52 protein-coding genes and 1 pseudogene (1 of these 53 cut by a window edge) are annotated in these 55,699 nt (G+C 66.0%); 30 read left to right on the top strand and 23 right to left on the bottom strand.

Translation table 11 applies throughout. The annotated features are described in order from the left end of the window. From B2J86_RS00895 to B2J86_RS00880, 4 genes are all read left to right on the top strand, one after another. Positions 1-266, top strand: partial view of a sigma-70 family RNA polymerase sigma factor gene (locus B2J86_RS00895; protein ID WP_169169003.1) — the end only. The gene continues 289 nt to the left of window position 1, outside the view; 266 of the gene's 555 nt are visible here — the last part of the coding sequence; its start codon lies off the left edge, out of view; its stop codon occupies positions 264-266. 14 nt (positions 267-280) lie between these two features. Beyond that, the gene (locus B2J86_RS00890; RefSeq protein ID WP_169633118.1) at positions 281-721 is read left to right on the top strand and encodes an anti-sigma factor; all 441 of its coding nucleotides are present in this window, start codon (positions 281-283) and stop codon (positions 719-721) included. After that, complete coding sequence (locus B2J86_RS00885) at positions 718-1,191, top strand: Spy/CpxP family protein refolding chaperone (protein ID WP_169168955.1); 474 nt, start codon at positions 718-720, stop codon at positions 1,189-1,191. The genes B2J86_RS00890 and B2J86_RS00885 overlap by 4 nt, the downstream gene beginning before the upstream one ends. Before the next feature lie 134 nt (positions 1,192-1,325). Next, a complete protein-coding gene (locus tag B2J86_RS00880) occupies positions 1,326-1,808 on the top strand; it encodes a hypothetical protein (protein WP_169168956.1) in 483 nt (160 codons plus the stop codon). Positions 1,809-1,874: 66 nt separating this feature from the next. Here B2J86_RS00880 and B2J86_RS00875 read toward each other — a convergent pair whose 3' ends face one another. Both B2J86_RS00875 and B2J86_RS00870 read right to left on the bottom strand, forming a co-directional pair. Further along, positions 1,875-2,426: an NUDIX hydrolase gene (locus B2J86_RS00875; protein WP_169633117.1), complete on the bottom strand. Its 552-nt coding sequence runs from the start codon at positions 2,424-2,426 to the stop codon at positions 1,875-1,877. A gap of 82 nt (positions 2,427-2,508) precedes the next feature. Next, the gene (locus B2J86_RS00870) at positions 2,509-3,204 is read right to left on the bottom strand and encodes a fumarylacetoacetate hydrolase family protein (protein ID WP_169633116.1); all 696 of its coding nucleotides are present in this window, start codon (positions 3,202-3,204) and stop codon (positions 2,509-2,511) included. A gap of 270 nt (positions 3,205-3,474) precedes the next feature. Here B2J86_RS00870 and maiA point away from each other — a divergent pair, with 270 nt between their 5' ends. Beyond that, positions 3,475-4,143 carry a maleylacetoacetate isomerase gene (gene maiA, locus B2J86_RS00865; protein WP_173024492.1) on the top strand — a complete coding sequence of 223 codons (669 nt, stop codon included), beginning with the start codon at positions 3,475-3,477 and terminating at the stop codon, positions 4,141-4,143. A 14-nt stretch (positions 4,144-4,157) separates the two neighbouring features. Continuing rightward, on the top strand, positions 4,158-5,018 hold the full coding sequence (locus tag B2J86_RS00860; protein ID WP_173024491.1) for a polyphenol oxidase family protein: 861 nt from the start codon (positions 4,158-4,160) through the stop codon (positions 5,016-5,018). Here B2J86_RS00860 and B2J86_RS00855 read toward each other — a convergent pair. Then, complete coding sequence (locus tag B2J86_RS00855; RefSeq protein WP_169168961.1) at positions 4,938-5,249, bottom strand: hypothetical protein; 312 nt, start codon at positions 5,247-5,249, stop codon at positions 4,938-4,940. The genes B2J86_RS00860 and B2J86_RS00855 overlap by 81 nt on opposite strands. 117 nt (positions 5,250-5,366) lie before the next feature. Here B2J86_RS00855 and B2J86_RS00850 point away from each other — a divergent pair, with 117 nt between their 5' ends. The 3 genes from B2J86_RS00850 to phbB all read left to right on the top strand — a co-directional run bounded on the left by B2J86_RS00850 (position 5,367) and on the right by phbB (position 9,122). Then, positions 5,367-7,061 (top strand): alpha/beta hydrolase, encoded by a 1,695-nt coding sequence (locus B2J86_RS00850; RefSeq protein ID WP_169168962.1) that lies wholly within the window; start codon positions 5,367-5,369, stop codon positions 7,059-7,061. A 36-nt stretch (positions 7,062-7,097) separates the two neighbouring features. Then, on the top strand, positions 7,098-8,276 hold the full coding sequence (locus B2J86_RS00845) for an acetyl-CoA C-acetyltransferase (RefSeq protein ID WP_169168963.1): 1,179 nt from the start codon (positions 7,098-7,100) through the stop codon (positions 8,274-8,276). A 108-nt stretch (positions 8,277-8,384) separates the two neighbouring features. Further along, positions 8,385-9,122, top strand: coding sequence for an acetoacetyl-CoA reductase (phbB, locus tag B2J86_RS00840; RefSeq protein WP_169168964.1), 738 nt, complete (start codon positions 8,385-8,387; stop codon positions 9,120-9,122). Between the two features lie 465 nt (positions 9,123-9,587). Here the strand turns inward: phbB and B2J86_RS00835 are convergent, their stop codons facing one another. From B2J86_RS00835 to dapC, 6 genes are read right to left on the bottom strand one after another with little or no spacing between them, the layout of a single operon-like run. Continuing rightward, positions 9,588-11,666: an ABC-F family ATP-binding cassette domain-containing protein gene (locus tag B2J86_RS00835; protein ID WP_169633115.1), complete on the bottom strand. Its 2,079-nt coding sequence runs from the start codon at positions 11,664-11,666 to the stop codon at positions 9,588-9,590. Further along, on the bottom strand, positions 11,666-12,604 hold the full coding sequence (gene prmB, locus B2J86_RS00830; RefSeq protein ID WP_173024490.1) for a 50S ribosomal protein L3 N(5)-glutamine methyltransferase: 939 nt from the start codon (positions 12,602-12,604) through the stop codon (positions 11,666-11,668). The genes B2J86_RS00835 and prmB overlap by 1 nt, the downstream gene beginning before the upstream one ends. Beyond that, positions 12,601-13,785, bottom strand: coding sequence for a succinyl-diaminopimelate desuccinylase (dapE, locus tag B2J86_RS00825; RefSeq protein WP_169168966.1), 1,185 nt, complete (start codon positions 13,783-13,785; stop codon positions 12,601-12,603). Before dapE ends, prmB begins: the two co-directional genes overlap by 4 nt. Before the next feature lie 13 nt (positions 13,786-13,798). After that, positions 13,799-14,968, bottom strand: a complete 1,170-nt coding sequence (locus tag B2J86_RS00820) for a PilT/PilU family type 4a pilus ATPase (RefSeq protein WP_169168967.1) — start codon at positions 14,966-14,968, stop codon at positions 13,799-13,801. Between the two features lie 54 nt (positions 14,969-15,022). Then, positions 15,023-15,847 carry a 2,3,4,5-tetrahydropyridine-2,6-dicarboxylate N-succinyltransferase gene (gene dapD / locus B2J86_RS00815; protein WP_169633113.1) on the bottom strand — a complete coding sequence of 275 codons (825 nt, stop codon included), beginning with the start codon at positions 15,845-15,847 and terminating at the stop codon, positions 15,023-15,025. A gap of 4 nt (positions 15,848-15,851) precedes the next feature. Continuing rightward, the gene (gene dapC / locus B2J86_RS00810; protein ID WP_169633112.1) at positions 15,852-17,057 is read right to left on the bottom strand and encodes a succinyldiaminopimelate transaminase; all 1,206 of its coding nucleotides are present in this window, start codon (positions 17,055-17,057) and stop codon (positions 15,852-15,854) included. 211 nt (positions 17,058-17,268) lie between these two features. Here dapC and B2J86_RS00805 point away from each other — a divergent pair, with 211 nt between their 5' ends. Continuing rightward, the gene (locus tag B2J86_RS00805) at positions 17,269-18,783 is read left to right on the top strand and encodes a methyl-accepting chemotaxis protein (RefSeq protein WP_169633111.1); all 1,515 of its coding nucleotides are present in this window, start codon (positions 17,269-17,271) and stop codon (positions 18,781-18,783) included. A gap of 72 nt (positions 18,784-18,855) precedes the next feature. On the opposite strand, the gene B2J86_RS00800 is transcribed toward B2J86_RS00805, so the two are convergent. The 3 genes from B2J86_RS00800 to B2J86_RS00790 all read right to left on the bottom strand — a co-directional run bounded on the left by B2J86_RS00800 (position 18,856) and on the right by B2J86_RS00790 (position 22,178). Then, on the bottom strand, positions 18,856-19,467 hold the full coding sequence (locus B2J86_RS00800) for an RnfABCDGE type electron transport complex subunit B (RefSeq protein ID WP_173024489.1): 612 nt from the start codon (positions 19,465-19,467) through the stop codon (positions 18,856-18,858). Positions 19,468-19,474: 7 nt separating this feature from the next. After that, positions 19,475-20,893 (bottom strand): polyhydroxyalkanoate depolymerase, encoded by a 1,419-nt coding sequence (locus tag B2J86_RS00795; protein ID WP_173024488.1) that lies wholly within the window; start codon positions 20,891-20,893, stop codon positions 19,475-19,477. Between the two features lie 214 nt (positions 20,894-21,107). Next, a complete protein-coding gene (locus B2J86_RS00790) occupies positions 21,108-22,178 on the bottom strand; it encodes a GTP pyrophosphokinase family protein (RefSeq protein WP_173024487.1) in 1,071 nt (356 codons plus the stop codon). A 174-nt stretch (positions 22,179-22,352) separates the two neighbouring features. On the opposite strand from B2J86_RS00790, the gene B2J86_RS00785 reads away from it, so the two are divergent. Beyond that, positions 22,353-25,124, top strand: coding sequence for an EAL domain-containing protein (locus B2J86_RS00785; protein WP_254067939.1), 2,772 nt, complete (start codon positions 22,353-22,355; stop codon positions 25,122-25,124). A gap of 13 nt (positions 25,125-25,137) precedes the next feature. Here the strand turns inward: B2J86_RS00785 and dusA are convergent, their stop codons facing one another. The 4 genes and pseudogenes from dusA to B2J86_RS00765 all read right to left on the bottom strand — a co-directional run bounded on the left by dusA (position 25,138) and on the right by B2J86_RS00765 (position 27,585). Further along, on the bottom strand, positions 25,138-26,163 hold the full coding sequence (gene dusA / locus B2J86_RS00780; RefSeq protein ID WP_169168974.1) for a tRNA dihydrouridine(20/20a) synthase DusA: 1,026 nt from the start codon (positions 26,161-26,163) through the stop codon (positions 25,138-25,140). Positions 26,164-26,280: 117 nt separating this feature from the next. Beyond that, a complete protein-coding gene (locus B2J86_RS00775) occupies positions 26,281-26,652 on the bottom strand; it encodes a type II toxin-antitoxin system HigA family antitoxin (RefSeq protein ID WP_169168975.1) in 372 nt (123 codons plus the stop codon). A 23-nt stretch (positions 26,653-26,675) separates the two neighbouring features. Continuing rightward, positions 26,676-26,979: pseudogene (locus tag B2J86_RS00770) on the bottom strand (type II toxin-antitoxin system HigB family toxin). 153 nt (positions 26,980-27,132) lie between these two features. Further along, complete coding sequence (locus B2J86_RS00765; protein ID WP_169633108.1) at positions 27,133-27,585, bottom strand: Lrp/AsnC family transcriptional regulator; 453 nt, start codon at positions 27,583-27,585, stop codon at positions 27,133-27,135. Between the two features lie 148 nt (positions 27,586-27,733). Here B2J86_RS00765 and B2J86_RS00760 point away from each other — a divergent pair, with 148 nt between their 5' ends. Continuing rightward, entirely contained in the window at positions 27,734-28,849 is a 1,116-nt protein-coding gene (locus B2J86_RS00760) for a saccharopine dehydrogenase family protein (RefSeq protein ID WP_173024486.1), read from the top strand. A gap of 8 nt (positions 28,850-28,857) precedes the next feature. On the opposite strand, the gene B2J86_RS00755 is transcribed toward B2J86_RS00760, so the two are convergent. Then, a complete protein-coding gene (locus tag B2J86_RS00755; RefSeq protein ID WP_173024485.1) occupies positions 28,858-30,705 on the bottom strand; it encodes a long-chain fatty acid--CoA ligase in 1,848 nt (615 codons plus the stop codon). Positions 30,706-30,957: 252 nt separating this feature from the next. Between B2J86_RS00755 and B2J86_RS00750 the strand changes: the two genes are divergently transcribed. Beyond that, on the top strand, positions 30,958-31,623 hold the full coding sequence (locus tag B2J86_RS00750) for a c-type cytochrome (protein WP_169168980.1): 666 nt from the start codon (positions 30,958-30,960) through the stop codon (positions 31,621-31,623). Positions 31,624-31,650: 27 nt separating this feature from the next. Here the strand turns inward: B2J86_RS00750 and B2J86_RS00745 are convergent, their stop codons facing one another. Further along, entirely contained in the window at positions 31,651-32,286 is a 636-nt protein-coding gene (locus tag B2J86_RS00745) for a GntR family transcriptional regulator (protein ID WP_173024484.1), read from the bottom strand. Positions 32,287-32,414: 128 nt separating this feature from the next. Between B2J86_RS00745 and scpA the strand changes: the two genes are divergently transcribed. The 11 genes from scpA to bioB all read left to right on the top strand — a co-directional run bounded on the left by scpA (position 32,415) and on the right by bioB (position 45,636). Further along, a complete protein-coding gene (gene scpA / locus B2J86_RS00740) occupies positions 32,415-34,577 on the top strand; it encodes a methylmalonyl-CoA mutase (protein WP_173024483.1) in 2,163 nt (720 codons plus the stop codon). 89 nt (positions 34,578-34,666) lie between these two features. Next, positions 34,667-35,611: a methylmalonyl Co-A mutase-associated GTPase MeaB gene (meaB, locus tag B2J86_RS00735; RefSeq protein WP_240964856.1), complete on the top strand. Its 945-nt coding sequence runs from the start codon at positions 34,667-34,669 to the stop codon at positions 35,609-35,611. Between the two features lie 46 nt (positions 35,612-35,657). Next, positions 35,658-37,190 carry an acyl-CoA carboxylase subunit beta gene (locus B2J86_RS00730; RefSeq protein ID WP_169168983.1) on the top strand — a complete coding sequence of 511 codons (1,533 nt, stop codon included), beginning with the start codon at positions 35,658-35,660 and terminating at the stop codon, positions 37,188-37,190. 8 nt (positions 37,191-37,198) lie between these two features. Continuing rightward, positions 37,199-37,411, top strand: coding sequence for a GDCCVxC domain-containing (seleno)protein (locus tag B2J86_RS18040; RefSeq protein ID WP_169168984.1), 213 nt, complete (start codon positions 37,199-37,201; stop codon positions 37,409-37,411). A gap of 18 nt (positions 37,412-37,429) precedes the next feature. Continuing rightward, positions 37,430-39,478: an acetyl-CoA carboxylase biotin carboxylase subunit gene (gene accC, locus B2J86_RS00725; RefSeq protein ID WP_173024482.1), complete on the top strand. Its 2,049-nt coding sequence runs from the start codon at positions 37,430-37,432 to the stop codon at positions 39,476-39,478. Between the two features lie 110 nt (positions 39,479-39,588). Continuing rightward, positions 39,589-40,479 (top strand): LysR family transcriptional regulator, encoded by an 891-nt coding sequence (locus B2J86_RS00720; protein ID WP_173024481.1) that lies wholly within the window; start codon positions 39,589-39,591, stop codon positions 40,477-40,479. Between the two features lie 115 nt (positions 40,480-40,594). Continuing rightward, complete coding sequence (locus B2J86_RS00715; RefSeq protein WP_169169006.1) at positions 40,595-41,566, top strand: tripartite tricarboxylate transporter substrate binding protein; 972 nt, start codon at positions 40,595-40,597, stop codon at positions 41,564-41,566. 1 nt (position 41,567) lies between these two features. Continuing rightward, the gene (locus tag B2J86_RS00710; protein WP_173024480.1) at positions 41,568-42,737 is read left to right on the top strand and encodes a CaiB/BaiF CoA-transferase family protein; all 1,170 of its coding nucleotides are present in this window, start codon (positions 41,568-41,570) and stop codon (positions 42,735-42,737) included. Beyond that, entirely contained in the window at positions 42,734-43,483 is a 750-nt protein-coding gene (locus tag B2J86_RS00705; protein ID WP_173024479.1) for an enoyl-CoA hydratase, read from the top strand. Before B2J86_RS00710 ends, B2J86_RS00705 begins: the two co-directional genes overlap by 4 nt. 114 nt (positions 43,484-43,597) lie before the next feature. After that, complete coding sequence (locus tag B2J86_RS00700; protein ID WP_173024478.1) at positions 43,598-44,065, top strand: VOC family protein; 468 nt, start codon at positions 43,598-43,600, stop codon at positions 44,063-44,065. 512 nt (positions 44,066-44,577) lie between these two features. Beyond that, positions 44,578-45,636: a biotin synthase BioB gene (gene bioB, locus B2J86_RS00695; RefSeq protein ID WP_173024477.1), complete on the top strand. Its 1,059-nt coding sequence runs from the start codon at positions 44,578-44,580 to the stop codon at positions 45,634-45,636. Positions 45,637-45,863: 227 nt separating this feature from the next. On the opposite strand, the gene B2J86_RS00690 is transcribed toward bioB, so the two are convergent. Continuing rightward, positions 45,864-46,934, bottom strand: coding sequence for a tyrosine-type recombinase/integrase (locus tag B2J86_RS00690; RefSeq protein ID WP_173024476.1), 1,071 nt, complete (start codon positions 46,932-46,934; stop codon positions 45,864-45,866). A gap of 116 nt (positions 46,935-47,050) precedes the next feature. Between B2J86_RS00690 and B2J86_RS00685 the strand changes: the two genes are divergently transcribed. Both B2J86_RS00685 and B2J86_RS00680 read left to right on the top strand, forming a co-directional pair. After that, positions 47,051-48,001 (top strand): DNA-binding protein, encoded by a 951-nt coding sequence (locus tag B2J86_RS00685; RefSeq protein ID WP_173024475.1) that lies wholly within the window; start codon positions 47,051-47,053, stop codon positions 47,999-48,001. A 277-nt stretch (positions 48,002-48,278) separates the two neighbouring features. Then, positions 48,279-49,076 carry an SDR family NAD(P)-dependent oxidoreductase gene (locus B2J86_RS00680; RefSeq protein ID WP_173024474.1) on the top strand — a complete coding sequence of 266 codons (798 nt, stop codon included), beginning with the start codon at positions 48,279-48,281 and terminating at the stop codon, positions 49,074-49,076. Between the two features lie 78 nt (positions 49,077-49,154). Here B2J86_RS00680 and B2J86_RS00675 read toward each other — a convergent pair whose 3' ends face one another. From B2J86_RS00675 to B2J86_RS00660, 4 genes are read right to left on the bottom strand one after another with little or no spacing between them, the layout of a single operon-like run. After that, complete coding sequence (locus B2J86_RS00675) at positions 49,155-50,561, bottom strand: MATE family efflux transporter (RefSeq protein ID WP_173024473.1); 1,407 nt, start codon at positions 50,559-50,561, stop codon at positions 49,155-49,157. Further along, on the bottom strand, positions 50,558-51,064 hold the full coding sequence (locus B2J86_RS00670; protein WP_169168998.1) for a MaoC family dehydratase: 507 nt from the start codon (positions 51,062-51,064) through the stop codon (positions 50,558-50,560). The genes B2J86_RS00675 and B2J86_RS00670 overlap by 4 nt, the downstream gene beginning before the upstream one ends. A gap of 52 nt (positions 51,065-51,116) precedes the next feature. After that, positions 51,117-52,367, bottom strand: coding sequence for an MFS transporter (locus B2J86_RS00665; RefSeq protein WP_173024472.1), 1,251 nt, complete (start codon positions 52,365-52,367; stop codon positions 51,117-51,119). Beyond that, entirely contained in the window at positions 52,354-52,848 is a 495-nt protein-coding gene (locus B2J86_RS00660; protein WP_173024471.1) for a MarR family winged helix-turn-helix transcriptional regulator, read from the bottom strand. Before B2J86_RS00660 ends, B2J86_RS00665 begins: the two co-directional genes overlap by 14 nt. A gap of 72 nt (positions 52,849-52,920) precedes the next feature. On the opposite strand from B2J86_RS00660, the gene B2J86_RS00655 reads away from it, so the two are divergent. The 4 genes from B2J86_RS00655 to B2J86_RS00640 all read left to right on the top strand — a co-directional run bounded on the left by B2J86_RS00655 (position 52,921) and on the right by B2J86_RS00640 (position 55,481). Further along, positions 52,921-53,472: a PaaI family thioesterase gene (locus B2J86_RS00655; protein WP_173024470.1), complete on the top strand. Its 552-nt coding sequence runs from the start codon at positions 52,921-52,923 to the stop codon at positions 53,470-53,472. Continuing rightward, positions 53,469-53,924, top strand: a complete 456-nt coding sequence (gene gloA, locus B2J86_RS00650; protein ID WP_173024469.1) for a lactoylglutathione lyase — start codon at positions 53,469-53,471, stop codon at positions 53,922-53,924. The genes B2J86_RS00655 and gloA overlap by 4 nt, the downstream gene beginning before the upstream one ends. Positions 53,925-54,294: 370 nt before the next feature. Beyond that, on the top strand, positions 54,295-54,681 hold the full coding sequence (locus tag B2J86_RS00645; RefSeq protein WP_173024468.1) for a hypothetical protein: 387 nt from the start codon (positions 54,295-54,297) through the stop codon (positions 54,679-54,681). An 11-nt stretch (positions 54,682-54,692) separates the two neighbouring features. Beyond that, a complete protein-coding gene (locus tag B2J86_RS00640) occupies positions 54,693-55,481 on the top strand; it encodes an SDR family NAD(P)-dependent oxidoreductase (RefSeq protein ID WP_173024592.1) in 789 nt (262 codons plus the stop codon). Positions 55,482-55,699: the final 218 nt, after the last annotated feature.

Here is a 55,699-nt window from a genome sequence, read left to right as displayed (position 1 = left end):
TCGTCCCTCTGAGCGACGAAGAAGAAGCTCTTTGCCCGGACCCGGCGCCCGGGCCCGATGCCGTGCTGGAAACCGTGCAGCGCTACCAGGGCCTCGAAGCCTCCCTGGCGCGCCTGCCCACCGAACACCGCGAAATCCTGCTGCTGCGGGAAATAGAAGACATGTCTTACGAAGAGATTGCCGCCGTGCTCGACATCGGCCTGGGCACCGTCAAATCGCGCATTGCACGCGCACGTGCCGGTCTGCTGGAGAGAATGCCGCGCTGAATGGAGACCCTGCCATGACCTGCCCCCAACACCACAAGCTGTCTGTCTATGCCGATCACCAGATGCCGCCCGCCGAACGTGCCAGATTCGACCGCCATTTGCAGGGCTGTCCCCTGTGCCAGCAGCGGCTCAATGACATCGCCGCCCTGCGGAACGGCCTGCGAAAGCTGCCGTCGCCCCGCTTGGGTTTCGATCTCGCCGCGCAACTGAACGACCGCCTGTGCGCCCAACCACCGGGCATGCGGCCAGCTGCCGGCCGCTGGCTGGGCTGGGTGCCCGCAGGGTTGGCGACGGGGCTGGCCTTGGCATCGGGCGTCTGGATGGGAGGGGTGCTCTTGGGAGCGGGCGCTGCGCGCGCGCCAAGCGCCAGCCTTGTGCGGGTGTTCGACCCCGTTCCGCCGGGCGGCCTGTGCGCCGCCGCCGAAATTTGCCGCCTCTCTAAAGGAATGCCATGAAACGCCCCACCGCCTCCCAATGGCTTCTGGCCGTGTCGTTGGCCCTGAATCTCGGCATTGTCGCGGCGGTCGCTGTGCACCAGCTGCAACTGTCGCCCGCCGCCAAGGCCATGCACGTGCTGCCTTTGAACCTGGCGGACTATTTGCAACTGAACGCCGACCAGCGCCAGCGCTGGCAGGCGCTTGAACCCCATTTTTTACGCGATCTGGCGGCCAACTGGGGCGAAATCCGCCAACACCGCGAGTCGCTGGTGCGGCACATTTTTGCTTCGCAGATCGACCGGGCAGCCATCAATGCCGAGCAGGCCCGGATCGCCGCGCTGCAAAACGCGCAGCAGCAACGCGTGATCGAGCAGCTGCTGGCCGAGCGCGTATTGCTCAACGATGGCCAGCGCGCCACGCTGATGGCCTTGCTGCTGAGCCGCTATGCCCAGGAATCCACCGAAGAGGAGTTGCTGCACCGCCATTGAGGCCAGCATAGGACGCAGCGCAAGAGACAGGAAAGATGCAAAACAAATGGAACATTTGTCGGTGCCGCACGTTTGAAGCAGCAAGGCCTGCCATTTGCAGGTCCCATGTGCATTCAACCCACTGGAGCCATCCCATGAAATCACCGCTGTACCTGTTTCTCGCCGCTGCCCTGACACTGCCCGCCGCAGCAGGGGCCGCCACCCCCGCAGGCCACGACCACGCGAGCGCCACGCCCCTCACAGTGGAACTCAACGCCGGAAAAAAATGGGCCATCGATGCGCCGCTGCGCAAGGGCATGGCGGCGATACAGGCAGCGGTTAGCCGCACTTTGCCGGCAGCACACGCTGGCAAGGCCACAGCGGCAAACTATGACGCTCTGGGCGCGACGGTCTCGGCGCAAGTCGCCTACATCGTCGAAAACTGCAAGCTCGAACCCAAGGCCGACGCGCAGTTGCATGCAGTGATTGCCAACCTCATGGGCGGCGTTGAAGCCGTGCAGGGCAAGGAAGGCGACAGCGAGAGGGCTTCTGGCGTCGTCAAGCTTGCGCAAGCGCTCAACACCTACGGCAGCCATTTCGACCACGCGGGCTGGAAAGCCCTCAAGCTGCCCCATTGAGACTGCAGGCGCCAGTGCAGCGGGCGCTGGCCTGGCGGCATGCGAGCTCCTGGCGGGCCCGATCGGCTATTCGATATCGATGCAGTGCAGCCCGAACGCGCCGGCGCGCCGGTCGGCAAAGTAGCGCTCCAGCGTGGCCTTGACAGTGCGGAACGCCAGTTCGTCCCAGGGCACCTCGCTCTCGGTGAACAGGCGCGCCTCCAGCGTCTCGAAGCCCGGGTTGAATTGGTCGCTGAGCAGGGTGGCACGGTAAAACAGGTGCACCTGGCCGACGCGGCGCACGTTCAGCAGCGAAAACAGCGGGCCCATCTCGATCTGCGCGCCGGCTTCCTCGTCGGTCTCGCGCGCGGCGCCTTCGGCGGTGGTTTCATCGAGTTCCATGAAGCCGGCCGGCAGGGTCCACTTGCCATAGCGCGGCTCGATGGCGCGCTTGCACAGCAGCACGCGGCCGTCGGCCAGCTCGGGCACGGTGCCGACCACGTTGAGCGGGTTTTCGTAGTGGATGGTCTGGCAGGCCGGGCACACGGCACGCTGGCGGGTGTCGCCGTCATCGGGGACGCGGTACACCACCGCGGTGCCGCAGTTGCGGCAGTGCTTGATCGGGCTGCGAAAGGTCATGCGCTGAATTTTGAATCAAATAGGCCTCCAGCGCTTATGATATAAGCGCTGGATGCTATTAAATAAGTAGTGAATTGACTGGCTATACCACGCTCAGTCGCAGTGGCTCCAAGCCCTCGACGCCGCCGTCGAGCAGGTCGCCGCGCACCACGGCGGCCACGCCTTCGGGCGTGCCGGTGTAGATCAGGTCGCCGGGCTGCAGCTCCCAGGCGGCCGAGACGTGCTCGATGGTCTCGGCAATGTTCCAGATGAGCTGCGCCACCGTGCTGCGCTGGCGGTCTGCGCCGTTGACCTGCAGCCAGATGGCGGCGTTCTGCACATCGCCGGCCTGCGCCGCGGGCGTGATCGGGCCGATCGGGGCGCTGTGCTCGAAGCCCTTGCCGATGCACCAGGGGCGTCCCTGCTTTTTCATCTCGTTCTGCAGGTCGCGCCGCGTCATGTCCAGACCCACGGCGTAGCCAAAGATGTGCTGGGCCGCATCGGCCGCCGCGATGTTCTTGCCCCCCTTGCCGATCGCCACGACGAGTTCGATCTCATGGTGCAGGTTGGCTGTCAGGCTGGGGTAGGGCAGTTGGCCGGTCTCGCCCGCGTTCACGGGCAGGGCGGCGTCGGCCGGTTTCATGAAGAAGAACGGCGGCTCGCGGCCGGTGAAGCCCATTTCCTTGGCGTGCTCTTCGTAGTTGCGGCCCACGCAATAGATGCGGTGCACCGGAAAACGCTCGCTGGTGCCAACCACGGGAACACTGGCCACCGGGGCCGGAGGAAATACATAGCTCATGCGGGACTTTCTGCGTCAATGGGTGGAAGGGGTGCGTCGCCGGCGAGGCCGCGCGTGCGCAAGCACGCAGCAGTGTGCCATGGGCCCGATACACTCGCGGCCATGGCAGCCCGCTTGGACGGGCGGCGCGCAGCACTGGCGGGTGAAGGGCCGCTGCCGGCGCGGTGCCGGGCCGGCAGGGTGGCTGGCCGGCTGGCTGTGGGGCTGTGCGGACCACGCACCCATCGGCGCAGCGCCCAATTCTGTTCCACCGCCTTTACAGGACGCCCCATGAAGCTCTACAACTACTTTCGCTCCTCGGCCTCGTTCCGCGTGCGCATCGCGCTGCAGCTCAAGGGCCTGCCCTACGACTATGTGCCCGTGCACCTGGTGCGCGCCGAGCACCGGCAGGCCGCCTATGCGGCGCGGCTGGGCGACGCGCTGGTGCCGGCGCTCGAAACGGACGACGGCCACACCCTGGGCCAGTCGATGGCCATCATCGAATACCTCGATGAAACCCACCCCGCACCCCCATTGCTGCCCGGCGGCGCGCTGGAGCGCGCACGCGTGCGCGCGCTGGCCCAGATGGTGGCGTGTGAGATCCATCCGCTCAACAACCTGCGCGTGCTCAAATACCTGGTGCACGAGATCAAGGTCGGTGACGACGCCAAGAACGCCTGGTACCACCATTGGGTGCGCAGCGGCCTCGAAGCCTTCGAGCGCCAGCTGGCCCTGCTGGCGCAGGAGCGCGAATCCGCATGCCAGGCGCCGTCGCAGTACTGTTGGGGCGACACGCCCACGCTGGCCGACTGCTGCCTTGTGCCGCAGATCTTCAATGCCCAGCGCTTCCATGTGAACCTGGACGGCCTGCCGCGCACGCTCGCGGCTTTCGATGGCTGCATGGCCCTGCCGGCTTTCCAGCAGGCGCAGCCCTCGGCCTGCCCCGACGCCGAAGCGTGAGCCCAAGGCCTGCCATGCACCTCGACTGGCTGGTCCCCGACTGGCCCGCGCCCGCCCATGTGCATGCGCTGTGCACCACGCGCGCCGGCGGCGCCAGCGCGGCGCCGTACGACAGCCTGAACCTCGGGGGCCATGTGGGCGATGACCCGGCTGCCGTGCAGGCCAACCGGCGCGTGCTGCAGGCGGCGCTGGCCGCTGCCACGCCGGGGGCGCATGCCATATTTCTGCAGCAGGTGCATGGAACGCGGGTGCTCGCCTTGGGGGCCAGCCTGCAGGATGGCAACTGCGCCGATGCCTGCGTGGCCACCGCGCCTGGGCAGGTCTGCACCATCATGGTGGCCGACTGCCTGCCGGTTCTGCTGACCGACCGCCAGGGCCGTGCCGTGGCCGCAGCCCATGCCGGCTGGCGTGGTCTGGCAGGAGGGAAGGAGGGCGGCGTGCTGGAAGCGGTTTTCCAGGAGTTTTCGGCCCTGGCGCTTGCAGGGTCTGTGCAAGCAGCTATCAAAAATGGAGTGAATGCACCGCCCGTGCAGCCGCAGCAAGTGCCCGTTGCAACCGACACGCTGGCCTGGCTCGGCCCGTGCATCGGCCCGCAGGCTTTTGAGGTAGGCGCCGAGGTGCACGCCGCCTTTTGCGCGCACGACGGCGCGGCGGCGCAGCACTTTCGGCCGCATGGTTCCGGCAAATACCTGGCCGACCTGGCGGCGCTGGCGCGCCAGCGCCTGCATGCGCTCGGCGTCAGCGCGGTCTATGGCAACGACAGCAGCGCCGCCTGGTGCACGGTGGCGAACCCTTCAAGGTTCTTTTCGCACCGGCGCGACAGTGCCGCCCTCGGCGGCAGCGGGCGCTTCGCCGCGTGCGTCTGGATCGGCTGAAGCCGCAGCCGAGGCCTCCTGCGCGGCGGCTGCGCGCTCGGCCATCTCGCGCGCGTGGATGGCGCGCCGGCGCCCCGGCGTGCCGAGGATGTACACGACGATGGACAAGGGCAGCAGGCCATACAGCACAAAGGTGATGGCGGCGCCCAGCAGCGAGCCCGTGGTGCTCGTGGCTTCGGCCACGGCCATCATGATGGTGACGTAAAGCCACGCGATAACGACCAGATACATCAGCGGTCCACGTAAGGAAAAGAAAGGGATTGGAGCGTTACCATAGCCGAGTGCTCGGCAACAATCGGGTGGCAACCACGCACAGTGAGCGGGTTCTTCGCACCCAAAGGAGGCAGCATGGATTCTGATTCACTCTGGGACCAAAGTGCCCAGCAATTCCAGCAGATTTTCGGCGAAAGCTGGTCACGTGCGCTGCAATCCTTCCAGGGTGTCGATGTGGGCGCCCCCCAGTTGCCTGCGCCCGTGCACTTCGCCCCCGAAAAGATCCAGACGCTGCAGCAGCAGTACCTCGACCAGATCCGCGAGCTGTGGAGCCAGGGCGCAGCGCCGGTGGCAGCGCAAGACAAGCGCTTCAGCGGCGACGGCTGGTCGCGCAACCCGGTGGCGTCGTTTTCTGCCGCCACCTACCTGCTCAACGCGCGCACGCTCATGGGCCTGGCCGAGGCCGTGGACGCCGACGCCAAGACCCGCGCACGCATCCGCTTCGGCGTGGAGCAGTGGTTGGCCGCCATGGCGCCGAGCAACTTCCTGGCCTTCAACGCCGAGGCGCAGCGAAAGGCGATCGAAACCCAGGGCGAGAGCATCGCCAAGGGCCTGCAGAACCTGTTGCGCGACATGCGCCAGGGCCACGTCTCGATGACCGACGAGAGCCTGTTTGAAGTGGGCCGCAACGTGGCCACGACCGAGGGCGCCGTGGTGTTCGAGAACGAGCTGTTCCAGCTCATCGAATACAAGCCGCTCACGGCCAAGGTGTACGAGCGGCCCTTCCTGCTCATCCCGCCGTGCATCAACAAGTTCTACATCCTCGACCTGCAGCCCGACAACTCGCTGATCCGCTATGCGGTCAGCCAGGGCCAGCGCACCTTTGTCGTGAGTTGGCGCAACCCCGATGCGTCAATGGCGGACAAGACCTGGGACCACTATGTGGAGGACGGCGCCATCGAGGCCATCCACGTGGTGCAGCAGATCTCGGGCGCCGAGCAGATCAACGCGCTGGGCTTTTGCGTGGGAGGCACGATCCTGAGCAACGCCCTGGCCGTGCTGGCGGCGCGCGGGCGCGAGCCCGTGGCCAGCGCCGCCTTCCTGACCACGCTGATCGACTTCACCGACACCGGCATCCTCGACGTCTTCATCGACGAGGCGTCCGTGCGCTTCCGTGAAATGCAGATGGGCCAGGGCGGCATGATGCAGGGCAAGGACCTGGCCTCCACGTTCAGCTTCCTGCGCCCCAACGACCTGGTCTGGAACTACGTGGTGGGCAATTACCTCCAGGGCGAGACCCCGCCGCCGTTCGACCTGCTGTACTGGAACAGCGACAGCACCAACCTGCCCGGACCTTTCTATGCCTGGTACCTGCGCAACATGTACCTGGAAAACAAGCTCATCGAATCCGGCAAGCTGACCGTGTGCGGCGAAAAGCTGGACCTGAGCCAGCTGACGCTGCCGACCTACATCTATGGCTCGCGCGAGGACCACATCGTGCCCATCGGTGCCGCCTATGCCTCCACCCAGGTGCTGCCGGGCCCCAAGCGTTTTGTGATGGGGGCCTCGGGCCACATCGCGGGAGTCATCAACCCGCCATCCAAGAACAAGCGCAGCCACTGGATCCGCGCCGACGGCAAGCTGCCCAAGACCTTCGACGCCTGGCTGGAGGGCGCCGAAGAACACCCCGGCAGCTGGTGGACCGACTGGAGCACCTGGCTGCAAGCCCATGCGGGCGCGCAGATCCCGGCACCCAAAACCTACGGCAAAGGGGCAAAATTCAAGGCGATCGAGCCTGCGCCTGGCCGCTACGTCCAGCAGAAGGCCTGATCTCCGGCGCCGACTCATTTTCACAAGGACCACACCATGGAAGACATCGTTATCGTTTCGGCCACCCGCACGGCGGTGGGCAAGTTTGGCGGCGCGCTGGCCAAGACCCCGGCCACCGAGCTGGGCAGCATCGTGATCCAGGAAGCGCTGGCGCGCGCGCGCGTGGGCCTGGACCAGGTGGGTGAAGTCATCATGGGCCAGGTCCTCACCGCGGGCGTCGGCCAGAACGCCGCGCGCCAGGCCATGATGAAGGCCGGCGTGGCCAAGGAAACCCCGGCGATGACCATCAACGCCGTCTGCGGTTCGGGCCTGAAGGCAGTGATGCTGGCAGCCCAGGCGGTGGCCACGGGCGACAGCGAAATCGTCGTGGCCGGTGGCCAGGAAAACATGAGCGCCAGCCCCCATGTACTCAATGGCTCGCGCGATGGTCAGCGCATGGGCGACTGGAAGATGGTCGACACCATGATCGTCGACGGCCTCTGGGACGTGTACAACCAGTACCACATGGGCATCACCGCCGAGAACGTGGCCAAGCAGTACGGCATCACGCGCGACATGCAGGATGCGCTGGCCCTGGGCAGCCAGCAGAAAGCGGCGGCCGCGCAGGACGCGGGCCGCTTCGCTGACGAGATCGTCGGCGTGCGCCTGGCGCAGAAAAAGGGCGACCCCATCGTCTTCAACGCCGATGAATTCATCAACCGCAAGTCCAATGCCGAGGGGCTGGCCAGCCTGCGCCCGGCCTTCGACAAGGCCGGCAGCGTGACGGCGGGCAACGCCTCGGGCCTGAACGACGGCGCTGCCGCTGTCGTGGTGATGAGCGCCAGGAAGGCGGCCGCCCTGGGGCTCACCCCCCTGGCGCGCATTGCGTCCTTTGGCACCAACGGCCTGGACCCGGCCACCATGGGCATGGGCCCCGTGTCTGCCACGCGCAAGGCCCTGCAGCGCGCGGGCTGGAGCGCGTCCGACATCGACCTGTTCGAACTCAACGAAGCCTTCGCCGCCCAGGCCTGCGCCGTGAACCAGGAACTCGCCATCGATCCGGCCAAGGTCAACGTCAATGGCGGTGCCATCGCCATCGGCCACCCCATCGGCGCGTCGGGCTGCCGCATCCTGGTCACGCTGCTGCATGAAATGCAGCGCCGCGATGCGAAGAAAGGCCTGGCCGCTTTGTGCATTGGCGGCGGCATGGGCGTGGCCCTGGCGCTCGAGCGCTGAGCAAACGGCGCCTGTGGGGCCGCGCGCCTCCGTGTTTACGTGGACAGCCGGCGCGCCGAAGACCGCTAGAGTGGGAGCGGTCCCAGCATCCAACAAGAGGAGATCAAGATGAGCAAAAAAGTAGCGTATGTCACCGGCGGCATGGGGGGCATCGGCACCGCCATTTGCCAGCGCCTCCACAAGGATGGGTTCACGGTTGTCGCAGGCTGCGGTCCCACGCGCGACCATGCCAAATGGCTGGCCGAGCAAAAGGCGCTGGGCTACACCTTCCACGCGTCGGTGGGCAACGTGGGCGACTGGGACTCCACGGTCGAGGCTTTCAGCAAGACCAAGGCCGAGCACGGCAGCATCGATGTGCTGGTCAACAACGCCGGCATCACGCGCGACCGCATGTTTCTGAAAATGTCCCGCGAAGACTGGGACGCCGTGATCGAGACCAATCTCAACAGCATGTTCAACGTCACCAAGCAGGTGGTGGCCGACATGGTTGAAAAGGGCTGGGGCCGCATCGTCAACATCAGCTCGGTCAATGGCGAAAAAGGCCAGGCCGGTCAGACCAACTATTCGGCCGCCAAGGCCGGCATGCACGGTTTTTCCATGGCGCTGGCGCAGGAACTGGCGACCAAGGGCGTGACGGTGAATACCGTGAGCCCGGGTTACATCGGCACCGACATGGTCAAGGCCATCCGCGCCGACGTGCTTGAAAAGATCGTCGCCACCGTGCCGGTCAAGCGCCTGGGCGAGCCCAGCGAGATCGCCTCCATCATCGCGTGGCTGGCATCGGACGAAGGCGGCTACGCCACCGGCGCCGACTTCTCGGTCAACGGCGGACTGCACATGGGCTGACTGCGCGCAGGGCGGGTGCCAACGGGGGCGCCCCCTCCCGTACCTTGAAGCCGCTCCGCATGCTGGGAGCGGCTTTTTTGATGGCGCTGCGCCAGCAGGCGGCCAGCGCATGGTGGGGCAACCCCACGCAAAAACGCCCGCAAATTGCGGGCGTTTCTGTCAAAAAGGATCGGAAGGGCTGCGCAGAGGCGCAGGCGAAGGGCCTCAGAAGCGGGCAGGAGCGCGTTTGCGGTCGCGTTCGTCTTCGGGCCAAGTGGACAGGATGGTGGTCATGGTCATGGGAGTAGTTCCGTTGATGAACCTACAACGCAGCCGCCCGGGACGGCGTTGACACCCATGACCGCTAAAAATGCAACAGGGCTTGGGCCTATGTAAGCACTTTTATTTTCGCTATGAAAAATGTAGCTAAAACCCATGCCGGGACAATGGTTTGCGCTGCTTTTCAGGGTCAGTGCGCCCGCGCGCTTACGCGGACGGGCTTGCAGCCGCCTCCAGCTGGCCCGACAGCTCCAGCCAGCGTTCTTCGAGCGCGGCCGTTTCGTCGCCACTGGCCTTGAGGCGGCGCCCGCAGTCGGCGATCTCGGCCGGCGGCAGGGCTTGCGTGAGGCGCTCTTCGAGCGCCGTGCGCTCGGCGGCGAGTTCGGCCAGGCGCTGGTCGATTTTTTCCAGCTCGCGCTTGAGCGGGCGCAGCTTTTCGGCCTGCTGCTGGCGCGCCAGGGCGTCTTGCTTGCGCTGGTCGCGGGCGTCGCGGGCGTCGCGCGCCGGGGGCGCGCTGTGGTCGGTCGATGCAGGCACTTTTTGGCCGCCAGCGCTTGCCACGCTTGCGCTGACAGCTATCGAAACCGGGGCTGGCGCTGCGGCGGTCGCCAGCGCGGCGGCTTTGGCCGCGGCGCTGTCGGCGGCCGCTTCGGTCTTGGCCAGTTCGCGCTGGCGCTTGGCTTCGTCGAGCAGGTAGCGCTGGTAGTCGTCGAGGTCGCCGTCGAACGGGCCGACCGCGCCGCGGCCCACCATCCAGAACTCGTCGCAGACGGCGCGCAGCAGGGCGCGGTCGTGGCTGACCAGCATCACCGTGCCTTCGAACTCGTTGAGCGCCATCGACAGCGCCTCGCGCGTGGCCAGGTCCAGGTGGTTGGTGGGCTCGTCGAGCAGCAGCAGGTTGGGGCGCTGCCAGACGATCATGGCCAGCACCAGGCGGGCCTTCTCGCCGCCGCTCATGCTGCCCACGGTCTGCTTGACCATGTCGCCGCTGAAGTTGAACGTGCCCAGGAAGTTGCGCAGATCCTGCTCGCGGCCCGATTCGCGGCTGCTCGGGCCCAGCTCCCGCGCCAGGCGCACCATGTGCTCGAGCGGGTTCTCGTGCGGGCGCAGCACGTCGAGCTCCTGCTGCGCAAAGTAGCCGATCGACAGGCCCTTGCCCTCGGTCACGGTGCCGGCCAGCGGCGCCATGGTGCGCGCGATGGTCTTGACCAGGGTGGACTTGCCCTGGCCGTTGGCGCCCAGGATGCCGATGCGCTGGCCCGCCAGCACGCTGCGGCTGACGTTGTGCAGGATGGTGGTCTCGACCCCGTCGTCGCCGAGGTAGCCGAAGGCCGCGTCGGTGATCGCCAGCATCGGGTTGGGCAGGTTGAGCGGCTCCTTGAACTCGAAGGTGAAGTCGGCATCGGCCAGCACGGGCGCGATCTTCTCCATGCGCTCGAGCGCCTTGACGCGGCTCTGCGCCTGCTTGGCCTTGCTGGCCTTGGCTTTGAAGCGGGCGATGAATTTCTGCAGGTGGGCGATCTTGTCCTGCTGCTTCGAAAAACTCGCCTGCTGCAGTTCGAGCTGCTGCGCGCGCAGCTCCTCGAACTTGCTGTAGTTGCCGCCATAGCGCGTGAGCTGGGCGTTGTCGATGTGCATCGTGACGTTGGTCACGGCGTCGAGGAACTCGCGGTCGTGGCTGATGACGATCATCGTGCCCTCGTAGCGCTTGAGCCAGGCTTCGAGCCAGACCAGGGCGTCCAGGTCCAGGTGGTTGGTGGGCTCGTCGAGCAGCAGCAGGTCGGACGGGCACATCAGCGCGCGCGCCAGCTGCAGGCGCATGCGCCAGCCGCCCGAGAAGCTGTTCACGGGCTTGTCGAGCTCCGACACCTTGAAGCCCAGCCCGAGGATCAGTGCCTGGGCGCGCGGCACGGCGTCGTGCGCGCCGGCGTCGGCCAGGTCGGTGTAGGCGTGGGCAATCGCCATGCCGTCGTCTGCCGCCTCGGCCTGGGCCAGCTGGGCTTCGAGGTCGGCTAGGCGCGTGTCGCCGGCAACGACGAAGTCGGTCGCGGGCTCGTCGGTTTCGGGCATGTTCTGCGCGACCTGCGCCATGCGCCACTGCGTGGGAATGTAGAAGTCGCCGCCGTCCTCGTGCAGGCTGCCGTTGAGCAGCGCGAACAGGCTGGATTTGCCAGCGCCGTTGCGCCCGACCAGGCCGACGTTTTCGCCGGGGTTGATGGTGGCGTTGACGGCGTTGAGCAGCACCTTGGCGCTGCGGCGCAAGGTGACGTTTTTAAGAGTGATCATTAAGAGGGAAGAAAACGGATGAGGGCCTCGCGCGTGACCAGCAGAACCTGGTCTTCGCCTGCACTGGTGTCCAGCCAGAACACGGGCAGCTGCGCAAAGGCGGCCTCGAAAAAAGCGCGCTCGTTGCCGATTTCCAGCACGAGCACGGCGTGCGCGCTCATGCGCGCGGGGGCATCGGCGAGGAGGCGCCGGATGAAGTCCATGCCGTCGTTGCCACCGGCCAGCGCCAGCGCGGGCTCGGCGCGGTACTCGGGGGGCAGCTGGGACATGCTGTCGCTGTTGACATAGGGCGGGTTGCAGAGGATCAGGTCCCACGGGCCGGGCAGCTCGGCCAGGCCGTCGGACTGCTGCAGCGCGATGCGCTTTTGCAGGCCGTGCCGGTCGACGTTGATGCGCGCGACGGCGAGGGCGTCGGGCGAGAGGTCGGCGCCCGTGACCTGCACTTCGGGCCAGGCCATGGCGACCAGCACGGCCAGGCTGCCGTTGCCGGTGCACAGGTCGAGCACCTGGTGCGTGTGTTCGCCCAGCCATTCGTCGAAGCCGCCATCGGCGATCAATTCGGCAATGAAGCTGCGCGGCACGATGGCGCGCTCGTCCACATAGAACGGTACGCCCTGCAGCCAGGCCTCGCGCGTGAGGTAGGCCGCGGGCTTGCGTGTGCCGATGCGTTCATCAAAAAGTGTAGCTACCAACGCTTTCTGGGCGGGAGTTACAGGCTGATTTTGCTTGGAATCAGGTGCATCGCCCAGCGGCGTGTCGAGCGGCAGTCCGAGGCGCCAGAGCACCAGCCAGGCGGCTTCGTCGTGGGCGTTGGTGGTGCCGTGGCCAAAGGCCACGCCCGCGGCCTGCAGCCGCTGCGTGCCGCTGGCGATGAGGGCGCCGATGGTGTCGCCGCGCAGCGCGGGCAGGGCGCTGGGCACGGGGGTGGGTGCGTTCATACTACCGCCGCCAAGGCCTGCGCGTGCAGGTTTTCGAGCGTGCGCCGGTAGATGTTCTTGAGCGGCTCGATGTCGGCCACGGTGATGTGCTCGTCGATCTTGTGGATGCTCGCGTTGGGCGGGCCGCATTCGATCACCTGCGGGCAGATGGCGGCGATGAAGCGGCCGTCGCTGGTGCCGCCGGTGGTGGACAGCTCGGTGGCAAGGCCGGTCTCGGCCGCAATCGCCTGCTGCACGGCGGCGACCAGCTCGCCCGGTGGGGTCAGGAAGGGCTGGCCGCCCAGCGTCCAGCGCAGCGCGTATTCGAGCCCGTGGCGGTCGAGCACGGCATGCACGCGCTGTTTGAGCCCCTCGGCGCTGGACTCGGTGCAGAAGCGGAAGTTGAAGTCGACCACGACCTCGCCGGGAATGATGTTGCTCGCGCCCGTGCCGCCGTGGACGTTGCTGATCTGCCAGCTGGTGGGCGGAAAGAAGGCATTGCCCTGGTCCCACTCGGTGGCGGCCAGCTCGGCCAGCGCCGGCAGGGCTTCGTGGATGGGGTTGCGTGCCAGCTGCGGGTAGGCGATGTGGCCCTGGACGCCGCGCACCGTGAGCTTGCCGCTGAGCGTGCCGCGGCGGCCGTTCTTGATCATGTCGCCGGTGCGCTGCACGGCCGTGGGCTCGCCGACGATGCAGTAGTCCAGCCGTTCGCCGCGCGCCTTCAGCGCCTCGACCACGACCTTGGTGCCGTCGACCGACGGGCCCTCTTCGTCGCTGGTCAGCAGCAGGGCGATGTCCAGCAGCGGCGCGGGCGTGGCGGCGAGGAACTCTTCCAGGGCCACGACGAAGGCGGCGATGGAGGTCTTCATGTCGCTGGCACCGCGGCCATAGAGCTTGCCGTCGCGGTGCGTGGGCGTGAACGGGTCGCTGCTCCACTGCGCGAGCGGCCCGGTGGGCACGACGTCGGTGTGGCCCGCAAAGACCACTGTTTTGATAGCAGCCTGCGCTGACTGGCTGTGCGCTGAAGGCCGTTTTGCCCACAAGTTCTGGACCCGGAACTCGGCCGGTCCGCTGTCCATGGTTTCGCAGGCAAAGCCCAGCGGTTGCAGGCGCTCGGCCAGCAGGGGCAGGCAGCCGCCGTCCTCGGGGGTGACGGAGGGGCGGGAGATGAGCTGTTCGGCCAGGGTCAGGGTGCGGGGCATGGGACAGGGGGGATCAGGCGCTCGGCTTCACGTCGAGCACGATTTCGGTGAACGACGGCTCTTCGTCGTGGGTTTGCGCGTCCTGCGCCGCCTTGTGGGCCTGGGCGGCCTTGGCGGCCAGCGAGAAGTCGTTCTGCAGGCGCCACATCAGGTTGGTGGGCGAGTCGGCGTAGGCCAGCCCTTCCTTGCGGTCGATGCGCTGGCTCAAGACCAGGCGCGCCAGGTCTTCCTCGAACGTCTGCGAGCCTTCGGCCATGGATTTCTCCATGGCCTCCTTGACGCCCGAGAAGTCGCCCTTCTCGATCAGGTCCGCCACCAGCTTGGTGTTGAGCATGACCTCGGCGGCGGGCACGCGCTCGCCCGTGGCGGTGCGCACCAGGCGCTGCGACACGATGGCCTTGAGCGCCGAGGCCAGGTCGCCCAGCATGGTGGCGCGCACTTCCACGGGGTAGAAGCTGAGGATGCGGTTGAGCGCCTGGTAGCTGTTGTTGGCGTGCAGCGTGGCCAGGCACAGGTGGCCCGACTGGGCATAGGCGATGGCGGCCGACATGGTTTCGCGGTCGCGGATTTCGCCGATCAGGATCACGTCGGGCGCCTGGCGCAGCGCGTTCTTCAGCGCCACCTGCAGCGACTGCGTGTCGCTGCCGATTTCGCGCTGGTTGACGATCGATTTCTTGTTGCGGAACTGGTATTCGACTGGGTCTTCGATGGTGAGCACGTGGCCAGTCTGCAGGCTGTTGCGCCGGTCGATCATGGCCGCCAGCGTCGTGCTCTTGCCCGACCCGGTGGCGCCGACGACCAGGATCAGGCCGCGCTTTTCCATGATCAGGTCGGCCAGCACGGTCGGCAGGTTCAGCTTGTCGAGGTCGGGAATGTCCTGCGTGACGAAACGGACCACCACGGCATAGCTGCCGCGCTGACGCATGGCGCTGACGCGAAAACGCCCCACGCCGGTGAGAGGCACGCCCATGTTGAGCTCGCCCGTCTCCTGCAGCTCTTCGAGGCGGTCGGGGGGCACGATCTCGGAGAGCAGGTTGCGGGGCGCGTCGGGCGGCAGGATCTGGTTGTTGATTGGCACGCACTCGCCGTTGATCTTGATCAGCGCGGGCGCGTTGGCCGACAGGTACACGTCCGAGGCCTTTTTCTCGGCCATCAGGCGCAGGATGCGCTCCATCGTGCTCATGGGTTCTCCCTCTCGTGGTGGTGGGTGCGTTCCGGCGCCGGATGGACCCGCGCGTCAGTCGCGCAGCAGGTCGTTGAGGCTGGTCTTGGCGCGGGTTTGCGCATCGACGCGCTTGACGATGATGGCGGCATACAGGCTGTAGCGGCCGCCGTCCTTGGGCAGGCTGCCGCTGATGACCACCGAGCCCGAGGGCACGCGGCCGTAGCTGATCTCGCCCGTGGCACGGTCGTAGATGGGCGTGCTCTGGCCGATGTACACGCCCATGCTGATGACGGAGTTCTCTTCGACGATCACGCCCTCGACGATCTCGGAGCGCGCGCCGATGAAGCAGTTGTCCTCGATGATGGTCGGGTTGGCCTGCAAGGGTTCGAGCACGCCGCCCAGGCCCACGCCGCCCGAGAGGTGCACGTTCTTGCCCACCTGCGCGCACGAGCCCACGGTGGCCCAGGTGTCGACCATGGTGCCCTCGTCGACATAGGCGCCGATGTTGACGTAGGACGGCATCAGGATGGCGCCCTTGGCGATGTAGCTGCCGCGCCGCGCGACGGCGGGCGGCACTACGCGCACGCCGGTGGCGGCCATTTCCTCGGCCGAGAGGTGGGCGAACTTGGTCTGCACCTTGTCGTAGAAGCCCAGTTCACCGGCCTTGATGACGGCGTTGTCCTTGAGGCGGAACGACAGCAGCACGGCCTTCTTGACCCACTGGTGCACCGTCCACCGGCCCACGCCCTCGCGCGTGGCCACGCGCAGCTTGCCGCTGTTGAGTTCGGCGATGACGTGTTCAACGGCCTCCAGCACGTCCTGGGGAGCGGTGCTGGGCGTGAGGCTGGCACGCTTGTCCCATGCGGCGTCGATGGTGCTTTGCAGGTGGTGGGTCATGTGATCAGGTGGAACGGGTTTGGATGAATTGGGCAATGCGCTGCGCGGCCTGCACGCATTCTTCGGTTTCGGCCACCAGGGCCATGCGCACGCGCTGCGCACCGGGGTTGGCGCCGGCCACCTCGCGCGCCAGATAGCTGCCGGGCAGCACGGTGACATTGTATTGAGCCAGCAACCCGCGCGCGAACTCGGTGTCGCTGAGGCCGAGCTGCTGCGGCACCTGCCCCCACAGGTAGAAACCTGCGTCGGGCAGGCGCACGTCCATCACGCGTGCCAGGATGGGCGTGACTTCGGCGAACTTGCGCCGGTACTGCGCGCGGTTGTCGGCCACATGCGCCTCATCGCCCCAGGCCGCCACGCTGGCGGCCTGCACGGCCGGACCCATGGCGCTGCCGTGGTAGGTGCGGTAGAGCAAGAAGGCCTTCATCAGCGCAGCGTCGCCCGCGACAAAGCCGCTGCGCAGGCCGGGCACGTTGCTGCGCTTGGACAGGCTGGTGAACGACACCAGGTTCTTGAAATCGCTGCGGCCCAGCCGGGCGGCGGCTTCCAGGCCGCCCAGCGGCGGCTCGTCGCGGAAGTAGATTTCGCTGTAGCACTCGTCGGAGGCGATCACGAAACCGTGGCGGTCCGACAGGGCAAAAAGCTTTTCCCACTCGGCCAGGGGCATCACGGCACCGGTGGGATTGCCCGGCGAACAGACAAACAGCAGCTGCGTGCGCTGCCACACGGAGTCGGGCACGCTGTCCCAGTCCACCGCGAAGTTGCGCTCGGGATCGCTGGGCGCGAAGTACGGCGTGGCGCCCGCGAGCAGGGCCGCACCTTCGTAGATTTGGTAGAACGGGTTCGGGCAGACCACCACGGGCGTGCCCTGCGTGGGGTCGAGCACCGTCTGTGCAAAGGCAAACAGCGCCTCGCGCGAACCGTTCACGGGCAGCACCTGCGTGGCCGGATCGAGCGCCAGGCCGTAGCGGCGGCCGAGCCAGCCCGTGAAGGCTTCGCGCAGGCGCGGCTCGCCCGCCGTGGCCGGGTAGCTGGCGAGGCCGCCCAGGCCTGCGGTCAGCGCTCCCTGGATGAAAGCCGGCGTCGCGTGGCGCGGTTCGCCCATGCCCAGGCTGATGGCGCTCAGGTGGGCGGGCGGGGTGACGCCCGCGAAAAGCTGTCGCAGCCGCTCAAAAGGGTAGGGCTGCAGGTGGGAGAGCAGGGGGTTCATGGGGCGCCATTATCGGGGATGCGCCCGGGCGCCCAGTGCAGCGTGCGCGCTTCTTCCCGCCCTGAAACCCAGCCCTGGCGCCGTTGTGGCTGGACGCCGTGTGTCCGCCTGTCCGTCAGTTTAGTGCAAGAAAATGTAACGACCATGGGCCCGTCGAGGTGCCTCTGGGAGCGCCTGCATTCCCCAGAACAATGAAATGGAGACTCGCCCCATGTTTGATGTAGCCTTCCTGCGACCCGGTGTGTGGTGCATGCGCCGCCTGCGCCTGCCCGCCAAACTCTTGACGCTGGCAGCGGCGTGGAGTGCGGCCCTGGTGGCGGTGGCGGCCTTGCCCGGCCTGGGCGCCTCGAATGCGGTGGTCTGGGGCGTGCTGGCGGGCTGCGCGGTGGCCGGGCTGTACGCGGTGGCCGCCTTGTATGCGAGCCTCGCAGGCGATCTGGGCGATCTGGCCGCGGCCATGGAACAGACGACGGAAGGCGACCTCTGTGCCCGCGTGCCGGTGCGGGGCCGCGACGAGCTGTCGGCACTGGCCCGGCTGCTCGACCGCATGGTGCTCACACTGTCTGCCATGGTGGCAGACATCCGCAGCAATGCCGCGCTGGTGGCGCATGCCGGGCAGAGCCTGGCAGTGGACAACCGGGCGCTGGCGGAGCGCACCGAGCAGCAAGCGGCCAACCTGGAGCAAACGGCGGCCAGCGTCGAGCAGCTGTCGGCCACCGTGCACACCAATGCCCAGACCGCCCGCGCCGCCGACCAGCGCGCCCGCCAGGTGCGACAGGCCGCCGACGAGGGCGTGCAGGCCATGGCGCATGCCGTGCAGTCGGTCGAGGCCATCCAGCAGGGGGCGCGCCGCATGGGCGAGATCATTGGCGTGATCGACGCCATCGCCTTCCAGACCAACATCCTGGCGCTCAATGCTGCGGTGGAGGCCGCGCGCGCGGGCGAACAGGGCCGCGGCTTTGCGGTGGTGGCGGCGGAGGTGCGCACGCTGGCGGGCCGCTCGGCCGAGGCAGCGCGCGAGATCCGCACACTCATCGGCACCTCGGTGGCGCAGGTGGAGGCCAGTGCCGCGCTGATCCGCTCGGCCGGCGAGGGCATCGCCGCGATGGCGGGCGGGATCCGCAGCGTGGCGGCCAACATGTCTGAAATTTCGACGTCCGGTGCGGAGCAGAGCAACGGCCTGCAGGAGATCACCACGGCCGTGCGCCAGCTCGACCAGATCACGCAGCACAACGCGCGGATGGTCGAGCACGCGGTGGGGCAGGCCGTGGCGCTGGAGAACCGGGCCTCGACCCTGTCCCGGGCAGTGTCCAGTTTTCGGCTGCAGCAGGGCACCGCCGACGAAGCCGTGGCGCTGGTCGAGCGCGCCGCCGCGATGCACGGCAGAACGCCGCCCGGGCAGTTCCTGCGCACGCTGACAGACCCCGCCCAGCCTTGGCACGACCGCGACATGTACGTGTTCGCACTCGACCGCGACGGCACCTACCGCGCGTTCGGTGGCAACCCGGCCAAGGTCGGCACGCGCGTGCAGGACATTCCGGGCATCGCAGGAGAGCAACTGGTGCAGGACATCATCGCGCAGGCCGAACGGGCGCCGGGCTGGGTGGAATACGACATCCACAACCCCGCGAGCGACACGGTACAGACCAAGATGTCGTACGTGCTGCAGCTGGACCAGTGCTACCTGGGCTGCGGTGTGTACAAGACGCTGGCTGCGCGCGGCTGAGCGCCGCGGCGCCCCCGTTCGTGCATGGGAGGCTTCTTGGGAAGGGAAGCGAAGCCCGGCGCGGGAAGGGGTTCAGTGCGCGCGCTGGGCGCGCGCGCGCGCCAGCGCTGCTGCGATTGCGGCTTTCTTGTCGTCCACCGCGGGTGGCGTGTCAGGGGCCTGCCCCTCGCCGGCCAGCCGCTGCCGGCGCAGTGCATAGCGCTGGCGTGCATGCGTGGCCTGCGCTGGCGACCATGCGGCCCAGCCGGTCGCCTCGCCGCTGGCGTTGTCGAGCGCAATGCAGTCGACAGGGCACACCGGAATGCACAGTTCGCAGCCCGTGCAGTGCGCGGCGATCACGGTGTGCATGAGCTTGTTGGCGCCGACGATGGCATCGGTGGGGCAGGCCTTGATGCACAGCGTGCAGCCGATGCACCAGTCCTCATCGATCACGGCCAGGGTGCGCGGGCCTTCGCTGCCATGCGCAGGATTGAGCGGCCGCAGCGCCTGGCCCGTGAGGGCCGCCAGCCGGGCTATGCCCTCGGCGCCACCGGGGGGGCATTGGTCGATGCCGGCTTCTGCGCGTGCGATGGCCTGGGCATAGCCGGCGCAATCGGGGTAACCGCAGCGCGTGCACTGCGTCTGCGGCAAGGCCGCATCGAGGCGGGCGGCCAGGGCCGACAGGGCGGAAGGCTCGGCTGGCACCGCGTTTTCAGCCCTTGCGCGCCATGCGGGGCCCGCGCTGCGGCAGCGCGGGCGGCGCGGCGGTTACGCCGGCCAGCAAAGGGGTTTGCACCGTCTCTGCCTGGGCCGGCGCCGGCTCGGCCGCGCCGGTGGGAGCGGTGCTGCTTGCCGCGGGCTGCCGTGGGGTGGCGTGGTCGAGGATGAACTGGCGGACCTGGGGGTACACCACCTCGCGCCAGCGCCGGCCGCTGAAGATGCCGTAGTGGCCTGCGCCCTTGGCCTCGAGGTGGCGCATCTGGGTGCTGTCCAGCCCCGTGCACAGGCCATGGGCCGCGTGGGTCTGGCCCGAGCCTGAGATGTCGTCGAGTTCGCCCTCGACCGTGAACAGTGCGGTGGTGCGGATGTCCTGGGGGCGCACGCGCTCGAGCTCGCCGTCGGGCGAGCGCACGTCCCAGGTGCCGTTGACGAGCTTGTACTCCTGGAACACCGTGTGGATGGTTTCCAGGTAATAGTCCGCATCCATGTCGAGCACGGCGTTGTATTCATCGTAGAAGCGGCGGTGCGCTTCGGCGCTGGCATCGTCGCCCTTGACCAGGTTCTTGAAATAGTCGTAGTGGCTGGTGGCGTGGCGATCGGGGTTCATGGCCACGAAACCCGAGTACTGCAGAAAGCCGGGGTAGACGCGCCGGCCCGCGCCCGCAAACTTGCGGGGCACGGGATAGATCACATTGTTTTCAAACCACTCGTAGCTGCGGTTGACGGCCAGGTCGTTCACCTCGGTGGGCGAGCGGCGCGCGTCGATCGGGCCACCCATCATGGTCATGGACAGCGGCGTGGGCTCGCCGCGGCTGGCCATCAGCGACACCGCAGCCATCACCGGCACCGTGGGCTGGCACACGCTGACCACGTGGCAGTTGCCATAGGCGCCCTGCAAGTGGCGGATGAATTCCTGCACGTAGTTGACGTAGTCGTCGAGGTGGAAGGCACCCTCGGACAGCGGGACCAGGCGCGCGTTCTTCCAGTCGGTGATGTAGACCTTGTGGTCCTTGAGCATGGTGCGCACCGTGTCGCGCAGCAGCGTGGCGTAGTGGCCCGACAGCGGCGCCACCACCAGCACCACGGGCTGGCCCTTGAGCTTGGTCAGCGTCGCCGGGTCGTCCGAGAAACGCTTGAAGCGGCGCAGCTCGCAAAAAGGCTTGTCGATTTCCACGCGCTCGTGGATGGCCACGCCGACACCGTCGACTTCCACCGAGGGGATGCCGAAGGCAGGCTTTTCATAGTCTTTGGCCAGGCGGTAGGCCAGCTCGTAGCCCGCTGCAATGCGCTGCGCCATCGGGCTTTTGCCGAGCAGCGACGTGGGACTGCTGTAGAACTTGGCCGTGGCCAGGGCAAAGTCGGCAAAGGGCTCCATGAAGGAGCGCTGGGTTTCATAAAGGGCGTAGAGCATGGCGGAATTTGGGATTGTTGCAGTGCAATATAACAGTGTTTGGTTGAGCCGGGGTGGCGTGAAATCACCCAGACGGAGTCACCTCTGCGACACGGTCAAGCGGTCCATGGCGCCCCTGCGTGCCTAACGAGGCTCCATCAAAATCCATAGCGGTCAGCGCTTGTGTGGATTGGGCAAAAGCCCATTTTCATGAGATAAATGCGCCGACGACTCTTCAGTCGGCCGTGGCCAGCCAGGCGTCGAACGCATCGCGCGAGGCCTTGCGCAGCGCACGCGCGTAGACCTCCTTGTTGCCGAGGTACAGGCAGTGGCGGATCACGGTGTAGGGGTTGAGCTGCGATGAAGGGTGCTGCTCTTCGTGGTGCTGCTTGTAGCGTTTGACGATGCCGATGGTCTGGCGCAGCAGGCTGTTGAAGCGCGCGCGCGTGATGTCGGGCGACCAGGTGTGGATGTCGTCGACGAACATGTCGACCTTGTGCGGCTCGAATTCGAAGTCCTTGAAGAAGTGGGTGGCGATCTTCAGGAAGGTGAAGGCATTGAGTCCGCTGCCGGGGGCGGAATCCTGGCCTCCGGGCGGAGTGCTTGTCGCATGGGGGCTGTCCTGCGCCACGGTTTCGTCGGGGGCCAGGCGCAGTTCTGCCTCGGTGGCGTCGCGGATCTGCCGGAATTCGCGGTCGGCCAGCTCGAACAGCGCCGCCAGCACGTTGATGCGGCGCTTGAGCGGGCCGGGAATTGCTTTCTTGTACTTGATCTTGTGGTCCAGCACGCTCCAGGAGTCCTGGATGATGGTGCGGATCTGCAACTCGAACGCGAACGGCGCCAGCAGCGCGTGGCTGGGCAGCGCCCGGTGCGCCGCGTCCAGGCGCAGGTCCAGGTGCAGGCCCTTGTAGCCAAAGGCACTTTCGGTGCCCTCAACAGCGCTGACCTTGTCGGTGACCTCGATCACTTCGAACTGCGATTTCACGGCGTACGCCACCTTCTCGAGCTCGTCCTCATACAGGCAGACCACGCGCAGGCCGATCAGGTCGGTAATGTAGGGCCGGATCTCGTAGGGCGTGCCGCTGTCTTCGAGCGCCGCACGGTACTTGCGCGAGAACTTGCGCACGCATTCGTCGGCGTCCTTGATGCGGCCTTCGATCTTGGTCACGTCCATGGCGGCCGACGGCGCCACCAGGTCCGTCAGCAATGCGATAAACGATTCCAGCGCGTTTTTCAGCAACGGCAGGTTCTGCCCATAGAACGCGTGAAAGCGCGATTTTTCCAGGTCGAAATCAAGAGAAGGCATGGCGTGCGATTTTCGCGCAAACCGCGCGCACGAGGGCGGCGCCTTGCGCGCGCAGCGTGCCAGAGCGCTGTCTTGACTTGGGTCAAGAATGTGCACAGATAATGGGCGCGTTCTTGCGCCGGCATTTCGCTCCGAAAGCCGACCCGACCCGCCACCAGGATTTTGTCCACCTTGATGCATCTACCGCCATTGCCTTCCCGCGAGCGCGCACAGGGCAGCGTCCTGCGCTGGCATCTGCCGATGCTGTTTGCGCCGCTGCTGGTGCTGGTGATGCTGGGGCTCGTCTACCTGTACTCGCATGCGCGTGAAACGCAGGAAGCCGAGAAGCAAAGGCATGCCTTCGAGATGGCGGCCGATCGCATCGCCTACAACCTCAAGGACCGCATGGATGCCTATGAGCTGGTGCTGCGCGGGGTCAAGGGGTATTTCGACGGCTCGGAAAGCATCGAGCGCGATGAATTCCGCGCCTACATCGACGCCCTCCAGTTGGAGGAGAAAAGGCCCGGCCTGCAGGGGGTCTCGCTGTTGCTGTGGGTGAAGAGCACCGACGTGCCGTTGCACGCCGAAGCCATGCGAAAAAAGGGGTTTGCGGCCTACAGCATCTGGCCGCAGGGGCCGCGCGCCCACTATGCGGCGATCACGCACATCGAGCCCTTTGCGGGCGACAACCTGAAGGCGCTGGGGTTTGACGCGGCCACGGTGCCCGGGTCCCGCGCGGCGCTGGAACTGGCGCGCGACAGCGGCCAACTGGCCCTGACGGGCAAGCTCGACCTGGTGCAGAACGAAGGCCGCGGGCGGGCCCCAGCGCTCGTCATGTACCTGCCTCTCTATGGCAAACAGGAGCCACCGGACTCGCTGCAGGGGCGGCGCGACAGCCTGGTGGGCTGGGTGGCGGCGCAGTTTCGGATGCGCAGCGTGCTGCAGGGATTGGCCCGGGAGCTGGACACCGACATCGGCCTGGAGATCTACGACGGCGACACCGCGGCGCCGCAGGCGCTGCTCTACAGCACCGCAACGGCCGTCTCGGACGCGGATAGCGACCTGCAGGCCACGCGCCGCATAGCGCTCGGGGGCCGCCACTGGACGCTGCGCATGCACCCGTTGGCCGGTTTCGAGCACTACCACCCGCCCGCGGACGCGTGGTTCGCCACCATGGGCGTAGGTGGCAGCCTGGTGCTGGGCTGGCTCGCCTGGCTGCTGGCGACCGGGCGTGAGCGCGCGCTGGCACTGGCGCGCGGCATGACCCAGGAGCTGCGCAGCACGCGCGACGACCTGGAAAGCACCCTGAGCGCCGTCCCCGATCTATTGTTCGAGGTGGACCTGCAAGGGGTCATCCACCATGTCCGCTCGGCACGCACGGACCTGCTGGTGGCACCGCCCGAGGCCCTGCTGGGCAAGCGGTTCACGGAGATCCTCACGCCCGGCGCGGCGGCAAGCTGCATGGCGGCGCTGCAGCAGGCCCATGCCCACGGGCTCTCGCGCGGGCAGGAATACGAACTGGAGCTGGCCGGGGAGTCCCACTGGTTCGAGCTTTCAGTGGCGCGCAAGGAGGGCGGAACGGGCTCGCTGGCGCCGCGTTTCATTGCGCTGTCGCGCGATATCACCGAGCGCAAGCAGGCCCAGGCCCACACCCACCGGCTGGCCTACTACGACGCGCTGACGGGCTTGCCCAACCGTCGCCTGCTGCTCGACCGCACGCACGCTGCGCTGGCGGCGCACCAGGCCTCGGGCGAGGTTGGGGCGCTGCTGTTCGTGGACCTGGACAATTTCAAGCAGATCAACGACGCCCGTGGGCATTCGGTGGGCGATGTGCTGCTGGTGCAGGTGGCCCAGCGCCTGCAGCGTCTGCAGCGTCTGCAGGGCGCCGATGCCACGGTGGCGCGCCTGGGGGGCGATGAGTTCGTGGTGCTGGTGTCGCGGTTGGCGCCAGACCTGGCGGCCGGCACGGCCGCCGCGCAGCAGATGGCCGAGCGGGTGCGCGCCGTGCTGGAAGCACCGCACCGCGTCAACGGCCACGTCTACGACAGCAGCGCCAGCATCGGCATCACGCTGTTTCCAAGGAACTGTGCAGGGGTCGAGGACCTGCTGCGCGAGGCCGACACCGCCATGTACCGGGCCAAGGCGCATGGCCGCAACCGCATTGCCTTTTACGAGCCCGCCATGCTGCTGAATGCGCAGGAAAGCCTTGCACTCGAGCAGGACCTCAAGAGCGCGATGGCGCGCAATGAGCTGGTGGTGCATGTGCAGTCCCAGGTCGATGCCAGCGGCCGCGTCGTCGGCGGCGAGCTGTTGCTGCGCTGGAACCATCCACAGCGCGGCAGCGTGCCGCCCGACCGTTTCATCGCCGTGGCGGAGGAATCGGGCCTCATCCTGCGTTTGGGCGACTGGGTGCTGCTGCAGGCCTGCGAGGCGCTAGCACAGCTGCACGCGGTGGGCAGCACCTTGCTGCTGTCGGTCAACGTGAGCACGCGCCAGTTCCGCCAGGACGACTTTGTCGAGCGCGTCCGCGGCATGATCGCGCGCACCGGTGCACCGGCCTCGCAGCTGATCCTGGAAGTGACCGAAAGCCTGTTCATCGACAACTGGCAGGACACCAGCGCGCGCATGGCCGAACTGGTGCAACTGGGCATCCGCTTTTCCATCGACGACTTTGGCACCGGCTACTCCAGCCTGGCCTACCTGAAGAAGCTGCCGCTGTTCGAGCTCAAGATCGACAAGGGCTTTGTGCAGGACACGCCGGACGACCCGAACGGCACGGCCATCGTGCAGAGCATTTTGTCGGTGGCCCGCCACCTGAAGCTGCGCGTGGTGGCCGAAGGGGTGGAGACGCGTGCGCAGGCCGACTTCCTGACCGCCAACGGCTGCGAATTCCTCCAGGGCTATTGGTTCGAGCGCCCGGGCCCGCTGCAGCCGTGGCTGCAGCGCCGGCTCGGCGCCAGCGACTGACCCGGAGCGCTGTTCACGCCGCCAGCGAAGGGGGCGGCCCGGCGTGGGCCAGCGCCATGACCTCGTGCGGCGGCAGGGCCTTGAGGCGGTGGTCGCTCCAGACCTGGCGCCAACGGCGCGCGCCCGGCAGGCCATGGCGCAGTCCGAGCATGTGGCGCGCGATGGTCGCCCAGGGGGTGCCGTGGGCCGCGGCCTCGCGTGCCATGTAATCGACCATGGTGGCCTCGATGCCCTCGCGCGTCAGCTGGCTCGGCGCATCGCCGTAGAACACCTCGTCCCAGCGCGCCAGCCACCACGGGTTGTGGTAGGCCTCGCGGCCCACCATCACGCCATCGACCTGGGCCAGCTGCCCGAGCACGGCGGCGTCGGTGGACAGGCCGCCGTTGATGGCGATGGTCAGGTGCGGAAAGTCTTGTTTCAGCTGCGCCACCACACCGTAGCGCAGCGGCGGAATTTCGCGGTTCTCCTTGGGCGACAGGCCCTTGAGCCAGGCGTTGCGCGCGTGCACGATGAAGGTGTTGCAGCCCGCCTCGGCCACGGTGCCGATGAAATCGCGCACAAAGCCGTAGCTTTCGCTCTTGTCGATGCCGATGCGGTGCTTGACGGTGACGGGCACCGCCACCGCGTCGGCCATCGCCTTGACGCAGTCGGCCACCAGCTGTGGCTCATTCATCAGGCAGGCGCCAAACGCGCCGCGCTGCACGCGCTCGCTGGGGCAGCCGCAGTTGAGGTTGATTTCGCTGTAGCCCCACTGTTCGCCCAGCTTCGCGCTGCGCGCCAGATCGGCCGGCTCGCTGCCCCCAAGCTGCAGGGCCACCGGGTGCTCTTCGGCGTTGAAGCGCAGGTGCCGTGCGGCGTCGCCATAGACGATGGCGCCGCTGTTCACCATCTCGGTGTAGAGCAGGGTGCGGCGGCTCAGCAGCCGGTGCAGGTAGCGGCAGTGCTTGTCGGTCCAGTCCATCATCGGCGCAACGGACATGCGCCAGGGGCTGTGCGGGGGGATCGGGAGGGAGGTGGGCGCGGAAGCGGCGTCGGACATGGGGCGATTATCCCACTGCACCCCAAAGCGACAGGCGGCCTGGGTTTTTAGCCCCATCGGCCTCCAGCGCTTGATGGCATTGCGCTGGCAGCTATCAAAAATGAGTTTTCAGGGGGCTCAGGCCTGCCGTGGTTCGGCAATCAGCACCTCGGCGGGAATGCCCAGACCCTGGTGCAGCCTGCGAATCATGCCCACCGAGAGCGCGCGCTTGCGGTTGAGCACTTCGTACACGCGGTTGCGCTGGCCGATGTAGGGCTCCAGGTCCTTGGCTTCCAGGCCTTCCTGCTCCATGCGGAATTTGATGGCCTCGATGGGGTCGGGCGCTTCGATGGGCAGGTGGCGCGTCTCCCAGGCTTGCACCAGGGTGGACAGCACGTCGAGCCGATCGCCTTCGGGTGTGCCACTGGCGGGGTCGAGATCCACCAATGCCGACACTTCCTTGAGCGTGGCCTTGTAGTCTGCTTCGGTGTGGATAGGGCGGATTTCCATGGTCTGTACCTCTCTAAGGGCTGTCAGCCCATTTCGACGGTGACGGCGTCTATGGCGTCGTATTCCCTGTGGGTGCCGACAAACTTGATGTAGGCCACCTGCAGCCGGTAGGCAATGGCCACCACCAGCCGGTAGTCGTTGCCCTTGATGTTGAAGACCACGCGGTTGTTGCCCACAAAGCTGGCGTTGCGGTACTGGGCCTTGATGTGGGCGGGGCTGTTCCCACAGGGCCTTGGTCGCTTCGGCATACCAGGCCTTGAGCGGTTGCTCGGCATCGGGGTGCTGCGCCCAGCAGTCGCGCAGCGCGGAGACGGCAATCACTCGCATGGAGGAAGAGTTTAGTCCCAAATTGGGATCAGGGCAATGGGGCGTCTGCTTCCCACCAGGACAGGGCTGCTGCACCGCGTGCGTTCATAAACGGTCATATTGGCATCCAGCGCTTTCTGGTATTGCGCTGACAGCTATCAAAATAGGTGGTTTTCAGCCCGACAGGCTGCGCCGGTCGATCTTGCGGCTGAGCACGATGCTGGTCTGGGTCTGGTGCACACCGTCGACCTGGCCAATGCGGTCGAGCAGGGCATCAAGCTGTTCGTGCGTCGCGCAGCGCAAGAAGACCAGGTAGTCGAACTGCCCGCTCACGGCCGAGACTTCCTCGACCTCGGGCATCTCGGCCAGGGCGCGCAGCACGGCCGGCGCCGTTTGGGGCAGCACGCTGAGGCTGCACCAGGCGCGCACGGTGGCGCTGTCCATGCGCCGGCCCAGGCGCACGCCGTAGCCAGCGACCACGCCCTCGCGCTCCAGCCGCGCAATGCGCGCGACGACGGTGGTGCGCGCCAAGCCCAGTCGCCGGGCCAGCGTGGCGGTGCTCTCGCGCGCGTTGGCCTGCAACAGGCTCAGCAGTTGCTGGTCGGTGCGGTCGAGGGGTGGTTCCATGGCAAGGACCCTTGGTTTCGTCGAAACGGCGAATATATCCCGTGGAATCGACGTTTTGTCCGCTACACATTGACAGCACAGCCGCCTAGCATAGGAGCACGCACCGGCTTGTTGCCGGGCTCCGCCAGGACGACCGAAGGAGACCGCCATGACCACCACCCGCCCCACCGTCGCCATTCTGGGCGCCGGCCGCATCGGCCGCGCGATGGCCCTGCTGCTGCAGCGCACGGGCGACTATGACCTTCTGGTGGCCGACCGCGACGCCGCCAGCCTGGCAGCGCTGCGCCCCATCGGTCTGGCCACGGCCGTGGTGCACGACGACGCCAGCGTGCAGGCCGCCATCCAGGGCTGCTTTGCCGTGCTCAACGCGCTGCCCTTCCACCGCGCGGTGGGCGTGGCCACGCTGTGCGCGCACGCGGGAGTGCACTATTTTGACCTGACCGAGGACGTGGCCAGCACGCAGGCCATCCGCGCGCTCGGCCGCACGGCGCGCAGTGTGCTGATGCCGCAGTGCGGCCTGGCGCCGGGCTTCATCGGCATCGTCGGCCACGACCTCGCGCGCCGCTTCGACGCGCTGCACGATCTGCGAATGCGCGTGGGCGCGCTGCCGCGCTACCCGCAGGGCGCCCTGCGCTACAACCTGACGTGGAGCACCGAGGGCCTGATCAACGAATACTGCAACCCCTGCGAGGCGATCGTGGGCGGCGCGCCGACCTTCGTGCCGGCACTCGGCGGCCTGGAAACCTTTGCCCTCGACGGGGTCGAGTACGAGGCCTTCAACACCTCGGGCGGGCTGGGCACGCTGACCGAGACGCTGGCCGGCCGGGCGCGCCAGGTCGACTACAAGTCAATCCGCTACCCTGGCCACTGCGCGATCCTCCGGCTGCTGCTCAACGACCTGCGCCTGCGCGAACGGCGCGACCTGCTCAAGGACATTTTGGAAGCCGCCATCCCCACCACCGAGCAGGACGTGGTCGTGGTGTTTGCCAGCGCTTCGGGCCTCAGCGGCGGGCGCCTGGTGGAGCATGCCTATTCGGCCCACATCGTCGGCACCCAGGTCGACGGCATGGCCCTCAGTGCCATCCAGCGCACCACGGCGGCCGGCATTTGCGCGGCCCTGGACCTGGTGGTGCACGGCCGCCTGCCGCAGGCGGGATTCATCGGCCAGGAGCAGGTGGCGCTGGCGGACTTTCTGGGCAACCGCTTTGGCACGGCGTATGCGCCCCAGGCGCAGGGCGCGGGAGAGGCGGCCCGGCCCGCCTGAGGGCGCGCTCAGCGCCCGCCCGGCCTGGTGTACATGGCCTCGATGGCGTCCGCGAAATGCGCGGCCAGGTTGGTGCGCTTGAGTTTGAGCGTCGGCGTCATGAAGGTGTTTTCCACCGTCCACGGCGTGAGCGTGAGGTGCACCGCGCGCGGCACGGCGTAGCGCGGAAAACCGGACGTGTTCTTTTCGATGCGCGCGAGCACGGCCCGCTGTACGGCGGGGCTGTTCAGGCTCGCCGGGTCGTGCGCGTCGAGCCCCAGGTCGACGGCCAGGCGTTGCCATTCGTCGCGCGCCAGCACGGCCACGCAGGCGATGAACGGCCGGTTCTCACCGACGACGAACGCCTGCTCGAGCAGCGGGTCGGCCAGCAGCGCCAACTCCAGGTCGCCCGGGGGCACCTTCTCGCCGGTGGAGGTGACGATGATTTCCTTGATGCGGCCCAGGATGCGGATGCGGCCTTGCACGATCTCGGCCTGGTCGCCCGTGCCGAGCCAGCCGTCGGCACCCAGGACGCGCGCTGTGTCCTCGGGACGCCTCCAGTAGCCGCGCATCACGACGGGGCCGCGTACCTGCAGTTCGCGGTGGTTGCCGATGCGCACCTCCACGCCAGGCAGCGCGCGGCCCACGGTGGTCGGGTCGTTGTCGTCCAGGCCATTGACCGACACCACCGGCGATGTTTCGGTCATGCCATAGCCCTGCACCAGCGGCAGGCCCAGGCCCAGAAAACAGTGCGCAATGGTGGGCGACAGCGGTGCGCCGCCGCTCACGGCCACGCGCACCCGGCCGCCGAACCGGGCCAGAACGGGTTGGGCCACCAGCGCATGCAGCAGCGGCCAGGGCAGGGCGACCATCCAGCCGCCGGCGCGGCTGCGCGCGGGCACCGGCAGGCCCTGCGCCGCGCAAAAGCGGCGCCAGCCCTGGTCCTGCGCGGCCTCGAACAGCTGCATCTTCCACGGCGAGGGCGACAGCGTTTCCAGCAGCTTGGCGTGCATGCGCTCATAGATGCGGGGCACGGACACCAGCACGGTGGGGCGCACGGTCTGCAGATCCTCGGCCAGTTGCCCCACCGACCGCGCATAGGCCACGCAGCTGCCCGCCGCCATCGGCAGGTAGTAGCCTCCCGTGCGCTCAAAGGTGTGCGAAAGCGGCAGGAACGACAGAAATACGTCGTCGGGGGTGGGCGCAATGCGCTCGAGCACGGCTTTCACGTCGCTGAGCACATTGGCGTGCGTCAGCATCACGCCCTTGGGCTTGCCCGTCGTGCCCGAGGTGTAGACGATGGCCGCAAGGTCCTCCGGCCCCGGTGGCGCCGCCGGCGCACTGCCCGCCGAGGCGCCCGCCAGCCACTGTGCGAGCGAACCCAGCGCCGGTGCATCGGCGGATGCTTCTGCGGACTCCAGGGGCGTGTGCGCATCCGCCACCACCACCACGGCGCGCAGGGCCGGAAGCGGCACGCCGGTCGCGCGGATCGCCTCCCACTGTGCAGCCTGGTCCACGAAGAGCATGGAGGCCTCGCTGTCGGCCAGGATGTAGGCAATGCTGCCGGGATTGTCGATGGCGTGCAGCGGCACCGGCACGCAGGCGGCGGCCAGCGTGGCCTGGTCGGCGCACAGGGCCTCCAGGCCATTGGGCAGCAAGATGGCCACGCGTGCGCCAGCGGGCAACTGCATGGCCGCGAACGCGCGGGTCCACTGCGCCACGCGCTGCGCGGCCTGCGCCCAGCTCAGGCCGACCCAGGCCTGCGCGGCGGCGTCGAACGCGCGGTAGGCCTCACCGTCGGGGGTGCGGGCTGCGCGGTAGGCGAGCAGTTGGGGCAGCGTCTGGACGCTGGCGATGTCGGCAAAGGCAATGGTCATCAGGTCGGTCAGGGCGAACGGAGCGCCAGGGGCAGATCTTGGGGGAAACCCTTGGAATCATACCCAGCGCTGTCCACGCCCGGACCGGCCCCATGCCGCGGCCGCCCGCATCTGCCTTTGCGCGACGGCGCTGCCGCGGGGCAGGTCGCCGGGGACGTGGCGTGGCGTTCCTTTGACCAGGCGCAAAGGCGCCAGCGCGCTCCCGGCCAGGGGGTCACCTAAAATTCCCATTTTTATGAAATGGTTTTTGCCATGGCAAAGCGCATCCATGCCGTTTTGTGGGGCGCACTGCTCGCCGTACCCCTGTCCCTGCCGGTCCAGGCCCAGCCGGCCAAGGCGCGGGCCACCGCCGCGGTAGACCTCAGTGCGCGCCTGCGCGAAGCCGAAGCCGACCCGCGCCTGTCCGACGCGCTGTTCAAGGTCGGACGCAAGGTCGCCGCCGTCTGTGCCAACTGCCATGGCGAAGGCGGCAACAGTGCCAAGCCCGATATCCCCAACCTGGCGGGCCAGAACCCGGCTTACCTGCTCGAGCAGCTGCGCCAGTTCGCCGATGGCCGGCGCCGCAACGCGTTCATGGAGGGCTTGATCAAGGCGATGGACAGCGACGAGAAGGTCGGCATGGTGCTGTTCTATACCGCCCAGCCGGTGCTGCACAAGCCGACGACCAGCGCCGCGCTGGCCGCCAAGGGCCAGGCGTATTTCCAGCAGACCTGCTTTCGCTGCCACGGCGCCGACGGGCGGGGCAACGCAACCATCGCCCGCATCGCCGGGCAGCAGAGTGGCTACCTCAGCACCACGCTCAGGCGTTACCGCGACGGCACGGGCGTGCGGGCGGATTCCATCATGGCGTCCAACACGCGCCTGATGAGCGATGCCGACATCGACGCGGTGGTCGCGTTCGTGGCGTCGATGCCTTAAGCCGCTCGGCGCAGGGCCGCAGGACGTTCAGGCCGCTGCCTCGAGCCCGTGCGCGAAGTGCGCCTGCATCGCGGTCACGGTGGCCGCTGCGTCGCGCGCCAGCAGGGCCGCCAGGATGGCGCGGTGCTCCTGCAGCGAGTCTTCGATGCGCCCCTGCTTGAGCAGCGAGTTGTGGCGGTTGAGCTTCATGACCTTGCGCAGGTCGGCCACCATCTGGCTGCGCCAGCGGTTGTCGGCCAGTTCCAGCAGCAGCATGTGAAAGCGCTCGTTCACGGCAAAGAAGCGCTCGCGCTCGCCGGCGGCAGCCTCCAGCTCGGCGTGCAGGTCTTGCAGTTGCTGGCGTTGCGCCGGGGTGGCCGTGGCCGCCACCACGCCGGCCGCGTCGCTCTCGAGCAGGCTGAGCAGGTGGTAGACGTCGCGCAGGTCTTTCTCCGACATCTCGGTGACATAGGCGCCGCGGCGCACTTTCATCGTGACCAGGCCTTCGGCGGCGAGCACCTTCAGGGCTTCGCGCAGGGGTGTGCGGCTGATGCCGAATTCCTCGGCGATCTTGAGTTCATCGATCCAGCTGCCAGGCTCCAGCTCGCGGCGGAAGATGCGCTGGCGCAGCTGCTCCGCCACCTCTTCATAAAGCGCGCGGGGGGTGAGGGTAAGGGCAGACATGGGCCGAAATGTACCCGAAAAAAACTATAAATTAATAATTACAGATGGGTTAGACTCCGGCCCATCGTGCTTGCAGGCGAAGCTTTACGCGCCGGCACGTCCCCGATTGCGAACCCTGCGACACCGCCATGACCAGCCCTACCGAACCGAACTTCAAACCATCGACCCTCGAAGATTGGCAGCGCGCCGCCGCCAAATCCGCCCCCGGCGGCGATGTGCAGGCCCTGAACTGGACCACGCCCGACGGCATCGTCGTCAAGCCCCTGTACACGGCGGCCGACTCGGCGGATTTGCCCTACGCCGATACGCTGCCCGGTTTCGAGCCCTACCTGCGTGGCCCGCAGGCCACGATGTACGCGGTGCGCCCGTGGACCATCCGCCAGTACGCGGGGTTTTCGACGGCCGAGGAATCGAATGCGTTCTACCGCAAGGCGCTGGCCGCCGGCGGGCAGGGCGTGTCGGTGGCGTTCGACCTGGCGACGCACCGCGGCTACGACTCCGACCACCCGCGCGTCACGGGCGACGTGGGCAAGGCCGGCGTGGCGATCGACTCGGTCGAGGACATGAAGATCCTGTTCGACCAGATTCCGCTCGACAAGGTGAGCGTCTCCATGACCATGAACGGCGCCGTGCTGCCGGTGCTGGCGGGCTACGTGGTGGCGGCGGAAGAGCAGGGCGTGAGCCAGGACAAGCTCTCCGGAACTATTCAGAACGACATTCTGAAAGAGTTCATGGTGCGCAACACCTACATCTACCCGCCCAAGCCCTCGATGCGCATCATTGGCGACATCATCGGCTACACGGCCCGGAACATGCCCAAGTTCAACTCGATCTCGATCTCGGGTTACCACATGCAGGAAGCAGGCGCCAACCAGGCGCTCGAACTGGCCTTCACGCTGGCCGACGGCAAGGAATACGTGAAAACGGCCATCACCTCGGGCCTGGACGTGGACGAGTTCGCCGGCCGCTTGTCGTTCTTCTGGGCCATCGGCATGAACTTCTACCTGGAAGTGGCCAAGATGCGCGCGGCCCGTCTGCTGTGGTGCCGCATCATGAAGGAGACCGGCGCCAAGAACCCCAAGAGCCTGATGCTGCGCACGCACTGCCAGACCAGCGGCTGGAGCCTGACCGAGCAGGACCCGTACAACAACATCGTGCGCACCACCATCGAGGCCATGGCGGCTGTGTTTGGCGGCACGCAGAGCCTGCACACCAACGCGCTCGACGAAGCCATCGCGCTGCCCACCGAGTTCAGCTCGCGCATCGCGCGCAACACGCAGCTCATCATCCAGGAAGAAACGCACATCACCAACGTGGTCGACCCCTGGGCCGGCAGCTACATGATGGAAAAGCTGACCCAGGACATGGCCGATGCTGCCTGGAAGATCATCGAAGAGGTCGAAGCCATGGGCGGCATGACCGCTGCCGTGGACAGCGGCTGGGCCAAGCTCAAGATCGAGGCCGCCGCCGCCGAGAAGCAGGCGCGCATCGACAGCGGCAAGGACGTGATCGTCGGCGTCAACAAGTACAAACTGGCCAAGGAAGACGCGGTCGACATCCTGCAGATCGACAACGTCAAAGTGCGCGACGGGCAGATTGAGCGCCTGCAGAATATCCGGGCAAAACGCAACCAAACCCAGATGCAGCAAGCGCTGGATGCTCTCACTTCTGCAGCAGAGAGCGGCGAAGGCAACCTGTTGGAGCTGGCCATCAACGCCGTGCGCCTGCGCGCCACGGTGGGCGAGGTGTCCGATGCGCTCGAAAAAGTCTTTGGGCGCCACCGCGCCGATACGCAAAAGGTGACCGGTGTGTACGCAGCCGCCTACGACTCGGCCGAAGGCTGGGACAAGCTCAAGCAAGAGATCAACGCCTTCGCCGAGCACGAGGGCCGCCGCCCGCGCGTGATGATCGCCAAGTTGGGCCAGGACGGTCACGACCGCGGCGCCAAGGTGGTGGCCACGGCCTTTGCCGACCTGGGCTTCGACGTGGACATGGGCCCGCTGTTCCAGACGCCCGAAGAGTGCGCGCGCCAGGCCATCGAGAACGACGTGCACGCCGTGGGCGTGAGCACGCTGGCTGCCGGCCACAAGACACTGGTGCCCGCGATCATCCAGTCGCTCAAGGACCAGGGCGCCGCCGACATCATCGTCTTCGTCGGCGGCGTGATCCCGGCGCAGGACTACGCGCACCTGTACGACGCGGGCGTCAAGGGCATTTACGGCCCCGGCACGCCGATTCCAGCCAGCGCCAAGGACGTGCTGGAACAGATCCGCAAGGCCCTGGCGGCGTGAGCGCGGCGGTGCACACGGCAGCGCCTTCGCCTGTGGACGCGCTGCAGCACGCGCTGCTGCACGCCAACCCGGCGCAACAGCGCCGCGCCATGGCCAAGGCCATCACGCTGCTCGAGTCGACGCGCGCCGACCACCGCGCGCAGGGCGACGCGCTGCTCACGCAGCTGCTGCCGCACACCGGCAAGGCCCTGCGCCTGGGCATCAGCGGCGTGCCGGGCGTCGGCAAATCCACCTTCATCGAAACGCTCGGCCTGTACCTGATCGGACAGGGCCACCGCGTGGCGGTGCTGGCGATCGATCCGTCAAGCAGCGTCTCGGGCGGCTCCATCCTGGGCGACAAGACGCGCATGGAGCATCTCTCGGTGCACGAAGCGGCCTACATCCGCCCGAGCCCCTCGAGCGGCACGCTCGGCGGCGTGGCCGAAAAGACCCGCGAGGCCATGCTGGTCTGCGAAGCCGCGGGCTACGACGTGGTCATCGTCGAGACCGTGGGCGTGGGCCAGTCCGAGACGACGGTGTGGGGCATGACCGACATGTTCGTGCTGCTGCAGTTGCCCAACGCGGGCGACGAGCTGCAGGCCATCAAGAAGGGCGTGATGGAGATCGCCGACCTGGTGGCCATCAACAAGGCCGACCTCGACAAGAACGCCGCCACGCGCGCGCAGGCGCAGATCACCTCGTCGCTGCGCCTCTTGGGCCTGCATGGCAGCGCGGGCAACGAACGCCACGACGCCCATTTCTGGCAGCCCCAGGTGCTGCAGATCAGTGCGCTGGAGGGCGCCGGCATTGACGGGTTCTGGGCGGCGGTGACCGAGTTCAACGCGCTGCAAACGGCCAACGGCCGCCGCGAGCAGCGCCGCCAGCGCCAAAACCTGGCCTGGATGTGGCAGCGCATCGAGGCCGGGCTCAAGCAGGCTTTTCACCACGACCCCAAGGTGCAGGCACTGCTGCCACAGCTGCTGGCCGAGGTGTCGGCGGGGCGTGTGGCGGCCTCCACTGCAGCAAGAAATCTGCTCTCAGCCCATACTGGATAAGCGCTGAAAGCTATAAAAAACAGAGTGAATTCAACAAGGACCGACCATGCAAAGCATCCTCGAGCAACTGGAGAAGAAACGCGCGCTGGCGCGCCTGGGCGGCGGACAAAAGCGCATCGACGCCCAGCACGCCAAGGGCAAGCTCACGGCGCGCGAGCGCATCGAGCTGCTGCTCGACGACGGCACCTTTGAAGAGTGGGACATGTTCGTCGAGCACCGCTGCACCGACTTCGGCATGGAAGACAACAAGATCCCCGGCGACGGCGTGGTCACGGGCTACGGCATGATCAACGGCCGCCTGGTGTTCGTCTTCAGCCAGGACTTCACGGTGTTCGGCGGCGCCCTGTCCGAAACGCACGCCGAGAAGATCTGCAAGGTCATGGACCAGGCGATGAAAGTGGGCGCGCCGGTGATCGGCCTCAACGACTCGGGCGGCGCGCGCATCCAGGAAGGCGTGGCGTCCCTGGGCGGCTATGCCGACGTGTTCCAGCGCAACGTGATGGCCAGCGGCGTGGTGCCGCAGATCAGCCTGATCATGGGGCCGTGCGCCGGCGGCGCCGTGTATTCGCCCGCCATGACCGACTTCATCTTCATGGTCAAGGACAGCAGCTACATGTTCGTCACCGGCCCCGACGTGGTCAAAACCGTGACGCACGAAGAGGTGACAGCCGAGGAGCTGGGCGGCGCGATCACCCACACCACCAAGAGCGGCGTGGCCGACCTGGCGTTCGACAACGACGTCGAGGCGCTGATGATGCTGCGCCGCCTCTACAACTACCTGCCGCTGAACAATCGCGAAAAGCCGCCCGTGCGCCCCAGCGGCGATCCGGCCGACCGCGCCGACCTGAGCCTGGACACCCTGGTGCCGGCCAGCGCCAACCAGCCCTACGACATGAAGGAGCTGATCCTCAAGACCGTGGACGACGGCGACTTCTTCGAGCTGCAGCCCGATTACGCGAAGAACATCGTCATCGGCCTGGCGCGCATGGAAGGCCAGACCGTGGGCATCGTCGCCAACCAGCCGCTGGTGCTGGCCGGCTGCCTCGACATCAAGAGCAGCATCAAGGCCGCGCGTTTCGTGCGCTTTTGCGATGCCTTCAACATCCCTGTCGTCACCTTCGTCGACGTGCCCGGCTTCATGCCCGGCACCAGCCAGGAGTACGGCGGCATCATCCGCCACGGCGCCAAGCTGCTGTACGCGTATGCCGAGTGCACCGTGCCCAAGATCACCGTCATCACGCGCAAGGCCTATGGCGGCGCCTACGACGTGATGAGCTCCAAGCACCTGCGCGGCGACGTCAACCTGGCCTGGCCGAACGCCGAAATCGCCGTGATGGGCGCCAAGGGCGCGGTGGAAATCATCTTCCGCGAGGACAAGAACGACCCGGTCAAGCTCGCGGCCCGCGAGGCCGAATACAAGGAGCGCTTCGCCAACCCCTTCGTGGCCGGCGCGCGCGGCTTCATCGACGATGTGATCCTGCCGCACGAGACGCGCAAGCGCATCTGCCGCTCGCTGGTCATGCTGCGTGACAAGAAGCTGGAAAATCCATGGCGCAAGCACGGAAACATTCCCTTGTAAGGTCGACCATGAAAACGCCCGTGCTGCAAAGCGTCATCACCTGCCCTCAATGTGGCCACGCCAAGGAGGAGACGATGCCGACCGATGCTTGCCAGTTCTTCTATGAATGCACGCATTGCCATGTCGTCTTGAAACCCCAACCCGGTGATTGCTGTGTTTTTTGCAGCTACGGCTCTGTCAAATGCCCCCCCGTTCAAGCCGGCAGCCATTGCTGTGGCTGAGATGAAAGAACTCCTGTCATGTTCAAGAAAATTCTGATCGCGAACCGCGGCGAGATCGCCTGCCGCGTCATCGCCACCGCCAAAAGAATGGGTATCGCCACCGTCGCCGTCTACTCCGACGCCGACAAGGACGCGCGCCATGTGCAGTTGGCTGACGAGGCCGTGCACATCGGCGCTGCGCCCAGCCGCGAGAGCTACCTGCTGGCCGACAAGATCATTGCCGCCTGCAAGCAGACGGGTGCGCAGGCCATCCACCCCGGCTACGGCTTCCTGAGCGAGAACGAGGCGTTTGCCAGGCGTGTCGAAGAAGAAGGCATCGCCTTCATCGGTCCCAAGCACTACAGCATTGCCGCCATGGGCGACAAGATCGCGTCCAAGAAGCTGGCCAAGCAGGCCCAGGTCAACACCATTCCGGGCTACAACGACGCCATCGACAGCCCCAAGCAGGCGGTCGAAATTGCGGCCTCCATCGGCTACCCCGTGATGATCAAGGCAAGCGCGGGTGGTGGCGGAAAGGGCCTGCGCGTGGCGCACAACGACAAGGAAGCGTTCGACGGCTTCACCAGCTGCCGCAACGAAGCGCGTAACAGCTTTGGCGACGACCGCGTGTTCATCGAGAAGTTCGTCGAGGAGCCGCGCCACATCGAGATCCAGGTGCTCGGCGACAGCCACGGCAACGTGATCTACCTGAACGAGCGCGAGTGCTCGATCCAGCGGCGCCACCAGAAAGTGATCGAAGAGGCGCCATCGCCCTTCATCAGCGACGACACCCGCCGCGCCATGGGCGAGCAGGCCGTGGCCCTGGCGAAGGCCGTGAAGTACCAGTCCGCCGGCACGGTGGAGTTCGTGGTCGGCAAGGACCAGTCGTTCTACTTCCTCGAAATGAACACCCGCCTGCAGGTCGAGCACCCGGTGACCGAGTGCATCACGGGCCTGGACCTGGTCGAGCTGATGATCCGCGTCGCGGCCGGCGAGGAGCTGCCCCTGAAGCAGGCCGACGTCAAGCGCGATGGCTGGGCCATCGAGTGCCGCATCAACGCCGAAGACCCGTTCCGCAACTTCCTGCCCTCCACGGGCCGCCTGGTGCGCTTTCAGCCGCCCGAAGAAACGATGTTCCAGGCCGACACCGGCAAGCGCCTGGGCGTGCGCGTGGACACCGGCGTGTACGAGGGCGGCGAGATCCCGATGTACTACGACTCCATGATCGCCAAGCTGATCGTGCACGGCACCGACCGCAGCCATGCGATCGCCAAGATGCGCGCCGCGCTCAACGGCTTCGTCATCCGCGGCATCAGCAGCAACATCCCGTTCCAGGCGGCCTTGCTCGCGCACCCCAAGTTCGTCTCCGGCGACTTCAACACCGGCTTCATTGCCGAGAATTACGCCCACGGTTTTGCTGCCGAGGACGTGCCGCACGACGACCCGCTGTTCCTCGTCGCCCTGGCCGCCTACATGAACCGCCGCTACCGCGCGCGCGCTTCGGGCATCAGCGGGCAGCTGGAGGGCCACAACGTCAAGGTCGGCGAAGAGTTTGTGGTGGTCACGCTGGGTGCGGAAGGGCAGAACCAGCACCATCCGGTCTCGGTCACCGATTTTGAAGACAAATCGGGCTCCAGTGCTGTACTGGTAAGCGGTCGTAGCTATCAAATCAGCAGCACCGCCACCCTAGGCCAGATCCGCGTGCAGGGCCAGTGCAACGGCAAGGGCTTCACCGCGCAGGTCGAGCGCGGCACGGCCAAGAACCCGCTGGCGCTGCGCATTGCGCACAACGGCACGCAGATCGACGCGCTGGTTCTCTCGCCGCTGGGCGCGCAGCTGTACCGGCTCATGCCCTACAAGGCCCCGCCCGACCTGTCCAAGTTCCTGCTCTCGCCGATGCCGGGCCTGCTGGTCGACGTGGCGGTGCAAGAAGGCCAGAAGGTGCAGGCCGGCGAAAAGCTCGCCGTCATCGAAGCCATGAAGATGGAGAACATCCTGTTTGCGGCCCAAGACGGCGTGGTCGGCAAGATCACTGCCGGCAAGGGCGAATCGCTGAGCGTGGACCAGGTGATTCTGGAGTTTGTGTGATCTGCCGCACGGGCCCGTGCGCTTGATGTGCCCGCCCACCCCAAAGCCCGCCTGCGCACCCGCAGGCGGGCTTTTTTACCTGCCAATCCGGATGCACGCTGCGAGTGAACATGAAAATTGATACGACCACCGTCCAGCTGGTGCTGGCCATTGCGGAAGAGGGCAGTATTTCCCGCGCCGCCGACAAGCTCAGCCTGGCTGTGGCGGCGGCTTCCAAGCGCCTGACGGACCTGGAGCAGCAGTTGGGAACGAAGCTGTTCAAGCGCTTGCCCCACGGCGTCAAAGTCACGGAATCGGGCGACAAGCTGCTGGCGCACATCAAGCAGATCGACAACCTCATCGGCCGCCTGGAAGGCGATGCGCAGGCCCTGGGACATGGCCGCGATGGGCGCATCATTATTGGCGCACCCAAATCGGTGGTCATCCAGTCGCTGGCCCAGGATATCTTCCGCATCCAGGAGAAATACCCGCAGATCACGGTAAAGATTCTGGAAGAAAACAGCCAGGTCATCCAGCAGTTATTGCGGGACAAAGTGATCGATGTGGGGATTTACGAGAAAACCAGCGGCTTCCTCGATCTGGAAAAATTCGATTACCAGCACGACAGGTTGGTGCTGGTGTACAGCCGCAGGCATTTTCAGTTCCCGGCGGAACCCGTCGGCATCGATGACATTTTGAACAGGCCCATTGTGAGTTTGGGCAAAGGCTCGGCCATTCTGTCGGCCGTGCAACGGGCGCACAGAAGCCGGGGCCGGCTGTTTCGCAACAACTTCACCGTCAGCGGTTTTGACACCATGCTGGCCCTCGTGCGCCATGGCCTGGGCATTGGCCTGATGCCCCCCGACATCCTGCGCAGCTTCCACCCCGAAGAGGCGCTGGGCTCGGCAGAAATCGACGGTGACTGGCACCACCGCTCGTATGTGCTGTCCTTTGTGGAAGGACAGGCGCAGGAGCAGACCCTGCGCAATGTGGTCGCAGAGCTCCTTGGGGCCGCAAACTGAAGCCCCATCGTTCTTGATTTCGCGGAATACGAAATCAGGCATGTGTTCCACATGCTTGCGGCACCCCGGGGGGTCGGCGACAGTCGTGCGAGAAACCACCACAAAGGAGACAAAAATGAAACGCCGTGAATTTATGGCCGGCAGCGCCGCGCTGCTGGCTTCCCCCTGGGCCCTGGGTGCCGATTTACCCAAAGGCCCTGTCAAGATTTTGGTGGGTTGGGCGCCTGGCGGCGGAACCGATGTGTTTGCGCGCATCGTGGGCCAGAAACTCGCCGAATTGTGGGGACGCCCGGTCATCGTCGAAAACAAGCCAGGCGCCACGGGTGTCTTGGCGGCCGATTATTTTGCCAAGACCAAATTCACGGACGGCATCACGTTGCTGATGGCCCACGTGAATACCCACGGGATTGCACCGCATATTTTCAAAAGCATCACCTACGATCCGCTCAAGGATTTTGCGCCGATTGCCATGATCGGTGCGACGCCGCACATTCTGGTGACCAGTGCCAAGAACCATTACGCGTCGATCCAGGACGTGGTGGAGCTGTGCAAGAAGAACCCCGGGAAAATCAGCTTTGGTTCTTCGGGAACGGGCTCGGTGCAGCATTTGGCGGCCGAGATGTTCAACATGGCGGCCGGGGTGCAAAGCATCCACATTCCCTACAAGGGGTCTGGTCCCATGCAAACGGACCTGATCGGCGGGCAGATCGACTTCAGCTTCGACACCATGACGGCCGCGACCGCCCAAGTCAAGGCCAAGAAGATGGCGGGCATAGTGCAGACCCGCGTGAATCGCGCCAAGGGCTTTCCAGACATGCCAACCATGGATGAGCAGGGCTTCAAGGGCTTTGATGCCTCGAGCTGGTATGGCGTGGTGGGCCCGAAGGACATGTCCAAGGACGTGGCCCGCCAGATCAATGCCGACATCAACAAGGTGCTCGCCATGCCCGACGTCATTGCGCGCTTTGACGGCTATGGTGTCGAAGACGGAGGCGGTTCGGTCGACAAGTTTGCCGCGTTCATGGCCGCTGAATACAAGAAGTGGGGTGGTGTGGTGCGTGCCGCCAAGATCACAGAGGAGAGCTGAGATGGGGGCCACACCAATGCCCTTGCCGCTGCAAGGTATCCGGGTGCTGGACGTCAGCCAGGTCATGGCCGGGCCCTTCGCCTGCATGCTGCTGGCCGATCTGGGCGCCGACGTGATCAAGGTGGAGCCGCCAGAGGGAGACCAGACGCGCGGCGCCATGGGGTTCAAGATGAAGGGCCCGGACAGCATGGGCTTTCTCAACATGAACCGTAACAAGCGTTCGCTGACCGTGGACCTGAAGACGAACGAGGGCAAGCAGGTCTTCTACGAGCTGGCCAAGACCGCCGATGTGATCGTCGAGAACTACCGCCCCGGCGTGGTTCAGCGCCTGGCCATCGACTACGAAACCATCAAGAAGATCAACCCGAAAATCGTCTATGCCAGCATTTCGGGCTTTGGGCAAAGCGGCCCCTGGGCCAGCCGCCCCGGTTTTGACCTGATGGCGCAGGCCATGTCCGGCGTGATGAGCGTGACCGGCTACAAGGGCGAGAAACCCGTCAAGGCCGGCGTGCCGGTGGCCGACATTGGCTGCGCGCTGTTCGCCACCTATGGTTTGCTGGCCGCCTACATCGGCGCCCAGAAAACCGGCCAGGGCCAGCACATTGATGCGTCGCTGTTTGACTCGGCGATGGCGTTTTCCGTGTGGGACATGTCCGAGTACTGGGGCACGGGCGTGCCGCCCGCACCGCTGGGCACCAGCAACAAGATGAGCGCGCCCTACCAGGCCGTGAAGGCGCGCGATGGCTACTTCGTCATGGGCGCGACCAACCAGAAGCTCTGGGCCAAGCTGTGCGCCTTGCTGGAGCGGCCGGACCTGCTCCAACACCCGAGCTATGCAACGGTGTCGCTGCGCCTGAAGAACCGCGAAGCGCTGATCAAGGAAATCGAGCAGGAGTTTGCGAAAAAAGACAGCGCCGACTGGGTGGATACCATGCTCGAAGCCGGCATTCCCGCAGGCCCCATCCTGTCCTACCCCGAAGCCTTCGAAGGCGAGCATGGAACGCACCGGCGCATGTGCATGGAGATCGACCACCCGATCGAAGGCAAGGTGAAGAACATCGGCTTCCCAGTCAAGATGCTGGGCACGCCCCAGCAGGTGCGGCGCCACCCGCCGCTGCTGGGCGAGCACACCGGCGAAATCCTGGCCGAGCTGGAGGCACTGAAGGCATGACCGATACCGTGCGCCTGTCGGTCACCGAAGGCATTGCCCAGATCCTGATCGCGCGGCCCGAGCGCCAGAATGCCATGACGCAGGCGATGTACGAGCGGCTGCTGCAGTGGTTGGACGAGTGTGCGGCCAACCCCGCGGTCCAGGCCCTGGTCTTTCGGGGCGCGGGCGGGCGCTCGTTCATCTCGGGCACCGACATCGAGCATTTCGCGCAATTCAGCCAGGGAAGCGAAGGCGTGCAGTACGAAGCCTTTGTGGAGACGGTGATCGACGCGATCGAGCGGGTGAGGGTGCCGACCATTGCCGCCATCGACGGTTGGGCGGTGGGCGGCGGCCTGGCAATCGCCACCGCGTGCGACTTTCGCGTGTGCAGCCACGGCGCGCGTTTTGGCGCCCCGATTGCGAAGACCTTGTCGAACACGCTGTCGTCCAGGAATATCGCCCGGCTGATGGCGGCTTTCGGCGCGCCCCGGGTCAAGCGCATGCTGATGCTGGCCGAGTACCTGGACGTTCAAGAGGCGACGGCCTGCGGCTTTGTCTACAGTGCCTGCGCGCCAGAAGCGCTGGAGGCCTCGGCGCATGCGCTGGCGCTGCGGCTGGCGGGCTTGTCGCGGGTCACGCAGCAAGCCGTCAAGGAGAGCATCCGGCGCATCGTGGTGGAGCAGAGCCTGGCGGACCAGGACCTGGTCGAAGCGGTATACGGCAGCGCGGCCTTCAAGGCGGGTGTCGCGTCATTTCTCAAGACTTGACCCAACGGGTCAGGGGGACGCCTCGCACGGCACAGGGATGGCAAAACCGCGGCCCCCGCTGGCGGAGAAAAAGCACAATACGGGCTGTCGTCAACGCAAAGAAAGCGATAGATCGTGAAGAAAAATCGGCCATTCAAAGTGCTGGGCATCCAGCAGATCGCCATCGGCGGCCCTGACAAGAAGCGCCTGCAGGCGCTGTGGGTGGACATGCTGGGTCTCGAAGTCACTGGCACGTTCCAGAGCGAGCGCGAGAACGTGGACGAAGACATCTGCGCGATCGGCCAGGGCCCGTACAAGGTCGAAGTGGATCTGATGCAGCCCATCGACCCCGAAAAAAAGCCCGCTGTGCACGCCACGCCGCTGAACCATGTGGGCCTGTGGATCGACGATCTGCCCAAGGCCGTGGAATGGCTCACCGCCCAGGGTGTGCGCTTTGCGCCGGGCGGCATCCGCAAGGGTGCCGCGGGCTATGACATCACTTTTTTGCACCCCAAGGCCAACGAGGCCTTCCCGATCGCGGGCGAAGGCGTACTGATCGAGCTGGTACAGGCCCCGCCGCAGGTGATCGCGGCGCTTGGCTGAGCGAGACCTGCAGGCCACCGCTGGCAGACGTGCGAAGCAGCCGCCCATGCGGCCAGCGTGCGGTAGGCCGTCGAGTGGCAGCCTCTAGTTCCGTGCCGCGACAAAGCCATACCCTACCAAACTGTATGGCCTCTTTGTGCTGCCGGCAGGAGTGCTTCGCTTCTACTGACTGTTTATTGAGCGTGTCATGCCGGCTTTTCCCCTGAAATTGTGGCGACCATTGCGTTTTCGATGAATTTTTCGGCAAAAGACGCTAAGTGCCGCCAAATAAACCCAGGGAAGTCGGAATATTGACGTGAGATGGAGTCTGATGCTGCAGTATTTCGGGTGGAGAATTAAATGTCGCTAAAGATTGCCTATGGTCGTCAAATATTTTCTATCACCATTCATTTGCAGCGAAAGAATCCGCATTCAAAATTTGCTGCGTTTGACTCGGGTGGTTTGGCGTCCCGTTTTCTTGGTAGCAAACCGACCCACAATGGAGGCATTGTTTTGACAGACCAGAGGTTCCCATGCCATCGATCGAAGCCATGACGCAAGGCATTCCTGCGCCAGAGCAGTCCCCCGTCCGCTTGTTTCGCCCTCTCCCCGAGCCGGCCGCCGCGCAAGGCCCCTGGTCGGTGGAGGCAGTGCAGGAACTGCTGGACCTGCCGTTCATGGAGTTGCTGTTCCGGGCGCAGAGCGTCCACCGTGCGCACTGGCCCGCGGGCGAAATTGAGCTGGCCACCTTGCTGTCGGTGAAGACCGGGGGTTGCCCAGAGAACTGTGGCTACTGCCCGCAGGCCGCTGATTTCGATACCGGCGTGAAGGCCGAAAAGCTCATGGCCGTGGAGGCGGTGGTGCGTGCGGCGCAGGCCGCGAAAGACGCCGGTGCCACCCGCTTTTGCATGGGCGCCGCCTGGCGTGCCCCAAAGGACCGCGACATTGAAAAGATGTCCGAGCTGGTGTCGGCCGTGAAGGGCCTCGGTTTGCAGACCTGTGCCACGCTGGGCATGCTGGCGCCGCACCAGGCCCAGGCCTTAAAAGGGGCAGGGCTGGACTACTACAACCACAACCTCGACACGGCACCCGAGTACTACACCGACGTGGTCAGCACCCGCGCCTACCAGGATCGCCTCGACACACTGCAGAATGTGCGCGCTGCGGGCATCAGCGTGTGCTGCGGCGGCATCGTGGGCATGGGCGAGGCGCCGGTGCACCGGGCGGGATTGATTGCGCAACTCGCCAACCTCAGTCCCTATCCGGAATCCGTTCCCATCAACAGCCTCGTTCGCGTGCCCGGCACGCCACTGGCCGACAGCGAGCCGGTGGACCCGCTGGACTTCGTGCGTGTGATCGCAGTGGCCCGCATCACCATGCCGACGGCGCGTGTGCGCCTATCGGCCGGCCGCCAGCAATTGGGCGAAGCCGTGCAGGCCTTGTGCTTCACGGCCGGCGCCAATTCCATCTTCTACGGCGACAAGCTGCTGGTGACGGGCAACCCGGACGTCGAAGCCGACGTGCAGTTGTTGCGCAAACTGGGGTTGAGCAGCCACCGGACGGTGGCGTCCGAAGGAAACGGGCCCGTTTGAGCACCTGCTGCGCAGGGCTGGCTGCCGCGGGGCTTGCGCCCGGAGCAGTGCGGCCAGGACCTGAAGTGCATGCGCGCAGAGCGCCTTAAGGCGCCAGGCCATTCGAGATGAAAAATCCGCGCCACAAGCGGGTGGGTCTAGCAGCTCAAGGCTAGAGGGAAAACCTGCGCAGCCGCCGCGCCATCAGGCACCGCTCCCATGGCGACACGATGGCAGGGCATGCTCGCTCACTCTGAGCCGTCCAGCAGACGGGCGCCCTTGTTCAAAATGGTGGCCTCCGCCCGGAAGTAGCCCATCACCGTGGGAATGCTGTGGTGCCCCGTGAGGGCCATGGTGTCCGCCAAAGAAACATTCTGCCGGCCTGCCTCGGTGACGAAACCCGAGCGCAGCGAGTGGGCAGAGAAATCACCTTCCACGCCCGCCAGAGCGCAACGTGCTTTCACAATGGTGCGCACCGCGGCCGGCGACATGGGTCCGCCCAGGTGCCCGCCTTTCAGGATGCGCCGAAAAATAGGGCCTTGCGCGATGCCGCTGCTGAGCAGCCAGTCTTGCAATGCGTCCCCGGCTGGCCCCAGAACCGGTTTGTTGTTTTCGGGCAGGTCACGCCCCGCCTGGTTGGTTTTGGAGTGGGCGAGGGTGTAGACAAATTCTGCGGGGCCGATGCGCCGCAACTGCTCCATTTGGGCGCCGGCGACCTCGGAGCGGCGCCTGCCACCGCTGGCCCAGGCGAAAAGAAGCAAAGCGCGGTCGCGCTTGCCACGCAGGGTGTCGTCACAGGTTTCGAGCAAGGCCTGCAGCGGGTCTTTGGTCAAGGCGGCTTTTTTGCGGGGCAGGGCGCCGCGCTTGGCGTAGGCCTTGCGCGTGCGCGACAGCAACTCACGCACCTGCACGTCGTGGCAGGGATTGGACAGGTTGCGCAACTGGTGGGCCTTGGACATCACCGCGATCCGGTGCACCAGCGTGCTGTGTGCCATCGGCCCGGGCTTGCCTTTATAGCCGCCCGCGACCAGTGCGTCGTCAATCGAATCAGGGAGCTCGGATGCCAGGCCTTGTGCCGTGGCGCGCTGGGCGTGGTCCACCACAAACTGCAGTATGCAGGCCGTGGGTAGCGGCAGCTGGATCTGCACGCCATATCTCAACCCATACCAGGCGGCCCAGTAGCGCAGGGCGGCGCGGTAGCTGGCCAGCGTATTCAGCGACTCTCCCTCGCGCATCAACTCATGTACGGCATTGCGCGTGACGTCACTCAGCGCAGAAGGCAGCAACGCAGGAACTTTTTGGAGCAGCGGAGTGAACATGGCCCATGATACCGTTGAAAATATATTAAATGTTATGTACTATGTTAGATATATTACATAATAGCAAAATACATCACGATAAAACTCTCTTATCGTTTTCTAAAAGAGGTCAAGCCATGCAGCACCGCATTTCACGCGGAATCCAGTACGAAGATGTTGCGGAGGCCGCAGATGCGCTGCTGCACGATGGCCTGCGCCCCACGATCGAGCGCATACGCCAGCGCATAGGCCGGGGTTCTCCGAACACGGTCAGTCCGATGCTCGAACAGTGGTTTTCGGACCTCGGCCAGCGCCTGGGCGGCGGTAGGGCAGGAGTCGAGAGTGCTTTGCCGCATGCGGTGGCCCAGGCGGCCACCGCCTTGTGGAGTGCTGCCTGCAGTGAAGCTGAAACCCGGGCCGCGGCCTCCTGGCAGGCGCAGCAAGCGGCTGTCACTGAAGCGGCCGAGCAGCTGGCGGCAGCCCGCGCGGAGCTGGACGCGCGCGAACTGGCGATGAATGAGCGTCTGCACGCCGCGGAGGCGGCCATGCAGCTGTGTTCACAGCAACTGGCCGAAAGCAATGAACGCTGGCGAGCCGGCGAACGTGCCCTGGCCTTGCGCGACGCTGAAATTTCTGCCCAACGCTCGGCTGCAGCCCGGCAGGCAGAACAATACGCTGCACTCCAAGCGCGCCTGGACACAGCCCAGGCCCAAGCACTGGACGAGCGCACACGGCAGGAAGCGCACTACCGCACCAGTGAGCGCCGCTGGCTCGAAGAGGTAGACCGCGCGCGGCAAGAAGCCCGCAAATCCACGTTGTCGGCCCAGGACGAAAGCCGCAAGCTGGCAATTGCACAGCAGCAGCTGGAAAGCGCGCTGTCCACGCACCAGGCCTACGCGCTGGAGCAGGAACACAAAATTCAGCAGTTGCACCAGGACCTCGCAAGCGCCCAGCGAGAACTGGCGCATGGGCAAAGGCTTCTCGCTGTGCTCCAGAGCGATGGGCTCAAAGCGAAAGAGGCACCGTCCCCGCGGCGCTTGTACCGAACACCTGCGCTACGTCGAAAATTTGTAAAACGTCGCCCCTGAGCACGTCAGAAGAGGTAGAGGGTGGGCAATGCCTCAGAACATCGCATCACATCGCGACACTCGATTCGGGCAGCTTGTGCATGGATGAAATTTCTTAGTTAACATAATATACATCGTATCTAGTGAAGCAACGCCTGCGGCTGCGCCGTCATGACCCGGAGCGAGCGTCCATCTGGTGCAGTGCTTTTAGCCCATGTACCGCAACCTGGGTCTGGAACTGCCGTTCCTCACGTCTCCGAAATGAAGAGATTGCCCGCACTGGCGATACCATGCGCCCATGACTACCCCTGCAGCACCTTCACCAGTCTCTCGCGTCCACTTTGGCCATGGGGGCCGCGTTTGCATCGTCACAGGCGGTGCGCAAGGCATTGGCGAGGCCTGCGTGCGCCGGTTTGCGCTCGAAGACGCGAAGCTAGTGATTGCCGACGTGAACGGCGTGCGCGGCCTGGCGCTCGCGCAGGAACTGGGTGCGCTGTATGTCCGCTGCGATGTGGGCGACAAGGCGCAAGTGGATGCGCTGGTGGTCCAAACCCTTGCAGTCTATGGGCGCATCGATGTGCTGGTGAACAATGCAGGAATCTTCCGCGCGGCCGATTTTCTCGATGTCACCGAGGCGGACTTTGACGCCGTGCTGCGCGTCAATCTCAGGGGCGCCTTCCTTGTGGGCCAGGCTGTGGCGCGGGCCATGGCGGCGGCCGGTGGGGGCGCCATCGTCAACATGAGTTCCGTCAATGGCGTGCTGGCCATCCCGACGATCGCCAGCTACAACGTGAGCAAAGGCGGCGTCAACCAGCTCACCCGCGCCATGGCATTGGCGTTGGCCGACAAGAACATCCGCGTGAATGCGGTGGCGCCTGGCACCATTGCCACCGAACTCGCTGCCAAGGCCGTGCTGACCAGCGACGACGCCAAAAACAAGATCCTCAGCCGCACGCCGATGAAGCGGCTGGGCGAACCCCACGAGATTGCCGATGTGGTGGCCTGGCTGGCCAGCGATGCCGCGAGCTACGTGACTGGCGAGATCGTCACGGTGGATGGCGGGCGCATGACGCTGAACTACACAGTGCCCGTCTGACCCAGCGAAAACTATCGAATTGATAGCTGCCAGCGCTTGATGGGTAAGCGCTAGAGCCACGTTTGACTCATAAATCCATCAAGGCTGCGGCGCACGCTTGAGCAAACCTGCCATGCTGCGCGGCCACCCCACGGGGCCGAACCAGGCGCCGCCCGCAATGGCCCAGGCATTGACCAACCCGTAGAGCACCAGCGCCGCAGCCTGCGCGGCAAACACGGCCGCCAAGCCCTCTCCCCAGCGCAATGCCAGCCAGCCGCCGGTCACGGCCACCGCGAGCCGCACGATGTTGCCCAGCACGGGCCAGAGCAGGCGCCCTGCCCCTTGCGAGGCAAAGTACAGCACCAGGCCCAGGCCGAAGAAACCGTACACCGGCCCTACCGTGCGCAGGTACTGCCCACCGGCTTCGAGCATGGCCGGATCGCTATTGAACAGCGACAACCAGACGCCCGGGAAGGCTGCGGCCCACAGGCCGATGGCTTGCGCCATCGCGAACGCCATGGCTGCGCCGATCCAGGTGGCGCGCAGGGCGCGCTCGCGCTGGCCGGCGCCAATGCAGGTGCCGACCATCGCGACCAGCGGTGCGCCCAGGCCGAACACCAGCGGAACCAGCAGGTATTCAAGGCGCGATGCGGTGCCATAGCCCGCAATGGCCGCCGTGCCAAAGCCGCCCACCAAGGCCGTCGTGACGCCAATGGTCACATTGGTGGCCACCGTGGACACCATGCCCACCAGCCCGACCCGCAGAATGTCCTTGAACAAAGCCCAGCGAAAGCGGATCTGCGCAAACGACGGCCGCAGCAGGCTGCGCGGAGACCACAGGTAGCCCGCCAGCACCAGGCTGCCAAGGAAGTAATACGCCATCAGCGCGATCGCGCCGCCCGCAATGCCTAGGCCAGGCAACGGGCCCCAGCCAAAGATCAGCAGGGGCGACAGCGGCACCAGCACGAACGCACCCAGCACCGTGACATAGGCCGGCACCGCCATATTGCCCGTGCCCCGGATCACGGCGGAGAGCGTGTTGAACAGCCAGACCAGAAAGGCGCCCGCAAACACCCAGTTGGAATAGACCAGCGCGGCATCGAGCGCCCCGCCCGTGCCGCCCATGCGGGTGTAGAGCCAGCGCCCTCCCCCCACCACGGCCACCGTGAAAACGAGCGCGAACACCGCCGCAATGGCCAGCGCGTGCAGCACCAGCGCATCGGCATCGTCGCGCCGCCGTGCGCCCAGGGCACGCGCAATGGCGGACGCAATGCCGCCGCCCATGGCGCCGGCCGAGGTCATCTGCATCAGCATCACGACCGGAAAGACCAGGGCCATGCCCGCCAGCGCATCGGTGCCGAGCTTGCCGACGAAGTAGGTCTCGATCAGACCCACCCCGGCCTGCGCCAGCATGACGAGCACATTGGGCGCGGCCAGCCGCAGCAGCGTGGGTGCAATCGGCGCCTCCAGCAGCATGCGGGTGCGCGGGTTGAGTGCGGTGCTCATGCGGCAGTGCCCTGGGGTTTGCGCGGGACCACGATGCGCACGGTGGATATCTGCAACACCTCGCCGTGCTGGTTGCGGGTCTCGCTGCGCACGGTGACCATGCCGCGGTCCGGCTTGGAACGGGAGGGCTGGATCTGCACCACCTCGCTCACCACATGCAGTACGTCGGTAGGGCGTGTGGCCTGGGGCCAGCTCAGTTCGCCGCCCGCGCCGATGATGCCGCCCGCAATTGGCAGGCCGCTGGTCACCTGCAGGCGCATGGTCACGGCCGCCGTGTGCCAGCCGCTGGCGGCCAGGCCGCCAAACAGCGTGGCCCGCGCGGCCGCATCGTCCAGGTGGAACGGTTGCGGGTCGAACTGCGCGGCAAAGGCCTTGATCTGTTCTGCGTCCATGGCATGTTCGCCACTTTTGAACTGGTCGCCCACGGTGAGGTCGTCGAGGTAGACGGGCTTTTGCTGTGGGCGGGATGCTGCGGGCGCGGGAGAAGCAAGCGGGTCTGTCATGGCAATAGCGCTTTCAACAAGGACAGAGGACGAAATGGGTGCAGCGCCTTGCTCAGGCCCCGGCAGGCGCAGGGCGCGCCAGGCGGGCTTCGCGGATCGGCAGGTTGACCAACGCCGCGCCCAAGGCCAGCACGATGTCGATGTACCAGACCCAGTCGTAGCTGCCCGTGGCTTGGAACACGCTGCCGCCCAGGTAAGCGCCAAAAAATCCTCCCACCTGGTGGGCCAGCATCACGATGCCAAACAGCATGGCCATGTTGGCCGTGCCAAACATCTTGGCGACCAGGCCCACCGTGGGCGGCACGGTGGACAGGAAGGTCACGCCCATCACGGCGGCAAACACCAGCACCACCGGCCCGGTCTTGGGCGCGAGCAGAAACGCCAGCACGGCGATGGCGCGCGTGGCGTACAGCAGCGACAGCAGGGATTTCATGCGCCAGCGCCCCACCGCCCAGCCCATGGCCAGGCTGCCGACGATATTGAACAGCCCGATCAGCGCCAGCGACCACCCGCCGAATTCGGGTGCCAGCCCGCAGGCGGCAATCACCCCCGGCAGGTGCGTGGCCAGAAACGCCACATGGAAGCCGCACACCAGAAAACCCCCCGCCAGATAGCGGTAGCTGGGCGTGGCCAGCGCATGGGCAATGGCCTGTCGGGCGCTCAGCGCCTTCTGCCCCGAGGCGGCTGCAGCCTGAGCCGCCAGCGCATTTGCATTGCCGCGCAGTATGAAAACCGCCGGCAGCGCCAGAAGCACGAGCACGCCCAGCCACTGCATTGCGCTGGCCCAGCCCACGGCTGCCGTCAGGCCGATGGCGATGGGCGCCATTGCAAACTGGCCGAAGGAGCCGCCCGCATTGACGATGCCGGTGGCCAGGCCGCGCTTGTGCGGTGGCACTAGCCGCGCGCTGGCCGCCATGAGCACCGACGGCCCGGCCATGCCCGCGCCCCCGGCGGCCAGGATGCCAATGGCAAGGACGAGGCCCGCCGTCGTGGTCATCAGCGGTGTGATGAACGTGCCCACTGCCACCAGCACCACGCCCAGGAGGATCACGCGCCCAGTGCCGATGCGGTCGGCCACCGCGCCGGCAAAAGGCTGCGTCAACCCCCACCAAAGCTGGCCCAGCGCAAAGGCCAGGCTGATGCTGCCCACGCCCAGCCCGGTCGAGGTGTTCAACGCCGACAGGAACAAGCCCATGGTCTGCCGCACGCCCATGGTGAGCGCAAACGCGCCGGCCGCCGCCAGCAGCACAAGCCAGACGGCCCAGGACCTCGCGGCCCCGCCCACACGCTCAGTCTTCGCCATGTTCCTGCTCCGCTGTGGGCGCCAGCAGCGCCAGGGACTCATCGGCCAGCGCATGCAGCGCCGCCACGCGTTCCACACCCAGGGTGTCGTTCAGCGCCCGTTGTGCCACCTTCCAGCAGCGCTGGGCCTCGGCGCGCTTGTCGCTGCCCGCATCGGTGATGTGCACGAGGCGGCTGCGCGCATCGGCGCCGGCCTCCAGCACCACCCAACCCGCCTCCACCAGGGGACGCAGGTTGCGCGTGAGCGTGGAAGCGTCCATCTTCATCGCTGCCGCCAGGTCGCTGGGCCGGATGGGCCCGAGCTTGAGCACGTGCGACAGCAGCGAGTACTGCGTGGTCTTAAGCCCGCACTGCGCCATCTCGGCGTCGTAGTGTTGCGCCACCCGGCGCATCAGCTGGCGCAGCTTGAAGTTGGTGCAGCTCTGCGGCATCGGCGGGGAGGCGGCACGATCGGTGGCGGGTATGGGAGCATCGGCTTGCATGGATTTGATTGTATCTGCAATACTTGCATATGCAATATTAAATGCAGCCCCCAACCCCAGCACAGGAACCCCATGACCCAGCACAACCACCTCAAAGATTGGCTCGCGCAGGAGCGCGAAATCCTCGCGCGCCTGGACCTGGGCCCGGGTCCAGGCGTTGCCCGGCGCGAGCAGATTGCCCACATGAGCGGCCTGGAGCAAATGCAGGCGATGCTGCGCGGCGAACTGCCCTATGCCGCCATTGCCCAGACACTGGACTTTCTGATCGTGGAGGTGGAACACGGCCGCGCCATCTTCCAGGGCACGCCCGGCGCCGCGCACCTCAACCCCATGGGAACGGTGCATGGCGGCTGGTTTGCCACCCTGCTCGACTCCGCCCTGGGTTGCGCCGTGCACACCTGCATGCCAGCGGGCCGCGGCTACACCACGGCCGAACTCGGTGTGAACCTGGTCAAGGCGCTCACGCCCCAGGTGCAGCGCGTGCGCGCCGAGGGCCGCGTGGCCCACTGCGGGCGCCAGCTGGCCACGGCCGAGGCGCGCCTGGTCGGCCCCGACGGCATGCTGTACGCCCACGCCACCACCACATGCCTGGTCTTCGATCTGCCGGCACAATCGAGGCCATGAAATTCCTTCACACCATGCTGCGCGTCGGCAACCTGCAACGCTCGATCGATTTCTATACCCAGGTGCTGGGCATGCAGCTGCTGCGCCAGTCGGAGAACCCCGAGTACAAGTACTCGCTCGCGTTTTTGGGCTTTGACGGTGGCAACCCCGGCCAGGCCGAGATCGAACTGACCTATAACTGGGGCACCGAGAGCTACGACCACGGCAACGCCTACGGCCACATCGCCCTGGGCGTGCCCGACGCGTACACGGCCTGCGAGAAGATCAAGGCCGCCGGCGGCAACGTCACGCGCGAGGCCGGGCCGGTCAAGGGCGGCAGCACGGTGATTGCCTTTGTGACCGACCCCGACGGCTACAAGATCGAATTAATACAAGAAAAATCAACAACTCACGGCAATGCCCGCCAGTCAAACGCCACAGGCGAGAAATTTGACCCGTTGCGTTCTGTTTAATCCACGGTCTTGGCTGCGAGTTTGCTTCGCTCAGTTGACGCCCTTCGACAGCGATCAGACGACTGGTTTGATCTTGAGTTGCGATACGAGATAGTCGACTGCTCGCCCGCGGGTCACTGCGCTCACGGCATGTACTTCGCCGATGGTCGCCCTGATCCGATTAAGCGACTTCGAGAGAAGCGTCGATGCAACCGAAAATGACGGAGGTCGTTTTCGACGAGGAACGCCGCATGATAAGCCACCGTTATTCGAAAGCCGCTGAACATTTGACGCCCCTGGTTGTCAACTCACAACGACAAGATCCTGAACGATTTGGACCAGCAGGTAAACACCTTCAGTCGTATATCCGGCATCTGGGGTGGAATCTGTGGTGATCCGTGCCGACATGGAATCTTCGTCGTCGGATCGCCACACTTTACAAGCGGCTTTCGAACATGTGCTTTTTGAGTCGGACAATTTATCGGCGTGGTGCGGTGTGGAACCCGATTGGCCATGGTGGTCGATCAAATCCATCACAGGTGGTGAACGAAAACCCGTGGGGCGTGACGAGCCTGGACAAAGTGCCAGAGAGCATTGTTCAAGTCTTAGCTTGTGCCGCTGCCACAAACGAGCCGGATTCCACTGCTTGCAAGAAGACTGCCATGCTGGTGAATTTGTCCATAGATTCAAAACCGGTGGTTTGCAATCTATGCATTATGAAAGTATTGATTTAACAATACCCAAAACCTACAGTGAAGGCATTGCAACCCTTCACTGAGTGACACCATGCTGAACATCGATCTGAACGGCAAGACTGCCGTCATCACCGGCTCCACCGACGGCATTGGCCTGGCCATTGCCAAATCGCTGGCCCAGGCGGGGGCCGCGGTGGTCGTCAATGGCCGCAGCCACTCCGCAGTCGATCAGGCCGTGGGCGCCATCAAGGCCCATGCGTCCGGTGCCACCGCGCAGGGCGTCGCCGCTGATCTGGCCACCGCCCAAGGGTGTGAACACCTCGTCGCGCACGTGCCGCAGTGCGACATCCTGGTCAACAACCTGGGCATCTATGGCATCAAGGCTTTCTTTGACATCGACGACGCCGAGTGGCAGCGGTACTGGGACGTGAACATCATGTCCGGTGTGCGCCTGTCGCGCGCTTATATGCCTCAGATGCTGGCGCGCAATTGGGGCCGTGTGGTGTTCATTGCGTCGGAGTCGGCGCTGAACATCCCTGCCGATATGGTGCACTACGGCATGAGCAAGACCGCCATGCTGGGGCTGGCACGGGGCCTGGCCAAAATGGCCGCCGGCACCGGCGTGACGGTCAACAGCGTACTGCCCGGACCGACCTTGTCCGAGGGGGCGGCAAAGATGTTGATGGCCTCGGCACCCGCGGGCCAGACCCTGGAGCAAGCGGGCGTGGCCTTCGTGAAGCAGCATCGCCCCTCCTCGATCATCGGCCGCGCAGCGCAGCTGGAAGAAGTCGCCAACATGGTGTCCTATGTGGCTTCGCCGCTGTCATCGGCGACCACCGGCGCGGCCCTGAGGGTCGAGGGCGGCATCGTCGACAGCATTTAAGTCAGGCACGCCAAAGGCTCACGAATGGCGTAGATGGAGTAGGCTCACGCCAAGGCACTGCGATAAAGGCGTGTTCATCTGAGACGCTTCCAAGTCACCGTCCCGACTCCGCCACTGGAAGCTGTGGGAGTGATGTACTTCAATACGTCGCCGTCAATCGGGGAGAGCAAGCGCTTCTGCTCCGTTCCATTCCAATTGGGAAACGTGGCACTCTCTAC

The organism is Acidovorax sp. SRB_14, assembly GCF_012932145.1.
In the GTDB taxonomy this organism is placed as follows: Bacteria; Pseudomonadota; Gammaproteobacteria; order Burkholderiales; family Burkholderiaceae_C; genus Simplicispira.
Note: the sequence above shows the minus strand (reverse complement) of the source record. Positions and strands in the feature narration are given on the sequence as shown.

Coding starts and splice junctions, on each gene's coding strand:
- B2J86_RS00790 (WP_173024487.1), bottom strand. CDS start 22,178: ATGCCTTCTCTTGATTTCGACCTGGAAAAATCGCGCTTTCACGCGTTC.
- B2J86_RS18040 (WP_169168984.1), top strand. CDS start 37,199: ATGAAAACGCCCGTGCTGCAAAGCGTCATCACCTGCCCTCAATGTGGC.
- dapD (WP_169633113.1), bottom strand. CDS start 15,847: ATGACCCACCACCTGCAAAGCACCATCGACGCCGCATGGGACAAGCGT.
- B2J86_RS00670 (WP_169168998.1), bottom strand. CDS start 51,064: ATGACAGACCCGCTTGCTTCTCCCGCGCCCGCAGCATCCCGCCCACAG.
- gloA (WP_173024469.1), top strand. CDS start 53,469: ATGAAATTCCTTCACACCATGCTGCGCGTCGGCAACCTGCAACGCTCG.
- B2J86_RS00880 (WP_169168956.1), top strand. CDS start 1,326: ATGAAATCACCGCTGTACCTGTTTCTCGCCGCTGCCCTGACACTGCCC.
- dusA (WP_169168974.1), bottom strand. CDS start 26,163: ATGTCCGACGCCGCTTCCGCGCCCACCTCCCTCCCGATCCCCCCGCAC.
- prmB (WP_173024490.1), bottom strand. CDS start 12,604: ATGAACGCACCCACCCCCGTGCCCAGCGCCCTGCCCGCGCTGCGCGGC.
- B2J86_RS00690 (WP_173024476.1), bottom strand. CDS start 46,934: ATGTTCACTCCGCTGCTCCAAAAAGTTCCTGCGTTGCTGCCTTCTGCG.
- B2J86_RS00850 (WP_169168962.1), top strand. CDS start 5,367: ATGGATTCTGATTCACTCTGGGACCAAAGTGCCCAGCAATTCCAGCAG.
- dapE (WP_169168966.1), bottom strand. CDS start 13,785: ATGCCCCGCACCCTGACCCTGGCCGAACAGCTCATCTCCCGCCCCTCC.
- B2J86_RS00705 (WP_173024479.1), top strand. CDS start 42,734: ATGACCGATACCGTGCGCCTGTCGGTCACCGAAGGCATTGCCCAGATC.
- accC (WP_173024482.1), top strand. CDS start 37,430: ATGTTCAAGAAAATTCTGATCGCGAACCGCGGCGAGATCGCCTGCCGC.
- B2J86_RS00820 (WP_169168967.1), bottom strand. CDS start 14,968: ATGAGCACGATGGAGCGCATCCTGCGCCTGATGGCCGAGAAAAAGGCC.
- B2J86_RS00870 (WP_169633116.1), bottom strand. CDS start 3,204: ATGAGCTATGTATTTCCTCCGGCCCCGGTGGCCAGTGTTCCCGTGGTT.
- phbB (WP_169168964.1), top strand. CDS start 8,385: ATGAGCAAAAAAGTAGCGTATGTCACCGGCGGCATGGGGGGCATCGGC.
- B2J86_RS00775 (WP_169168975.1), bottom strand. CDS start 26,652: ATGGAAATCCGCCCTATCCACACCGAAGCAGACTACAAGGCCACGCTC.
- dapC (WP_169633112.1), bottom strand. CDS start 17,057: ATGAACCCCCTGCTCTCCCACCTGCAGCCCTACCCTTTTGAGCGGCTG.
- B2J86_RS00885 (WP_169168955.1), top strand. CDS start 718: ATGAAACGCCCCACCGCCTCCCAATGGCTTCTGGCCGTGTCGTTGGCC.
- B2J86_RS00715 (WP_169169006.1), top strand. CDS start 40,595: ATGAAACGCCGTGAATTTATGGCCGGCAGCGCCGCGCTGCTGGCTTCC.
- B2J86_RS00760 (WP_173024486.1), top strand. CDS start 27,734: ATGACCACCACCCGCCCCACCGTCGCCATTCTGGGCGCCGGCCGCATC.
- B2J86_RS00835 (WP_169633115.1), bottom strand. CDS start 11,666: ATGATCACTCTTAAAAACGTCACCTTGCGCCGCAGCGCCAAGGTGCTG.
- B2J86_RS00855 (WP_169168961.1), bottom strand. CDS start 5,249: ATGTATCTGGTCGTTATCGCGTGGCTTTACGTCACCATCATGATGGCC.
- B2J86_RS00860 (WP_173024491.1), top strand. CDS start 4,158: ATGCACCTCGACTGGCTGGTCCCCGACTGGCCCGCGCCCGCCCATGTG.
- bioB (WP_173024477.1), top strand. CDS start 44,578: ATGCCATCGATCGAAGCCATGACGCAAGGCATTCCTGCGCCAGAGCAG.
- B2J86_RS00710 (WP_173024480.1), top strand. CDS start 41,568: ATGGGGGCCACACCAATGCCCTTGCCGCTGCAAGGTATCCGGGTGCTG.
- B2J86_RS00765 (WP_169633108.1), bottom strand. CDS start 27,585: ATGGAACCACCCCTCGACCGCACCGACCAGCAACTGCTGAGCCTGTTG.
- B2J86_RS00845 (WP_169168963.1), top strand. CDS start 7,098: ATGGAAGACATCGTTATCGTTTCGGCCACCCGCACGGCGGTGGGCAAG.
- B2J86_RS00785 (WP_254067939.1), top strand. CDS start 22,353: ATGCATCTACCGCCATTGCCTTCCCGCGAGCGCGCACAGGGCAGCGTC.
- B2J86_RS00730 (WP_169168983.1), top strand. CDS start 35,658: ATGCAAAGCATCCTCGAGCAACTGGAGAAGAAACGCGCGCTGGCGCGC.
- B2J86_RS00875 (WP_169633117.1), bottom strand. CDS start 2,426: ATGACCTTTCGCAGCCCGATCAAGCACTGCCGCAACTGCGGCACCGCG.
- B2J86_RS00665 (WP_173024472.1), bottom strand. CDS start 52,367: ATGGCGAAGACTGAGCGTGTGGGCGGGGCCGCGAGGTCCTGGGCCGTC.
- maiA (WP_173024492.1), top strand. CDS start 3,475: ATGAAGCTCTACAACTACTTTCGCTCCTCGGCCTCGTTCCGCGTGCGC.
- B2J86_RS00685 (WP_173024475.1), top strand. CDS start 47,051: ATGCAGCACCGCATTTCACGCGGAATCCAGTACGAAGATGTTGCGGAG.
- B2J86_RS00890 (WP_169633118.1), top strand. CDS start 281: ATGACCTGCCCCCAACACCACAAGCTGTCTGTCTATGCCGATCACCAG.
- scpA (WP_173024483.1), top strand. CDS start 32,415: ATGACCAGCCCTACCGAACCGAACTTCAAACCATCGACCCTCGAAGAT.
- B2J86_RS00750 (WP_169168980.1), top strand. CDS start 30,958: ATGGCAAAGCGCATCCATGCCGTTTTGTGGGGCGCACTGCTCGCCGTA.
- B2J86_RS00805 (WP_169633111.1), top strand. CDS start 17,269: ATGTTTGATGTAGCCTTCCTGCGACCCGGTGTGTGGTGCATGCGCCGC.
- B2J86_RS00720 (WP_173024481.1), top strand. CDS start 39,589: ATGAAAATTGATACGACCACCGTCCAGCTGGTGCTGGCCATTGCGGAA.
- meaB (WP_240964856.1), top strand. CDS start 34,667: ATGGCCAAGGCCATCACGCTGCTCGAGTCGACGCGCGCCGACCACCGC.
- B2J86_RS00755 (WP_173024485.1), bottom strand. CDS start 30,705: ATGACCATTGCCTTTGCCGACATCGCCAGCGTCCAGACGCTGCCCCAA.
- B2J86_RS00795 (WP_173024488.1), bottom strand. CDS start 20,893: ATGCTCTACGCCCTTTATGAAACCCAGCGCTCCTTCATGGAGCCCTTT.
- B2J86_RS00655 (WP_173024470.1), top strand. CDS start 52,921: ATGACCCAGCACAACCACCTCAAAGATTGGCTCGCGCAGGAGCGCGAA.
- B2J86_RS00675 (WP_173024473.1), bottom strand. CDS start 50,561: ATGAGCACCGCACTCAACCCGCGCACCCGCATGCTGCTGGAGGCGCCG.
- B2J86_RS00680 (WP_173024474.1), top strand. CDS start 48,279: ATGACTACCCCTGCAGCACCTTCACCAGTCTCTCGCGTCCACTTTGGC.
- B2J86_RS00745 (WP_173024484.1), bottom strand. CDS start 32,286: ATGTCTGCCCTTACCCTCACCCCCCGCGCGCTTTATGAAGAGGTGGCG.
- B2J86_RS00660 (WP_173024471.1), bottom strand. CDS start 52,848: ATGCAAGCCGATGCTCCCATACCCGCCACCGATCGTGCCGCCTCCCCG.